Here is a 42,734-nt window from a genome sequence, read left to right on the forward strand (position 1 = left end):
CCGGAGGACAGCTCAATCCGGATCCCCAGCTTCTGCGCGGCGTCCTGCATGTCGGCAATCACCTTCTGCAAGAGATCCACCAGATCAAAATGCTCCCACAAGCCGATGTTGAAATCCGCCTGAAGCCGCGCCTCGGTGAGAAGCTGCCCGAGCGCGTTGTTCATATACTCCGTCCGCTCCCGGATTTTGCTCAGATACTCATGCCGGACGTTCTCATCCTGGATCAGGCCGCTCTCAAGCAAATCGGCGTACCCCTGGATGACCGAGATCGGAATCCGCAGGCTGTGGGAGACTTTGCTGTAAAAGGCTGCCAGCTTTTCCTTTGTTTTTTTCTGATATTCCTCCGCTTCCTCGCGGATACGCCCGCTGGCCGCTTCCCCCTGAAGCCGCGCCTCCTGCACACGCTGCTCGACCGCGCTCAGCCTGCTTTCCTGCTGTCTGTCCGATCGCATGCGCAGTGCGATATCCCCCACCGCAAAAGCGGCGGCGATGAGTATTAAGGCCGCACGGCCTTCATAGGAAAGAGACGGAATCAGCGCAGCGGCAGCGGCTGCTGCAAACGCCGCCGCTTCCAGAAGAGGAAATCTGATTTTCTTCATTCTCTTCCGTTCCCCTTTTCCTGACCTTTTTCGGTTTCTTTCCTGACTATTATACCGTTTCTTCACTTGTTTGGCAAAACATTTTTCCCGTTCTTTCCCCTTATATCTGAATTTAGAGCTGTGTTTGTTTGACACCAAAATACCGGCATGCTACAATTTAATCCAATACGTCCCGGCGAAATTTTCGGCCTGCACCGGAAAATCCTGCCGGCCTGTGGATCAGAAAGGAAATGAAGGCTGTGAACCATATCTTACTTGTTGAGGATGACTGTGATCTTGCTCATATCACAGAGGTTTTTCTGACACACGCAGGCTACACCGTTGACGTTGCTTCCACCTGCGCGCAGGCTGTTTCCCTGCTGAACCAGACCACCTATCAGCTCGTCCTGCTGGATTCCCTCCTTCCGGATGGAAAGGGAAACTCTCTCTGCCCGCTGATCCGGGAAAAGGATGGCCTGTGTCCCATCATTTTTCTGAGCTGCCTTGACGACAGCGAGAGCATCATCTCCGCGCTGGATCACGGCGGGGATGATTATATGGTGAAGCCCTTCAAGCACGTGGAGCTGCTTGCGCGGATCCAGGCAAACCTGCGCAAGCGCGAAGCGTATGAGGCTCACCACAAACAGCAGGAAAAAAATCACCTGTTTGAATTCAGCACTTTTACGGTGGACACCGATCTCCGGGAAGTGCGCCGGGACGGAACAGTCGTGCCGCTTTCCACCATTGAATACGATTTACTGCTCTACCTGGTCCGGCATCCCGACACCCTGCTTCTGTACGACGAGTTATATGAAAACGTCTGGAATTCAAGCAGTCTGGGGGACACGCGGACCGTGATGGTCCACATTTCGAGCCTGCGGAAAAAGATCGGGGCGGACCGCACCGGCGTGATCCGCACCGTACGGGGCGCCGGCTATGTCTTTCACGACATGCAGAACACGGAAGGAGAATCCCTATGAACCTGACCGCCGTTTTTTCGCCCGAAACCAAGGAACTGCCGTTTCAAAGCTACAGTGAATACACCGATTATCTGTTCTCCTGCGTGGACTTGCAGCTTTCCAGCTATATCCACAGCCTGATGAGCCTTTTTGCGCGGGAGGACGGAAGCTTCCGCAACATCCTGTATCCCGACATTGACACGGCGTACAGCCTCTGTGAAAAGCACCTTTCCGACTTTGCGGGCCGCGCCGCCTCCGTTTCAGAAACCAGCGCCGAAAAGGAAGAGGAGCCGGAGGAGCTCGGGGAAGCCGACAGCGAACTGATGGATCTGTTCGCCAGCTTTGCCCAGGGCGATTCGGAGGAGGATCGTGAGGAGGACAATGAGGAGGACGCCGAACAGCCGAATGTGCAGGAAATGCTGGCGTATGTGCGAAGCCGCGCGGCACACACCGATCCGGCTGTCACACCGCTTCCGCTCCACGCGCTGTGCGAAAAACTGGAGATGGACGAATTCACCACCTTCTGCTTCGCCTGCGCGATCCTCTCGTCCACACAGACAAACTATGCAACCATCTTCCAGATTATCAATCAGAATGGCTCCACCTCCACGCCGACGGTGGAATCGGCCGCGCGCGTCTATTTCGGCCCCTCCTTCTCGATGACGTCCGCCTATGGGGAAATGTCGCTGGCGCTTGAGACGCTGCGCCCGGTTATCGATCTGCACATCGACAACGCCATGCCGTTTTCCACGCCGATCTCCCCCGACAAACGGCTGATCGACTTCCTGTTCGGCATGCATCCTGAGCGGATTGACGAAACGTATGACCGTTTCTTTTCCCTGCTCACGGACCAGGGCGAGCTGGATCCCTTCATCGCCAACCGCGAGGTGCTCGACGCGCTCAACATTTCTTATGACGACGGAACGCGCCTGTTCTCCCTCTACGGCGACGAGGGCGCGGGGCGCAAATTCACCATCCGCCATTTCTGCGCCGATCATGGGCTTTCCTGCGTCTCCATCAATGGCAGCAAGCTGTTCGCCTACGACTTCTCCTTTGTGGAAAAGGCGCTCTGGGGCGTGTGCCGCGAGTGCATCCTGCTCGACGCATGCTGCTGTCTCGACAACCTCGAATACCACGAGGAAGAAAAGGAAAAATTCTTCGGCTACATGGATCTCGCGTTTGAAAAGCTGGGCAAGCACCGGATCACCGCCTTCACGGTAAGCTTTGACAAGCTGCCCCTGCGCGAGATGACGAAAATCGAGTTTACCCAGCTGGAAATCCCCACACCGAGCAACCAGGAGCGCGAAAACGTGTGGCGCCATTACGCGAAGGATTATGTCCTGTGCAACGACGTGGACCTGCAGGAAATGGCCACAAAATTCCTCTTTACCCCCGGCAAGATCAAAAACGCCCTGCGGCAGGCCAAGGCTCTGTCCGCGATGGCCAAATACATCAACATTGTGCGCTCATGCCTGTTTCAGGCGTGCTACAACCAGATGAGCCACGAGCTGACCAAAAAGGCCACCAAGATCAAGGCCACCTACACCTGGGACGACATTGTGATGTCGAAGGACCAGCGCGAGGCGCTCGAGCACGCCTGCGATCAGATGCGCTACCGCAAGCAGGTGTACGAACAGTGGGATTACAACCGCAAATATCCCTATGGACGCGGCCTTTCCGTTTTGCTGTTCGGCGCGCCCGGCACCGGTAAATCCATGTGCGCACAGGTGCTTGCGAACGCGCTGAATCTGGAGCTCTACCGCGTCGATCTCTCGAAGGTCATCGACAAATACGTGGGCGAAACGGAAAAGAGCATTTCCATGATTTTCCGCGAGGCCAAAAAGTGCAACGTTGTGCTGTTCTTCGACGAATGCGATACCCTCTTTGCCAAGCGCAGCGACGACGGCGGCAGCAACCAGGCCAGCAACAACAACAAGACCGCCCTGCTTTTGCAGGAGGTCGAGGCATATGACGGTGTTTCCGTCCTGGCCACCAACTACAAGCACAACATTGACCCGGCGTTCTTCCGCCGCATGAAATTCATCGTTGAGTTCCAGTTCCCGGATCCGGAAACGCGCTACATCCTCTGGAAAACGACGATCCCCAAGGGAACCCCGCTGGCCGACGATGTGGATCTGCGGTTCCTTGCGGATCGCTTCGAGTTCGTGGGCGGCAACATTAAAAACTGCATTCTGAATGCCGCCTTTCTCGCCGCCTCCGACGGCGACGGCAAGCAGGTGCACATGCGCCATTATTTGCAGGCCATCCGGTACGAATTCGTCAAGACCGGCAAGGTGTTCACACGCTCGGACTTTGAGCCGTACGCCGACGAAGTCCTGTAAACGTTCCCAACAGATAAAAATGGCCCCGCGGGCTGCCGGAAAGGCATCCGCGGGGCCGTTTTCAATTTGCAATCAAATTTGCGCTATCAGGCAAGACAGCTGTTAAAGTCTTCCGGGACCAACTCATAATCAATCGAAGACTGCGGCTGGCCAAGCTGATCCTTCCAGGCGTCCACGTTAGTCCGCACCTTGCGGAACCCAAGGGACTCATAAACATGCTGTGCTCTTGTGTTTTTTACATTGGTATCGAGGATGATTTTGGAGTAGCCGTTTTCGAACAGCCATCCGATCAGCATGCTCAAAAGCTTCCTGCCGGCGCCGCGGTTCTGGCAATCGGTTTCGCAGATCTTGATGCCAATTTCCGCCACGCCATCTTCCGTCTGACGATAGTTGCACTCCCCGATCAGGCGATCATTTTCCTCTATCACCAGGGAGCCGCCGCCGAGTCCCCGGATGACTTCCTCCTCGGTGATTCCCAGGCCATTGGGAAAACCGGCATGCGCCATCACGGCGCCATCGTTCCACCAGGCGGCAAGCTGTTTGGCGTCGGCAGCCACGGCTTGCCGGATGGTTAAATTTTCATATTGAATTTTGGTCATTTCTTTTCTCCTACAAACAGTAAATGGTTTGTCATACCAAGCAATTCCGGTTTTTCGCAGAGATAGAAATGATACCGGAGGTACTGCGCATAGTCCTCATCGTTCATTTCATTGATCCTTGCCGCCATGAGCTCGCTCGCCCCGTCGGACGCGACCTCATGAAGCACGGTCACTCCACCGTCCGCCAGCAGCTTTCTTGCATCCTCCACCGTGTGGAATACAAATGGAAAATCGTTGAGCTTGAACGTTTCCTTGTCGTAATCACCATTTGAAAAATAATGAGCATTGTATTCCAGTTCGGTGAGAAAAACAAGGTCGTTGGCAATAAAGGCAAAGAAAATCTTGCCGTCGTCTTTGCAGACGCGTTTTGCTTCGCGGATGCATCTCTGTTTGTCCGAATTTTGTTTCAGATGATACAACGGACCAAACAGAAGCACGATATCAAAGGACTTGTCCGCATAACGGGAAAGATCCAGCGCATTGCCCTGCACAAGGTCGATCCTGTCTTCGGGCGTGAGTTTTTTTCGGAACGCGGCAATATTGGCGTCGGCCAGTTCCAGTGCCGACACATCATATCCCTTGCGGGCAAAGTAAAAGCTGTATTCACCCGCTCCCGCGCCGATATCCAGGATTCTGTCGCCCTCTTTCAGGTAACGCTCTATATAGCGAACGGTGGTCAGAAATTCCACCCGCGCGGCTTTGGAATGATTCAGCCTGCTGTTCTCGTTGAAGATATCGTACGTTCTGTTGACACGTTCGCTTTCATTCTCTATTTTGGCAAGCTGTTCAAAGTCCATACCGGAATTCCTCCCATTGGTTTTTATTGGTTCTTACTTGTGTGAAATACGGCGGACCGTTCAAAGACGGACGGTGCGGTATTGATCCCGCCGAAGCGGCGCTCCAGTCCCTCGTCGAACACGCTTTTGGCCGTATTGAGCGGTTGATGAAGCGGCAGCTCCATCGGGATTTCCACTTCATCCGGGTTTTCCGGTGGAAGACGGCGGTTTCGCTCCTCCCGCTGCTTCTTCTTGACATCCATCATTCGATCCAGATTACGCTTCATCTTCATTCCTCCTCTGCGGTTTGCTGTGTCCCCATTATAAAAGAGAACGGTGCAAAAAGCAACCTCCCCCTTGACAACACAAAAAAACGGACTATCATGAAGGGCAGAATAACGGGGAATGAAGATCTCCCCCGGGAAACCGGAACCGCCGTATCAGGCTGATGACTTCTGTGCTGTGCCGCAGAAGTTGTCAGCCTTTTTTGCTGTCCAAAAAAGGAGGAACCGCCATGCTCACCTCGCTCGCGCTCGTTTTTCTGGCCGGACTGGCCGCCGCCGCTCTCTGTCAGATCCTGCACATTCCCCGGATCCTCGGGATGCTGGCCATGGGGATTGTACTCGGCCCTTACGCACTCAATCTGCTCGATCCGTCGATCCTCTCCATCTCCGCCGACCTGCGTGAGATGGCTCTGATCATCATCCTGCTCAAGGCCGGCCTTTCCCTCAACCTCTCCGATCTCAAGCGGGTGGGCCGTCCTGCTGTGCTGATGGCCTTTGTCCCCGCATCGTGCGAAATCCTCGCCTGCATCCTGTTTGCCCCCGCCCTGCTCGGTCTTTCGCGGATCGAAGCGGCGGTGCTGGGCGCGGTGCTCGGGGCCGTCTCCCCCGCGATTGTGGTTCCCAGAATGGTGCAGCTGATGGAAAGCGGCTACGGGATGAAAAAAGCGTGCCCCAGCTCATTCTGGCCGGGGCATCGTGCGATGATGTCTATGTGATTGTGCTGTTTACCACCTTTGCCTCCATGGCGCAGGGCGGGCAGGCCAGCCCCACGGCTCTCCTTGAAATCCCGGTATCCGTCGTGCTGGGGATCGCTCTTGGCGCGGGAGTGGGCCTGCTGCTCGGATGGTTCTTCGAGAGAGCATTTGCCCATCGCCGCACCGTGCGCAACAGCACGAAGGTCATCGTGATTCTGGGGCTTTCCTTCCTCTTTCTTGCCATTGAAAACGTCCTCAAGGGCTTTGTGCCTGTCTCCGGACTTCTGGCCGTGGTCAGCATGGCCTGTGTGCTCAAGCGCCGGAGCACGGCCTTTGTCTCCCGAAGGCTTTCGGAAAAATTCGGCAAGCTGTGGATCGCGGCGGAGCTGATCCTGTTCGTCCTGGTGGGGGCGGCGGTCGATATCCGCTACACCATGCAGGCGGGAGCCGCCGCTGTGGGCATGATCCTTCTCTCCCTTCTGTTCCGCTGTGCGGGCGTGGCGCTGTGCACGCTACACACCTCCCTCACCGGAAAGGAGAGGCTGTTCTGCGCCATTGCCTATCTCCCCAAGGCCACCGTGCAGGCGGCCATCGGTTCCGTGCCTCTGGCTATGGGCCTGCCGTGCGGGCAGATCGTCCTGTCCGCCGCCGTGCTGGCGATCCTTCTCACCGCCCCGCTGGGCGCGTTCGGGATCGACCTAACCTGCCGCCGCCTGCTGACAAAGGACGGAAAGGCTTCCTCCGATCAGTGCGCGTAATCCCGGGCGCGCAGCTGCTCCGCGGCTTCATGCCGCCCCGTGCTTTCAAGGCGTTTGAGGTACGCATCCAGCCAGCCGACGGTATGATACGGGCCGCCCTCCTGCCACACGGTCCACAGAGGATCCACCTGGCTGTCGGAGCGGAGCATCTGATCGTCATGCCAGTCCAGAATGATCTTGGCTCCCTGCGCACAGATGGCGGGATACTGCTCCTTGACATCGTGCTGTTCATGGGGATCCGCGGAAAGATGGAACAGCATCTCACGGGGGAACAGGTGGAAGCCGTCATGATAGGTGCGCATGTAAAGCCATTCCCCGAAACGCGCCGATCTCTGGCATACATGTGCCATCTGGGACAAAACCAAGCTGTCCCGTCCGCACTCCCGGCCTGTCCGAAGCGTTTCGGCATAACTCTGCCCGTCCCAGTTATCGCAGGCCTGCACACCAAGCAGCTCCGCCACCGTTGGAAGCAGATCCAGGCTGTAATGGAAGCCGTTTTCCGACACTCCCTTTACACCGCCGGGCCATTTGAGAATCATCGGAATGTGGCAGGTTGGCTCATCGGCCGTGCCGTGCTCCTCATAAATGCCGAGCTCTCCCATATTCTCGCCGTGATCCGCCGTCACAAGAATAGCGGTATCCTCATACAGACCATGCTCCCGCAGCCAATCAAACAATTGACCCACCAGCCCGTCCACATAACGGATGCCGCAGTCATAGCCGTCAAACACGCGCCGCAGCTCGCTGTATTCCGTGATCTTTCCGGGTGCGCGGGGAAACCGGGGATCCTCCGTGTCGCTATACATGCTCAGCTCATTCAGGCCGTGCGGACAGGAAAGACGGCGGTGCTGCTCAAATACCTCCGGGGTAATCCAGGACGGAATGGGTTCCTCCGCAAATGGATTGCCGAACGATTCCGGCGCGCGGTACGGCGTGTGCGGATCCCAGAAGTGAACGTGCAGGAACCAGTTGTCCCGCTCTCCGCAGCGTTCCAGCCAGTCGAGCGCGATGGGAAGAACCTCCTCACCGGATTCCAGACCGCATTTTCCCACATTGTAGCACTCATGAAATCCCGCGTTGAACCACCAGGAGGAATGACGCTCGGGAAAGGAGCTGACGGAAACGGTGTGCATGCCCGCGCGGCGGAAGATGTTATGGAAATTGTTGTGATCCACGATGTCGCTGAAGCCCCTGTCCCGTCCGGTCAGACGGCGGTCCGCCGCCGTGCCGCCGTGGCCCACCGCACCGTTGCGGATGCCGAACATGCCGCTGACGAGAGCCGCGCGCGAAGGCAGGCAGGGCGCGTCGGAGCAGTAGTACCGGTCAAACCGCACACCGTCGGCGCAGACCCGGTCAATATTCGGCGTGGTCGCACGGGGATAGCCGTAGCAGCTCATATGATCCGGGCGAAGGGTATCCAGATCCAGCATCAGTATTCTCATAGCAAAACCATCTCCTCCATGATATAATACAAGGCAAAAGCGTTCTGTCTGTATCATACACCAGCGCGGTGCGCCGGGAAAGAAAGATTTGCTTCTGTTTTTAGCACAATTTTAACCTTTGGGGAGAAGAGGGAACATGATGTCGGAGAACAGGACCGAAGCGGAGCGGGAATTCGGCTCCTATGAGGAAATCGGCATGCCGGACCATCTGGTTCCGGTTAAAATCGTGCCGCGCAGGATGGATCTCCACAGCGTGGGGTGCAGCTTCCACTGGCATGAGGCGCTGGAGTTTTACTGCGTGGAGCAGGGCGGCGTTCTTCTCCTTTGCGGCGGGCGCAGAGAGTGGATCCGCGCGGGGGAAACCGGGTTTGTAAACTGGTGCCGCCCGCACCGGGGGATGGCTTTCCTCGCGGACACACGGTATCACATTGTGCAGATTGGCCCGGAGCTGTTTTCCGGGGAAACGCTCCTTCTGCCCGGACAGGAAGAACCCTGCGGTTATCTTTCCCTGCTGCTCTCCTTCGGCGAACGCGCCCCCGTCCTCCTTCCCACGTTCCCGGATCTCGCCGCCTCGCTCCGGGAGCTGATCCGGCTTTATTACGAGCCCGGACCGGCGGTGCGGCTGGAGGAAAAAGCCGCCGTTCTGCACACGCTGGCCGCTCTGGCCAAGCTTCTGATTGCCTCCCCCGGACGCGGGGAATCCCCGCAGGGAAGCGGCGATCGCGTTTCCCTGGAACATGTCCGAAGCCTGCTTCTGTTTCTCTCTGAAAACTACGCCGACCTGGAGCGCGTCTCGCTTCCCGCACTGAGCCGCCGTTTCGGCCTGTCCACCCCCTATCTGTGCCGGATTTTCCGGCGCTGCACCGGGATGAGCATCGTGTCACACTTACAGGAACTGCGCTGCACGCGCGCCGCCGCCTTCATCCTGAGCGGCACCCCCCTGCGGGAAGCAGCAGAAAGGGCAGGCTTCCAGGATTACAACTATTTTTCCCGCGTTTTCCGCCAACGCATGGGCATCTCCCCTCTGGCATTAAAAAAGCCGCCTGAAACAGGCGGCTCTGAAAAAGCACGGGGGCGTGGGAACGTGGTGCGCCAGCGCTGAAAGACCAGGCTTCAAAGCTTCAAAAACAACGAAAGGATCACCGTGAGGATCCCCGAAATGGAGAGGGAGATTCCGCTCATGGCGCCCTCAACCTCCCCGAGTTCAAGCGCCTTGGAGGTGCCGACGGCGTGGCTGGCGGCGCCCAGCCCCACGCCTGCGGCGATTGGATTTTTGATCCGGAAGATCTTGAGAAGCAGCGGAGCGGCCACCGCTCCCAGAATCCCGGTAATCACCACCATCGCGACGGTGATGGGGACGATTCCGCCCGCCTGCTCGGAAATCTCCATGGCAATCGGCGTGGTCACGGACTTCGGCATCAGGGAGGCTGTGAGGGCCTTGTCCAACCCGAACAGACGGCACATCAGCCAAACGCTGCCCATTGAGGTCACACAGCCCGCCAGGCATCCGAGCAGAATCGGCAGAAAGTTCTTTTTCAGCAGATCCAGCTGACGGTAAATCGACAGGGCCAGCGCCGCCGTGGCGGGCCCGAGGAACATGGAAACAAAGTCTCCGCCCTCCTGGAAATTCGCCAAGGGGATCCCAAAGACCTCGAGCACCACAATGGTCAGCCCGATGGCGATCAGAAGCGAATTGACGATCGGGGAACGCAGCTTCTTATTGAGAAACACGCCCGCCGCAAAGGTGACGATGCACAGCGCCACCCCGAACATCGGGGAGCTGGTCAGTTCCATCAGAAGCTCATGATTCATGATGCCCGTCCCCCTTTCTGTTCTGAAGCCACAGCACGAGCCGCACCGTGCCGGAAGCGGCGCCGAAGGTCAGCACCGTGGACACCACGCAGATCACCGCGAGAGGCAGCAGATTCTGCAAAAGCAGGGGAAACTGCTCCAAAATCCCCACTCCCGCCGGAATGAAAAAGAACGCCATATTCCCCAGCAGAAAATCCGACTTTTTCTCAATGTGCTCCGGCTTGATCAGCTTGAAAAGCAGACACAGGAACAGCAGCAGCATCGCGATGATGCTTCCCGGAATGGGGATGGGAAGCAGCGCGGAAAGCAGATCCCCGGCCAGACAGATCAGGAAAAAGATACCGATTTGCACAATGATATTCATAGGTCAGACCACCTTACCATGACAGAGATTTGACGTCCCGCGCTCCATTCCCGGCAGCGGGATATTTCAGAATTTTGTCAGGATAGGCAAAAAACGCAGAACGACTTTTATCATCATAGCAACTCCCACCCCTGCGGTCAATCGGAAAACAGAAAAAATTTTCCCTGCAAAGAAAAAGCCCCGCTGCCCGAAAGGCAAGCGGGGCGCTCCTCAGCGCGTCAAAATGCCGTTGTCCGTCCGCAGGAGAATCAGGATCTGCTCCTCATAGCCGGTGTCGGCGTTGATATAGACCAGCACCTGCTCGCCGTTTTCCCCTTCGCACAGGAATTCATACGTCAGCACCTCGTTGAGCCCTGCCGTGGGGATGAGGGCCGGACGTCCCTCGTCCGGGGTCAGGGCGGGACTGACGCTTTCCCGCGCCTGATCCGCTGTCAGCTTTTGGGTATTCAGCTCTCTGTTGTCCTGATGGTTCATCAAAAATCCCGAAGCGTCATATTCCACAATCGAGCCGTCGTCCAGAGCAACAGACACCTTGATCAAGTCGGGATAGCAGAGAACACCGTCCTGCTCATACGCATAGTTGATGGTACACACCCCGTCGCTGAGCGCGTAATAGCTTTCACGCATATTCTCAATCCCCCGGCCCTCCAGGAATTCAGCGGCGGCCTGCTTGGCCTCCTCCTCCGACAGGACGCTTTCCCCTATCTCGCGCGAGTCAATCAGCGAAACAACGTATCCGCCGAGACGCGATACGGTGATGCGCTGCGTTTCCCCGGAGAAATTGTACGTTGCCAGATTTCCCCCTGTGTCGCCGTCGTGGCGCAGCTGATCCTGCCCGATCCCCAGAAAATCAGCCGCGTTCATCTGCGCGTTGCCCTGCGGGATCTCCTCCTTGCCTTCCAGGAAAACCGGCTGCTTCTGCGCAATGTGGTCGGAGAACGGACCGTCATAGATCAGGGTGGGATAATCCGTGAACTGGTCCGTGGTCTCTTTGAAATTGTCGCTGTTCCCGCTGCTGAAATCGGGATCCGCCGTGCGCAGGCTTTCCTGAAGCCGCGAGGCATAATCCCCCAGCTGGCGGAGCAACTCATATTCCTCCTGCGTGATCGTCCCGCCCGCTGAAATGCGCGCGGAAAGGCTCATGGCAAAATCTCCCGCCTGCGTGATAAAACGGCTTGCCTCAAAAAGCGATCCGTCCGAAACAGGGAGCACCGCCAGCGCCCCCTTCGCCATGCTTGCCTCGCGCATCACCCGGGCGGCCAGGCCGTTCTGCTGGGTGGGTGTGTTGGCATACAGGCTCTTTTCGAGCGTGACCTGCATGGAGGCTACACAGTCGTTCAGATCACCGAGCGCCCGATCGTAGGTGTATTGCAGATCCCGGCGCAGGCGCGCCGCCTCCACATATCCGCTGATCGTCGTGCCTGCCAGAACGAGAAACGCCGCCGCAAGAAATGTCATCATACGAATTCGATTCCTTCTCTTTCCTTTCATTGTGTCACATCCTCTGCGTGTTCTGCGGATAGTGTTGCCGGAAGCTGTCTCTTTTATCCTCATATCCTTTCGGGATATCATCATATAAAATAAAAAATGCCCGGCATGACTCTGCCGGGCAAAACTTTCGCTTTACAACTTTATAAGGAGATGAAACGTGCATGAAAAAACCTGTCATCGGATTAACTCCCAGCCTCGACAGCGACCACTATACCATGCAGACGCGCCTGCACTATCCAAAAGCCTTGGAAGCGGCGGGCGGAATCCCCCTGCTTCTGCCGCCGCTCTCCCCGGATACGGTACGGGAAGCTTCCCTCATCTGCGACGGCCTGCTGTTCACCGGCGGCGTGGACGTTCACCCCTCGTACTACGGGGAGGAAATGCTGGCCGCATGCGGCGAGGTGTGTCCGCAGCGGGATGAGATGGAGCTTTCTCTTCTGCGTCTGGCTTTGGAGCGGGATCTGCCTGTGCTGGGGATCTGCCGGGGGATTCAGCTGATCAATGTGGGACTGGGCGGGACGCTGTGGCAGGATCTGCCCTCGCAGACCGGTTCCACCCTCTGCCACAGCCAGCGCCCGCCGTATGAGATGACCGTCCACACGGTGCACGTGGAGGAATCATCCCCGCTTTTTTCCATGCTCGGGGTGCGCGAATATGCCGTCAACAGCACGCACCATCAGGCCGTGCGTGGCTGCGCCTCCTCGCTTCAAGCGGCGGCCCGCTCCTGTGACGGCATCATCGAAGCCGTCTGGAGGCCGCAAAGCCGGTTTCTGCTGGGGGTGCAGTGGCACCCGGAATTTCGCTTTGAGCAGGACAAGGGAGCAGCCGCCCTGTTTTCCGCCCTCGTGCGGGCGTGCGGGACATAAGCTTTGCTCAATCGTGATAATACTTCCGGAAGGCTTCCTTGACGGCATAGTAAGCCGGCTTCGGTTTGCAGTCCGTTGTCACGATGCCCCAGAAGCACTCCGCCGGACAATCCGGCTCCCCGCAGTGGTAGCAGTGATATGCATCACGCCAGCAGAAAATGAAGGAACCAAGGCAGTGGGGATTTTCCGCGAACAGCTTGAGTCCCCTGTCAAAATAGTCCGCCTGCACCTCGGGGGTATGCCCGCCCTTGACCTCATAAAACCACTTTCTGGCTACGCACACATCCGGGAAGGCCTCGGGGAATCCCGTCATATCGGGGCGTTCCAAAGCCAGCTCGCCGTCAGAGGAGTAGCCCCATTCATTGGCCAGCACGGGCAGGCCGTAGCGCTCGTAAAGGCCGTCGATCACGCCGGTCCAGCTGTCCACATCGCCGGGCTGCCAGGAGCCGAAATACTGGTCGACTCCCATATAAGAAGAAGCGGTGTCCCTCGCGGTATACCCGATCGGCAATGCGCAGGGCGTTCTCATTGTAGCACGAAATGTTGATCCCGCAGCGTGCGTTCGGGTTTGCGCGGAGGATCCCTTCCGCTGTTGCCCGGGCTGTATCCGCTACAATTTCGTCGGGATAATCATTTGAGAAAACCGGGATGTCGATCTCATTCATGCACTGCCAGTACATGCCCGCATCCTCGCCCAGATCCTCGCAGACGAAGCGCATGGTTTCCCGGATGTTCTCATAAAACTCTTCGGTCCCCTTCTTGCCGACAAAATCCGGAAAGCTTTCATGCCAGCAGGTCTTGCCCAGCGCTTCATCGTAAGTGAAGCCTCCCAAAGGCGGTGTGGCCGGCATGACCTGGAAGCCGCGCGCGTGCGTGCGGCGGATTTCTTCCCGGTCCCGCAGATATTGCTCACTGAGCGTGCCAAACATTTTATCCGTCCAGGGGAAGCTGACGTTCAGGCGAATCCATTCCACCCCGAGCTCACGCACCATGTCATATTCTTCCCCCGTGTTGTACGCATAGACAATCCCTTTGATTTTTTCCGATGCTTTCATGATAGAAACTCCTTCCCTTCTGCTTCGACAATCGAAATCCACGCGATCTCCGCGCCCCATTGTTTTGCCAGCTCTTTTTCCCGCTGGGCTTCGTCCGTCCTCGAAAGGCCGGTCAGCGCATAGAACAGGGCCGGATGCGCCTTGCGGTGGTTAGCAATGCGGACGCTGTGCTCTCCCGGAAGGTTTGAGACAAAGCCGCCGAAATATGGCAGGCGGTCCTCCTCCCGCAGGATCTTCCGCGCGCCCTCCAGCATCTCACGGTACAACAGAGCGGCTTCGCGGTTCCTGCCAAGACGGCGCAGCGCGCACCCGGTATAGAAATCGCTTTCGTCGAGCAGCCCTGTCCGGCATGCTGCCGCACGCTCATCCCACTCGCGCGCTTTTTCGTTCTCTCCCATCGCTTCCATCGCACGGGCCATGTAATAGCACACAGCCGCCTCGCGCGGGAATTCACTGCGTCCCTCATGATAATTTTCCGGATAGGTGAGCGCCGTCTCGTAGCAGGAAACCGCCTCGGCAAGCTTTCCCTGCGCGGCTGCTCTGCGCCCAAGCTGCACATACGCCAGCATATGTGCCCGGATCAAAATTCCTTCTCCGCCTTCATAGGGATGGAACGACCGCGCGGCAAGATACTCCGCCGTCTTTTCCGGATGTCCTGCCTCGTTGCACAGCACAAGCCGCTGATGGGCCAGATCCTCGCGCCGGTTCACCGTTTCCGGATACTGTTCCAGGAGCGCCAGCAGCTTCTCCGGCTCCTCGCCGCAGCGCTTGCGCACTGCCAGAAGCTCCAAAAGATACCGCCCGTCCTGCGGCTTGCCCGCATTCTCGGCCTGTTCCAGACGGAAAGCGCGCTCCATCTCGCATCTGGCGCCTGTCAAGTCGCCGTATTCATCCATCAGCGCAAGAGCCAGGCAGCGGTGCGCCTGATGCAGATCGCCTTCCTCCGCCGCCTGCTGCCACAGACGGATCCCTTCCTCGCGGGAATCCCTCCCATAGAACAGGCAGCCCAGCAGATAATCGCACCGCGCCTCCAAACCGCCGGCACGGCAGCATCTCAGCACCCGAACATCCCAGTCCGTGTACGGGAACACCCTGTCCAGAGACGACGCCTGCGCACACCGCAGGAATTCCCGCGTGTCCTGCTCCCTGTCCAGCTTTTGCGCCGCATACGCCTGATAGAGCAGAATCAGCAGCTCCGGCGGCGCGAAAGCGGCAAGCTTGAGCAGATCCTCCCACGCGCCGATTTCCGCATACTCGCTCAGAAGGGTCCGCCACGCGGCCTCCCGTTCTCCCAGAACAGCGCAAAGGCTCCGCAGCCGCTCCTCCTCGCCGGTCAGCAGCCAGCTTTCCGCCAGCAGGGAATAGGCCAGCGGATCCACGGACAGCATACGGGAGGAAATCAGCTCCGCGTTTTCCCTGCGGCCCAGCCTGCGGAAAACAAACGAAAGCAAGAAGGAGATTTGCGGGCTTTCCGCGTTGTTGGGGAAAGCTTCCTCCAGGCAGGAAAGGGCTTCCTTCCACTTTCCTTTCCGCAAAGCAGCCTTTGCCGCCTGCCGGAGCCCTGCCGCCTTGAAACCGGAATTCCACGCGGCCTTGCGGTAGCAGCGCACTGCCTCCTCCTCGTCCCCTATCTCTTCCAGAGCCCAGCCCAGATTGAAATACAGCTCGCCGTCACGCGGATTCGGATCGCGCAGAAGATGGCGCTGCACCGCCGTCCGGAAGAAGGAAAGCGCCTCCCGCGGCCTTCCCTGCTTCATGCGCAGCATCCCCATCGCGTTGGCGCAGCGGCTGTCTCCGGGATCCCGCCGCAGCCCTTCCAGATAATATGGCTCGGCACGCAGCGTTACATGGCGGTACTTTTCCAGATGCAGCCCCTCCAGATACAGCTCCTCCGGGCTTTCAATCTCCTCCGGCTTGCGGGCGGGCCTGCGCGGCTCCGGCTTTTCGCGATCGGCAAAGAAAGGCGGCCGCCAAGTGTATCCGATGATGGTTTCGCCTTCCCGATCCGTCAGCTGGATGGAAATATCCTTTTCCTCCACACCCTCCGGCACGGCAAGCGTCCGCACACAGGCCGTCCCGGGCGTCAGGGAAACCGTCTCTTCCAGCAGCACCTTTCCCTTCGCGACAATCCAAAGCCTCGCGCCCGGCTGTTCCGACGTCACATTCAGGCTGGCCCTCAGTTCCCCGTCCTGCAGGGAAAAGCCAACGGCCCCCTCCTTTTCCGCGTTCTTGAGATCGGGCATATCCGTGAGGGCATACCAGGTCTGTTCAAACACCTTGGTTTCATCCGGCGCAAGAAACGCGAAATCCGTCTGGTTGTCCGTATAGCAGCCCGTCATGATTTCCAGATACGCGCCATCCTCATCTGTGAGATTCTTATGCCAGGCATCGCCAAACGCCCGGCTTCCCCAGGTGAAGAATTTCTTGCCGACCGAAACATGATGATCCGCCACATGAACGGTGCCGCACTGCTGCCCGTGATCGTAGCCTCCCATAAAATTGTAATTGGAATTGAAGATGAAGAACGAAGCGGGGGACGGGATGTTCCGGAACCAGGTGATATCCTGACCGTCTCCAAACTCCGCGCGCGCGAATTCTCCCTTCACGACGGGGAATTCCGACACCGCATCCTTATTGTGATAGGTGATGTAGTCGATATCCGGCGGGAATTTGAGCTGATACGATTCGTTGGCCGCCACCGCCAGGTTGGCCCACCAGTGGAAGGTCTGTGTGGCGTTGGTGGGATTGTACAGGCGTGTGCGCACCGTAACATATGCCCTGTCCGGCCAGATGGTAACGCCTATCAGACATTTCATCCCAAACAGCGGCTCATATTCCCCCATCCACGCGGTTTCGGAGCCATCCTCCCCGCGCTCGATCCGGCAATCCACCGGCATATAGGTTGTGGGCCTGTGGTGCTGCGGCCAGTTGAACTCAATGCCTCCCGACACCCACGCACCGGCAAGGCCAATCAATGCCGGTTTAATCACATGGTTTTTGTACACAAAATGATAGTCCGCCCGCTTGTCGTAGCCTTCGTAGATTCTGCCGCCAAGCTCCGGCAGCACGACAATCCGCACATAATCATTTTCCAGACGCACGGAATCGTATTCCCGGTCGATCTTTTTCTCCAGAAATACATCGCGCATCGGAATGGGATAGACGTTCCCTCGCGTCCCCTGATGGTTTCTCACATCGTAGAAAATGGGAGACTTCTCCGCCTCCTCCATCTCATAGGTGGGAATGACAAGTTTCTCTCTGCTAATCATACAACTCCTCCTGCGGCGCCCCCGCGCCGCTCCACCTGTATCCATACCGGCCGAACCGTCATCTTTTCTGTCTGTATCCCTGCGTATTTTGGCGGTCTTATCCCTTTCTTTCTTCCGCTCCCCCCTCCTTGCCCGCTCTGGGATCCACCCGGAAGCAGGGTTCTTCCACACAGGGGGTGGGATAGGCATAATCCTTTGCCACTCCGCCCACAGCATGATACCAGTTTCCTGTCGCCTCATTCACAATATGAAGGCCGTCCAAGGATTCCTCCATCTCAAAAAGCAGGATCCGCTTATCCGCATGGCGGTTCGGGCAGTGCAGAGACATCATCAGCTCTCCTCCGAAGGTGCAAAACAGCATCGAATGTGCTCCGTCCAGCGCATACAGCGGCTGCGGATGCTGCACCCACGGCCCCTGAATTTCCCCGCTGAGCGAGCGGGCATATCCCGTGGTGTAGCCGCCTCCCGGCGAAAAGCTCGACCAGAGCATCAGCAGCACGCCGCTTTTCAGCCGGTACAGGAACGGGCCGTCCGTGACGTAGCCGCCTGATACCCCTCCCTTTGCCGTCCACGGCCCGTCGGAAGCGCGAAACAGGATCACCGGATCCCCGATCGCCCCGGAAAGCTCCTCATTGAGCGGGATCGCGCAGATCTGCCCGTCGTACACCTGAAGCCATTCATGGCAAAATACCATCCACGGCTTATCATGGCGATCGACGTACAGTGTCCCGTCCAGGCAATGCCAGCCCTTCGGCGTGACCGGCCCATCCCCCACGGGAAGAAACGGCCCTCTGGGGGAATCCGAAACCAGGCACTGGCAGCCCCGGTATCTTCCCCGCGCGCGGAAGGAGGAAATCAGATAATACCTCCCTTTCCACAGATGCAGCTCCGGCGCCCAGTAGTCCGAATCCGCGAAAATAAAGGGATCCGAGATGTGTACATCCCGAATATGATACGGATACCGGTTTTCCCTCTCTTTCATGGTTTTTCCTCCCTGTCTGTTGTGAGACGGTCCTTTTCCCGTCTGCCACAATTTTATGGCGCTCAGCCGGTTTCGTCAATCATTTTCCTTAAATTTTTTCTGTTTTTATTTTATTTTTTGTTTATCTCGAACGCCCTCATTATCGTACATTCTTCCGGCCCTTTCATCCTCATTTCAATCAAAAACATGCGCTTTTTCACGCAAAAACAGAAGAAAAAGGAGCAGGTGTTCTCCGGGCATAACAGTTCGAAAAACGCCTGCTCCTCCTTGTTCTTTCATGCGGTTCCCGGATCAAAAATCTCAGCTTTGACGGAAACGGCGCGCCAGCGTCTCAAAGCGTCCGCACACCTCTTCCAGGGAAAGATACTCCGGCATCTCCTTGAGATACCCATGCATCCTGCCGTGGAAGGGGCGGATCCAATGCTCCGGAATGTTTCCGATGCCAATCACCGCGCCCAAAATGCTTCCGGCGGTCGCCCCGGTGCAGTCGTTATCACCGCTCATGGCCACCGTTTCCCCGATGGTTTTTGTAAAATCACCGCCCCCGATTTTCAGTCCCATGACCACATGGATCGCGTTGGTCAGGGCGCTGCCGTTGAACATCCCGCGATACCGCGCCCATGTTTGGTCAAAGGCTTCCTGATAATCAGAAGGGGACTGCGCAAGCGCCCAGCGGATTCCTTCCGCGAACAGACTATCCTTTGGGATCTCGGTCAGGCCAATGCGCACCGCCTCCATGGGATCATCCACCGCGAAAGCCGCAGAAATCGCCGCCGCCATGAACATGGAGCCGTAAACGCCGTTGCGCCTGTGGTTGATGGAGGCATCGCGGTACGCCAGCGCGGCGGCTTTCTCCGGGTTTCCCGGGAACACATAACCATAGCTGTCCGCCCGCGTCCACGCCGCGATCCCCTGCAAATTCGGATTTCCCGCCACGCCCGCCTGCGGGAGCGGCACACCGGCCAAAAGATTTTTCAGAAGGCTTCTTTCTCCCCACCAGCAGCCCTTTTCTCCTCCGGCCACATAGTCACGCCCCAGCGGAAGATATTTTTTCCAGATTTCCGCCATCTGCTCCTGGGTAAAATCAGGGCCATACGCCTCCATGGTCAAAAGCCCCAGCAGGGTATACATGGTGTCGTCATCCGGCGGAACGGCGTCCATGCCCGCGCGCGTGAGATCCTTCTTTTTTCCTACTATATAATGGGGATCCTCCGGCCAGCGCACCTCGCTCCAATAATCCGTCAGCGGATACAAATCGCCAAAGCGCTCCGCCCAGCTTTTGGCGGCGGGAATCGGCTCAAACTCCAGCGCCGCTCCCAGCGTACAGCCCGCCATTCGCCCGTAAAACGCGCCGCGCAGCCGTTGCGCGTAATCCTCCGGCAGCCCGGTGAGAAGCTGCCTCGGCCCATCCGGACGCTGGGCGAGAATTTCCGGCAAATCGTCGGGCTCCTGCGGATCCCGCGCCGACAGCGCGAGCTGCTCAAACTTCTGCTTCACCTGTTTCAGCGCATCCTCCAGCTCCCGGCAATAGGATTCCCCCTCCTGTGTGCGGCCGTATTCCGCCGCAAGCCGCAGATAGCGCGAAATATCATCGATCTCCTCATGCCAAAATGCTTCCTGAAAGCGATCGGAATAGTGAACCTGCTCTATCTTCATACACATCTCCACCCTTTCTGCTCCGGTTTTGGGGCTTATCTGAAAAAACGCCATGCCGGAGGGCAAACAGCCCGCCTGCACAGCGCTTTTCTTTTCAGAACATTTCTTTCTCCCCGCGCTATCCGGATCCTATCATAGCAGATCGATGGAGCGGGATGAATGAAAAATGAAAAATCAGCAGGAAAATACTCTTTTTTGCCGTCAAAGGAATATCACGCGGCCCGCCGCCGCCCGCTCACCATGCCTGCAAGGAACGTGACGGCAAACACCACAGCGGCCACCAGCACGATCGTTCCCCCCGCCGCCGTGCCGAGATAGTACGACAGGATCAGTCCCGCCACACCGGAGAACATCGAAACGCCCACGCTCCACGCATGATAGGAGCGCATCGAGCGGGCCACGTTCCGCGCCGAAGCGGCGGGCAGCACCAGCAGGGAATTGATGATCAGCACACCGACCCACTTGATCGACACAGTGACAAGCACGGCAACCAGAATCACGAAGATTTTTTGCAGCGCACCCTCGCGGATATTTTTGCTCGCCGCCAAATCCCCGTTGATGCTCGACAGCAGGAAACGGTTGAAGAAAAGCCCCCACACCAGCAGCACGGCAAGCAGTACACAGCCCAGCAGCGCAATCTCCTCCGGCTGGACAGTGAGAATGTCCCCTATCAGGTAGCTGGAATACTTCGAAAAGCCCCCGCTGGCCGAAAGCAGCACCACGCCAAGCGCCAGCCCTGTGCTGGAAAACACGCCGATGATTGTATCGGCGGAGGAAACGCCCGAACCGATCACCGCCGAAATCCCCACGGCGAACAGCAGCGCGAAGCCGAGCATGGACAGAAGATAATTGTCCACCCCCATCAGCACACCGATCGCAATGCCGGTGAGCGCAGAGTGGCCGAGCGCGTCCGAAAAGAAGCTCATGCGGTTGTTGACGATCATCGTTCCCACCAGACCGAACAGCGGCGTAATGAGGAGAACCGCCACAAAGGCGTTTTTCATGAAGTTGAATTCCGTCCATTCAAACGGAAGAAGCGTGTCAATCACACTGTAAAGAAATTCCATCTCACCGTTCCTCCCCTTCCGGCGCGGGCAGGCCGAACGTTTCCCGCACTTCACGGGAAGCCATCACCTGCTCCACCTCTCCGCTGATTCGGATGGTCCGGTCCAGCAGCGCCGCGGATGTGGCATACTGCCTCACATGGGACAAATCATGGGAAACGAGAATCACCGGCATATGGTAGCGCACACGCAGCGAACAGACCAGCTCATAAAAAACCTCAATGCCCCGGCGATCCACGGCGGAGACAGGCTCGTCCAGCAGAAGAAGATCCGGCATCGGCTCCAGGGCAAAGGCCAGCAATACACGCTGAAGCTCACCGCCGGAGAGATTGCCGAGCTTTTTGTTCAGCAGCTCCGGCCCGGCTCCCGCCCGTTCCAGCATCTCCGCCGCACGGCGGCGTGCCGCCTTCTTCTGCCCCAGCCACACGGGAAAACGGGACAGGTTGGCGCAGAGCATATCCCCCACGGACATCGGAGACGAATGATCAAACAGCAGATTCTGGGGTACATAGCCAATTTTCGGTTTTTCCACCTGCTCGCCCTTATGGCTTGTAAAGTAGATTTCCCCCGTATAGGGGATCCGTCCGAGAAGGGCTTTGAGCAGTGTTGTCTTTCCCGCTCCATTTCGCCCGATCAGCGCCATAATTTCCCCGTGGCGCACATTCAGATTGACGTCATGCAGGATCACGCCGTCCTTCTTCTTTACCCCCAGCCCGCGGATCCGCACGCTGCACTGGCAGTCCACACAGTTGCAGCCCGCCTGCGCACAGCTGGAGCAGTCCGGGCAGGAATGCGGCTTTTCTTGCGTCATGCTGTTTCCTCCTCACGAAAGCGCTTGCACAAGCGTTTCCATATTTTGTTCCATCGCATTCAGATACGCGTCCTTATCGTCCGGGCCGGTCGTCACCGGATCCAGTGTCCAGACCCGGATTCCGCTCTCCGACGCGATAATATCGGCGGCGCTTTCCGGGTACTGCGGCTCAGCAAACACCGCTGCCACGCCCGCGTCCTCCACCAGCCGGATCGTCTCCGCCAGCTCCCGCGCGCTCGGCTGGCTGTCCGGCTCCCGGTTGACTACCTTCACCACGTTGAGATCAAATTCTTCGGCAAAGTACGGGAAGGCCTCATGGAAGGTTACAATATTCCGGTTGGGCAGCGGATCGATTGCCTCGTGCATCCGATCGCGCAGCTCCGAAAGCTTTTCCACATACGCTTCGGTATTGGCGCGGTACTGCTCCGCATGCGCCGGGTCTGCTTTTTGCAGGCCCTCGCTGAGATTCTCCACCTGCCCGATGCACTCGGAAATGCTGACCCAGATATGCGGGTTCACCTCCCCGTGATCGTGCCCATCGTCCTCGGTATGCTCGTGTCCATCCTCTTCATGGACGTGGGAGCCGTCCTCGCCGCTCTCAATGAGCCAAAGCCCCTCGCTGGTATCAACGATTGAAAGCTCCGGAAGCTGGCTTGTCACCTTGTCCAGAAAGCTCTCCATCCCCGCGCCGTTGACAACGAACACATCCGCCTGTTCCAGATTTTTCATGTCCTTGGTCTGGAGCTGGTAATCGTGCAGGCAGCCCGTTTGCTGTCCCGCCATATTTTCCACCTGAACGCCCTCAATCCCGTCTGTCACGTTCAAAGCCATAATATACATAGAATAGAAGGACGTCACCACGCGAAACGCTGGTTCCTCCTGTGTCCTCGCCCTGCCGCACCCGGAAAAAAGCGCCAGGCAAAGCGCCAGCAGGAGAGCGGCGGCGCGCCGTACTCTCATAGTTTCACTGCCTTTCTTGAAAGATTCCACATCGTAAATGCAAATGATTTGCATTTACGATTGTACTCCACCCATCGGGAGCTTGTCAAGCATTTCCGGCATCCCTGCGCATCCTATGCATAATTTCGACGCCCTTCTTTCAAAAAATATGGAAAAAGGCCGGATCCTTCTTGACTTTAGTAAGTTAAAGCACTATAATACTTCATATACTTTTCCCGAAGGGGATCGGAAGTTATTGAATTGGAGGTAAGCACTCAATGAATCGCGTTTACAATTTTTCCGCCGGACCTTCCATGCTGCCGGAATCCGTCCTTCGCCGCGCTGCCGGCGAAATGCTCGATTACAACGGCTGCGGCCAATCTGTGATGGAGATGTCACACCGCTCCAAGGTGTACCAGGGCATCATTGATTCCGCGGAAAGTCTTCTGCGCGAAGTCATGGGAATCCCGCAGAATTACAAGGTTTTGTTCCTGCAGGGCGGCGCTTCCTCGCAGTTTGCGATGATCCCGATGAACCTGATGACAAAAAGCGGAAAGGCTGACTTTGTGCTGACCGGTCAGTGGGCCACCAAAGCCTACCAGGAAGCCGCCCGCTATGGAGAAGCCCATGTAGTGGCTTCCTCGAAGGATAAGACTTTCTCTTACATTCCGGAATTGGATCCTGCTTCCTTCACAAAGGACGCGGACTATTTCCACATCTGCCTGAACAACACCATCTACGGCACCCGCTTCACTGAGCTGCCGGACACGGGGGATGTGCCGCTGGTGGCGGACATTTCCTCCTGCATCCTGAGTGAGCCGATCGACGTCAGCCGCTTTGCCCTGCTTTATGCCGGAGCACAGAAAAACATGGCTCCCGCCGGGCTGACGGTGGTGATCATCCGTGAGGATCTGATCGGCCATGCGATGGATATCACCCCCACCATGTTCAACTATCAGACACACGCGGACAATGGCTCCATGTACAACACGCCGCCGTGCTATAACATTTACATGGCCGGCCTCGTGCTCGAGTGGATCCGCGACGAGATCGGCGGCCTGGAGAAGATGAAGGAGATCAACGAGAAGAAAGCTGCCATGCTGTACTCCTTCCTCGACAATTCCAAGCTGTTCTCCGGCACCGTCGTGCCAAAGGACCGCTCGCTGATGAATATCCCGTTTGTGACGGGAAGCGAGGAGCTCGACGCGAAGTTCGTAAAGGCCGCGTCCGACGCCGGATTCGTTAATCTCAAGGGACACCGCTCCGTGGGCGGAATGCGCGCCTCCATCTACAACGCCATGCCGGTGGAGGGCGTGGAAAAGCTCGTCGCGTTCATGGCTGACTTTGAAAAGGAAAACGGGTGATTCACATGTATCAGATTCAATGCCTCAATAAAATTTCCGAGGTGGGCACCTCCCGCTTCAACGCCAACTACATCTGCGGCACCGACGTGCAGAATCCGGATGCCATTCTGGTGCGCTCCGCCTCGATGCACGAGATGGAGTTCGGCCCTGAGCTTCTCGCCATCGCCCGTGCGGGCGCGGGCGTCAACAACATCCCGCTGGACAAATGCAGCGAGCAGGGAATCGCCGTGTTCAACACCCCCGGAGCAAACGCCAATGCCGTTAAGGAGCTGGTGCTGGCCGCACTGCTGCTGTCCTCCCGCCGCATTGTGGACGGAATTGAATGGCTGCGTACACTCAAGGGCCAGGGGGCGGAGATCTCCAAGCTGGTGGAAAAGGGCAAGGGCGCTTATGTCGGGCCTGAAATCAGCGGTAAAACGCTCGGCGTGGTCGGACTTGGCGCAATCGGTGTGCTCGTGAGCAGCGCCGCCGTCAGCCTTGGGATGGATGTGTACGGCTACGATCCGTTCCTGTCCGTGGAGACAGCCTGGGGCCTTTCGAGCGCTGTTCGCCACGCGCAGACACTGGATGAAATTTACTCCAAATGCGACTATATCACGCTGCACGTCCCGCTCACGCCGGACACGCGCGAAATGATCAACGCTTCCAGCATCGCGAAGATGAAGGACGGCGTGCGTCTGATCAACCTCGCCCGCGGCGATCTTGTCAACAGCGCAGACGTCGCCGCCGCCCTGGAATCCGGCAAGGTGGCCGCTTACGCGACGGATTTTGCGGATGACACAATCCTCGGAGCGAAAAACGTCATCGCGATGCCGCACCTTGGCGCATCCACGCCGGAAAGCGAGGACAACTGCGCCCGCATGGCGGCTCTCGAGCTGATTGATTATCTGGAGAACGGAAACATTCGCAATTCCGTGAACCTTCCTGCTGTCTCCATGCCGCGCGAGGGAAGCCGCATCTGCATTGTGCACCGCAACATTCCCAACACCATCAGCCGCTTCTCCGGCGTACTGGCGCAGGCTGGTGTAAACATTGAGAACATGGCGAGCAAATCCCGCAAGGAATACGCCTACACCATCCTCGATGTGACCGGAGACGTCACCGCCAACGCGGCACAAGCCATCGACGCGCTCGACGAGGTGATTCGCGTCCGCGTGATTAAGGCAGCAAATTAAATTTGCGATTCTGCGGTACGCCGTTTCCTGCGGCGGAAAGCATAGAAAAACACATCGGCCCTCTTGCGACATTCAATCGCAGGAGGGCCGATTTCTTTTGAGAAAAGTGTGATAGAGGTCCGAAAAAATTCACTTCGCACAATTTTATGGGGCTCTGCCCCATCCCCCGCCGCCTTTTGAAAAAGGCGGGCGAAAACTTCAAGTTCGCACTTTTTGAGCGTTACGCGCGATAGACAACAGAACCGTTCATCAGAACAAAACGGATATCATAGGTAGCAGCATCCAGAACAACAGCATCCGCAAGCTTGCCGGGAGCCAGACTGCCGACACGGTCGGCCGCGTCCGCTTCACGTGCCGGGTTGATGGTGACGGATTTGACCGCCTGACGGAACGGGATGCCGAAAGAAAGCAGGTTTTTCAGTTCATCATGCAGATTGGTGGTGGAACCGGCGATCGTACCGTCCGGGAGAAGGGCGTGGCCGCCGCGCACCTGCACCATCTGTCCGCCAAGGTCATAATCGCCGTCCGGCTGGCCTGCTGCGCGCATCGAGTCACTGACAACCACCGTGCGATCCTCGCCGAGGATACGGAAGGTAATCCGCAGGACGGCGGGGTTGATGTGGAAACCGTCGCAGATCAGCTCCGCGCGGACAGAGGGCATATCCATCACGGCCCCGACCACGCCGGGCGCGCGGTGTGTCAGGCCGCTCATGGCGTTGTACAAATGGGTTGCGTGCGTAATGCCCCAGGCAAAGGACTGCTTCGCCTGCTCGAAGTCCGCCTCCGTGTGCGCGATGGAAACGGTGCAGAGCTCCTTGGCCCGCTCCACGAACGTCTGCGCTCCCTCACACTCGGGCGCGATATCCACCAGGCGCACAATGCCGCCGCAGTCCTCATACAGCGAGCGGAACAGCTCCCAGTCGGGATTGCGGACATATTCTTCCTTCTGCGCTCCCTTTTTCTTCGCGGAGATAAATGGGCCTTCCATATTCACACCAAGAACGCGCGCACCCTCCTGCGGATGATCCATACAGCCGCGCGCGGCGCGCAAAGCTGCGCGAATCTCCTCGGTTGACACCGTCATGGTGGTGGGACAGAAGGAGGTGACGCCCTTGGTCACCAGATGACGCGCCATTTTGCGGATCGACTCTTCCTCGCCGTCACAGGTATCCGCCCCGACACAGCCGTGAATATGCACATCCACAAAGCCCGGCGTCACGATGCACCCGGCGCAGTCAAGCGTCTCCTCTCCCGTCAGGTTTGCGCCGATTTCCCGGATCCGGTCCCCTTCCGTGCGCAGATCCATCTGCACCAGATCGAAATCCTCATTGACCAGCCGTCCATTTTTCAAAATCATGGTTCTTTCTCCCTTTCTTTTCCATCAGGCCGCGCGCCATTCCGGATGTTCCCGGAATAAACGGCTCCATACTGTTTTCTTTATGTCTCTGCAAACTGTCACCGATCCCACTTGTCGCACAGAGCGTTGATCTGATCGGCAAATTTTGCCAAATCCTTGTTGGCTCCGCCCTCGTTGTGGCGGATGACGATCGCCAGACGCTTTCCGGCGTCCACCAGACGCTGGAACACCGCCGACGCGCGGCGCGCGGGAGAAGGCTTGCGAATCTTTTCCTGCACGCCCTCCTCCAAACAGGTGTTGCGGAGCAGGTCATACCGGGCTCCCGGGTAGGGCGCTGTCGCTCGCAGACCAAATTCATCCCGCAGACGCATGGCAAAAAGATCGCAGACGCTGCTTTCCCCGTGGACAATGAACACGCGCTTCGGTTTCGGAGAAAAGCTCTGCACCCACCGCAGCAGTCCTTTATTGTCCGCGTGGCCGCTGATCCCGCTGAGACGGCAAATCTCCGCACGGACCTCAATCTCCTCGCCGAACAGCTTGACGGAATCCGCACCCTCCAAAATCGCGCGTCCCAGCGTGCCCTCCGCCTGGTAGCCGACAAACAGAATGGTGCACTCCGGCCGCCACAGGTTATGCTTGAGATGGTGCTTGATGCGGCCCGCTTCGCACATGCCGCTTGCCGAAAGAATGACCTTGCAGCCGGCGCTGTTGTTGATCTCCTTGGAATCGTCGCTTGTTACAGACAAGCGGAGATTGGAGACGCCGATCGGGTTGATTCCCCGGCGGATCAGCTCCATCGCCTCCTGATCGTAATAGCCCACTACATTTTCCTTGAAGATGTTGGTTGCCTCCACGGCCATCGGGCTGTCTACATACACGGGAAAATCGCCGTGATCCTTCACCAGACCCTCCGCCTTGATCCGGCGCAGGAAATACAGCAGCTCCTGTGTACGCCCCACGGCAAAGGAAGGGATCACCACGTTTCCGCCCCGGTCAAAGGTGCGCTGGATCACGTTCGCCAGCTCCTTCGCGTAATCGGGCGGCGCGTCATGGCTCCTGTCTCCGTAGGTGCATTCCATGACAACATAATCAGCGTCCTCAATCTTCTGGGGATCCCGCAGAAGAGGCTGGTTGATATTGCCGATATCGCCTGAAAACACAATTTTCCGCTTCTCGGAATTTTCTTCCACCCAGACTTCAATGCTGGCGGAGCCGAGCAGGTGTCCCACATCCACATAGCGAATCTCCACCGACGCGCTCAGGCGGATTATCTCTCCATACTGGCAGGAACGGAACCGCTTGAGCACCCCCTCCGCGTCGTTCATATCGTAAAGTGGGACATACTCCGGATGTCCCGAACGCTTGGCTTTGCGGTTGCGCCACTCCGCTTCAAACATCTGAATGTGCGCGCTGTCGCGAAGCATAATCCCGCACAGATCCACGGTGGCCTCCGTGGCAATCACCGTTCCCCGAAATCCTTTGGCATACAACAGCGGCAGCCGTCCGGAATGGTCAATGTGCGCATGCGTCAGCAGGACATAATCAATCTCCGCCGGGTTGACGGGGATTTCCTGATTCTCGTATTCATCCGGCCCCTGCTGCATGCCGCAGTCCACCAGAATATGAAGCCCGCAAGCCTTCAGATAATGACAGCTTCCCGTCACCTCATGGGCTGCTCCCAAAAAACTCAGTTCCATACCGGCTCCTTCCTGCCGGGCGACCCCGGCGCTGTGCCTTTTGTGTCCTCTATCATTATTATAGAGAATTGCGCTTTTTCCGTCAAGAATATTTGGATAATGTGACGAATTCCGCTTTTTCTCTACTCTCCGGTGCGTGTCTGCTCTTTTTGTGCGGAGGGAAGCTCCCCCATCATGCGTCGGTACGTGCGCGAAAATAAGACAAATTGGAAAAACCGCTCTGGATGGCGCTCTCCCCCACATTGTATTTTCCGGATGTAAGCAGGCTGCGCGCGTGGTTGCACCGCAGGAAATTGACATAACTCAGTACCGTCTGGCCGGTCACTTCCTTGAATACATGGCAGAGATAGGACTTGCTGAATCCGGTTTCCCGGCAAAGGGTGTCCATGGAAAACGGCTCCGTATAGTGCTGGCTCACATAGCCAACCACTCGCTTGACAAGCTCCGCCCTCGCGGACACCGCCGCGGGCGCAGACCGCGCTCCCTCGCGCACGCTGCTGCGGTACAGCGCTACATACAGCTCCAGGATCAGCGCCCGCACCTCCTCCCTGTAATACAGATCCTTTCTCTCCATTTCCCCGACGATCCGCCGCATGGCATGGCACGCATTTTCATCCGTCACGCGGGAGAGCACAGGCAGCCGCCCGGCCGGAAGCTCCGTATGCTCAAACAGGCTTGCCGACGGAATCAGGCAATAGTAACGGCACAAACCATGATCCGTATAGACAGAATGGATCCGGTTCGCGTCCACCACCACCAGATCCCCCGGAGCAACAGGCAGACGCTCTTCATCGGAAACCACGATTCCCTCCCCTTCGACACACCAGAGAAACTCCAGCGCCTCGTGCCAGTGCAGATGGCTTGCTCCCCCCGCCGCCCGCACGGTATCAAAGCGGAAAATCACCGGAAAATCCGGCTCGGGATGATAATGCGCTTCATATGACACAAGTTCCATGGTTTTTCCTCCAAAGCAATATTGTGTTAAGGGAGAGCAAAAAAAGTCTTTTTCTTTCCTTATAAAATTATACAATAGAGATAAGAAACGAAACCATACCGCAAGGGAAAGGATGATCTCTTGATGAAACGATTCTCCATTGGCGTTCTGCTCGATTCCTTCCGTCTCAGCCCGTCGGAAGCCATGCGCCGGGCGGCCGCGCTGGGCGCGGAAGGCATTCAGGTATATGCCACACGCGGCGAGCTGGCCCCGGAAAACATGGACGCGCAAAAACGCCGCGACTTCCGCACGCTGGCACAGGACTGCGGACTGACCATCTCCGCTCTCTGCGGCGATCTGGGCCGCGACTTCGGCTGCCGGGAACAAAATGCGGAGCTGATTGAACGCTCCAAACGGATTCTGGATCTCGCGCAGGATCTGGGCACCAATGTCGTCACCACGCATATCGGCCTGATCCCGCTGGATGAAACCTGCGAACGCTACCGCATCATGCAGGAGGCCTGCGGCGAGCTGGCACGGTACGCCGACAGTATGGATGCGCATTTCGCTATCGAAACCGGCCCCGACATTTCGCTGACGCTGCGGCAGTTCCTTGACAGCCTGCACTCAACCGGTGTGGCCGTCAACTTTGATCCGGCCAACATTGCCATGGTGACGGGTGAGGATCTGGTCACGGCGGTCCGCACGCTTGCGCCGTACATCGTGCACACGCACGCCAAGGACGGCGTGATGCTCCACTACCGCGGCCCGGCCTTCGTCTACGGCGGAGAGCACCCCAGCGGAGGAGGCGACGAGATCGCGTTCCGTGAGGTGCCGCTGGGAGAGGGCAGCGTGCGCTGGCCCGAATATCTCGGCGCACTGGAAAGCATCGGCTACCATGGATTTTTAACAATCGAGCGCGAGGTTGGGGAAAACCCCGAAGCGGATATCGGAAAAGCCGTCTCCTTCCTGCAAAAGCTCGTTTGATATCTCCATCCTATCACAAAGAAAGAGGAATTGCATCATGAAAAAGTGGAAAATTGCCGTCATCGGTGTGGGCGGTATCTCGGAAATGCACATCGCTTCTTATCTCCGCAACCCGGACGTGGAACTGTATGCCTTCTGCGACATCAACGAAAAGCGCCTGCACGAGATGGGCGAAAAATATGGAATTTCCCGCCTGTACACAGATAAGGACGAGATGCTGCGCGCCCTGCCGGAGATTGACGCGGTGAGTGTCTGCACCTGGAACTCCGCGCACGCTCCCTGCGCTATCGCAGCGCTGAACGCGGGCAAGCACGTCCTGTGCGAAAAGCCAATGGCCACCTCCGCGGCGGAAGCCCAGGAGATGCTGGACGCCGCCAAAAAGGCCGGGAAGCTTCTGATGGTGGGCTTTGTCCGCCGCTATGAGCGCGGCTCCACCCTTCTGCGGCAGCTCGTCAGCCAGGATTTCTTCGGCGAGCTTTACTATGCCAAGGCCACCTATCTGCGCCGCAACGGCAACCCGGGCGGCTGGTTCGGGGATAAATCCCGCTCCGCGGGCGGCCCGCTGATCGATCTCGGCGTGCATGTCATCGACCTCACCCGTTATCTGATGGGCAACCCACGCCCTGTGTCCGTCTACGGTGCGACCTTCCAGAAGCTCTTCAACCGTCCGAACATCATCACGCCGAAAGCTTACTATTCCACCTCCGCAGGGCCGGACGACATCTGCGACGTGGAGGATCTCGCTTCCGCAATGATCCGCTTTGACAACGGCGCGGTGCTCCAGGTGGAAGCTGCCTTCTCGCTGAACATGAAGGAGGATACCGGCAGTGTGCAGCTCTTCGGCACCAAGGGCGGCGCGCGTCTCTCGCCGGAGCTGGAGCTTTACAGCGAAATGAACGGCTTTATGACAAACGTAACGCCCGTCTGCCCGCCGGAATCCTTCAATTTTGAATTCCAGGAGGAGATCAATCACTTTGTGCATTGTCTCTCCACAGGCGAACCGTGCCGTTCTCCCGCCGAGGATGGCGTACAGATCATGCGGATTCTGGACGCCGTCTATGAATCGGGACGCACCGGCCACGAAGTTATTCTGTAAACAAACCCACAGCAGCAAAACGGCACGCAAAGGAATTTCCTTTGCGTGCCGTTTTTATATCCTTATCCCCGGCGATACCGGAACAGGCGGGATTCCTGCGGGAAATCCGCATCCCCCTTGAGGCGTATCGCCATTTTCTGTACCACAAAATTGTAATCGTCCCAGGAGCCGGAGGACACCATGTACAGCAGCCGTCCGTTTTCCGTGATCCATTTGGTGGGGAAGTTCGGCTGATAATCCCCATAGGTTCCCCAATCATCGTCGCGGTAAAACAGCTTCCAGGGGCCCCAGGGCTCCAGCGCTTCATAGAGAGTCAGCTGGCTGATGCTCGATTCCGGATATCCCATCTGATGAATCGGGCGCGGATGAAGCTCTTTGTCGATAAAGCTGTAATTGCCCATCAGATACCGGCCGATTCCGGGATTGTAGATAACGTGATTTGCTCCTGTCATTTTCCGGTAGACAAACACCGGCTTGGCCTCCTCCTCGTGGCTGCTCCAAACCGGAGTATCCGGGGAATCCGAGGCATAGAACTCCCACGCATCCCGCTGCAACAGCTTTTCCTTCGGGACACGGCCCAGAAGAAGGGCGTCGTTGTTTTCCCAGTAGCTCTGCCCGTCTTCCAAATCACAGGGGAAATAAGCGTACACATAGCCGTCCCGCGCACCGGAATAGCCGCGCCCGAATTGCAGGAAATGGCACGACGCGAGACGTCCGGTAAAGAAATCCTGCGCGGTGGCGGTGGGATCGAAGGTTTTCCCTCCATCCGTGGAGCAGACGATCCAGCCGAACAGATTGTGCTGGCGTCCGAAAAAGGGATTATCCCCGTAATTCTGGGCCTCCACACTGAGGTAGAGGACGCCGCCGATGTCCAGCAGGCCCGCCGGCTTAACCCCGGAGATCTCCCCCCTGCCGGCCAGGCTGGACAGGGGGAACGGCTCGGGATTGATCATGTCCATGCTCCATTGACCCGTATTGGTCAGAGCGGAAGGGGAAAAACGCAGTGTACTTACCCGCCAGAGATTCATCGGGCAGCCCTTGTTATCTCCGGCGCCGCAATAAAGGTTGTCATCCTGCGCCCAGGTGATGGGCCACATATCCCCTTCCCCGCTGTGGTAGCGGTAAGCGTCAAACAGGACGTCCTGAATATAATCGGATGCTTCATAGGGCGGAATGGCTTCGGGATACAAATAATAATCCCTGTTCTCACCATTTAACCCGGTACATTTTTTCGTCAACATGGAGCCTCAGCCTTATCATAAATTTTTTGAATCAGAACTTCTTATCCAGGAAATCCTGATACCATTGCAGCCACTGGTCATATTGGTTCATCTGAAGCTGCTCCAGATGTGCATTCCAGCTGGCGTCGTCAATACCATTGAGAACACTGGTCGCGATGAAATTGCCGATATAGGTGAACAGCTCGGTTTCCATAAAGGTACGCTCGCTGGTCTTTTCCGGAGCAACATAACGGATCGGAAGCTGACGCTCCACCGGCAGGCAGTAGTCATGCAGCTGCTCCACGCAGTCAATGCGGTACCAGGAAGTGAAGGAATTCTCCTTGAGAACTGTGGCACTCTCGTCCTTCGGGATATAGCTGCCCATATCCACCATGCCCTGCGTATATTTGTAGTTTTCAATCGTGTAATCGTCCGTCAGAGACTCCGGCAGCTTTTCCACAACCGTGCCGTCGCTCTCCATGTCCCATGCCTCACCCTGCGGGCCGAAACGGCTGGTGTACTTGAGTTCCACGGAGCTGGCCATATAATCCCACCACTGCAGCAGGCTGGCCGGGTCGGCGCAGGCGCTGGTGATGCAGAAACCGCAGCGGTTCGCGGAGAATTTGCCCTGCGATCCCGTTTTAACATAGCCGGGGCCGTCCTCAGCCTCCAGCACCGGAACCTCCACCCAGTTGGCCGCCTCGGTTTCACTCATGTCCGCATAGGGGGACCAGGTGTAATAGCAGCCTACAATGCCCTCGTTGATCTTGGAATGATACTGCTCGGAGGTCTGGGAGAACATCTCCTGATCCATCAGGCCCTCGGAAACCAGCTTGTGGGAGAATTCCAGGAACTTGCGGAATTCTTCCGTATTCACGGTTCCCGTCACCTTGCCGGCCGTCACCATCATGTAGGCGCTCTCGTCGCTGGAGTCTGTGCCCGCGATTCCCCACGGGTTCGCGAAATTCATGATCTTGGAGCACCAGTCGCTCTGGGAAGGTTCAAAGGGAATCTCATCCGCTTGGCCGTTGCCGTTGGGATCCTGCTCCTTGAAGGCCTTGAGCACATCATAGAATTCGTCGATCGTGGTGGGAACGTCCTTGCCGACCTTGTCCAGCCACGCCTTGTTCATGAACATGATGCCTTCGGCGTCGTTTTCATAGCTGTTCTGCGGGCCGGTCATCAGCGAACGGATGGAGCCGTCCGGCCAGGTCACGATGTCCAGACCGTTGCTCAGGCTGCTCTCATAATCCTCCACCACATGGGGAGCGTTGTTTTTCAGCAGATCATCCTTGGCCAGATCGGCAAAGGAATCCATGTTGCTCGCAATCTGGTCGCTGCTGATCAGGCCGAGAAACGCATCCGGCAGATCGGAGGTCAGCATGATATTGACCTTGTCCGTGGCATCGGCCGCGGCAATGGGCATCCACTCGATGTGAACGTTGGTAGCTTCCTCCGCAAGCTTATAGATCTCCTTGTTGTTGAAATCCTCATCCTTGGTCAGCGGATGAAGGCTCACGGCGATGCGGAAGGTTTTCTTTTCTGTCCCGTCGGTGCTTGCCTGCGAACCGTCGCCGCCTGTGGTCGAGGCCGTTTCACCGCCGCCGCTGCATCCCGCAGCCGTCAGCATCAAAACCGCCAGAAGGAACGCTGCAGCTTTTTTGCCCATATGCTTTTTCATACGTCTTATCTCCTCTCATTTTATCGGAACCGGTTCCCGGTTTCAACCCTTGATCGAACCAATCATGACGCCCTTGACAAAATATTTCTGCAAGAAAGGATACACGCAAACGATCGGGAGTGTGGAAACCACAATGATGCCGTATTTGATGACCTGGGACATTTTTTGCAGCATGGCCGCCGCCGAAGCGTCGGAGGTGACGGAGGACTGCGCGTTTGTGGAAACGGTGAGAAGAATCTCGCGCAGATACAGGGCCAGCGGATATTTGCTGCGATCCGTCAGGAAAATCATCGGGTTAAAGTACGAATTCCAGTAGGTGACGGCCAGATACAGCACCAGCACCGCCGCAATCGCCTTGGAAAGCGGCATCACAATCTGGAAGAAAAACCGTCCGTCTCCGCAGCCGTCGATTCTGGCGGCATCCCGCAGCTCCTCGGCCACATTGGAAAGCATAAACGAGCGGGTGATGATGATGTTATACACCGCCACCGCACTGATGATGATCATCAGGAAACGGGTATTGGTGAGATTGAGCGATTTCACCACCATGTAATACGGAATCAATCCGCCGTTGAAGTACATGGTGAACACAAAGAATCCCATAAATGCATTGCGGAACGGAAGCTCCTTGCGCGAAAGCGCAAAACCGGCCATCATGGTGATAAAAACGCCGAGCGCCGTTCCCAGAGCTGTATACAGGATGGTATTGGCATAGCCAATCCAGACGCGGCTTTCCTCAAAAACCTTCTCATATCCCAGAAGCGTGAAGCCCTTCGGATACAACAGGAAATCACCGTTGTTTACATAAGTGGGATCCGAAAAGGAGGCAACCAGAACGAAATAGATGGGATAGGCCATGATCACGATAAGGAAAAGCAGGAGAAGGACTATCACGGCGTTGAACACGATATCCTGTGTCATCCGATTCCCTTTGGAGCGTTTTTTTGTTTTTTCCATCTTCTACTCCCTCCTTACCACAAGCTGGAACCCGAAAGCTTCGCGGAAAGCTTGTTGACGGCAACGAGCAAAATGAAGTTAATTCCATTGTTGAACAGGCCGATCGCAGAGGAATAGCTGAACTGCTGCTGTGTCAGGCCGATTTTATACACATAGGTCGAAATGACTTCTGAATTCATAATGTTCAGGTCGTTCTGCATCAGGAACACTTTCTCATAGCCAACGCTCATGATATTGCCCACACTCATAATCAGCAGAATTACCATGGTAGGAATGATGGCGGGCAGATCAATGTGCCATACACGCTGAAGCTTTGTGGCTCCATCCACCTGAGCGGCCTCGTGCAGGGCCTGATCCACACCGGTGAGCGCCGCAAGATAGATGATGGAGTTCCATCCCATATCCTGCCATACACCTGACCACACATAAATATGGGAAAAATAATCAGGCACGCCCATATAATAGGTGTTTTCCGCCGCTCCGAAAAGCTCCAGCACATGGTTCAGGAATCCGGAACGCGGCGAAAGGAACACGGTCAGCATGCCGACCAGAACCACGGTGGAAATAAAATGCGGCATGTAGGTAACGGTCTGTGTGACGCGCTTAAAGCGGTTGCTCTCCACGCTGTTGATCATCAGAGCCAGTATAATCGGTATCGGGAAACCCACCAGCAGAGAATAGACGCTGAGTGTCAGCGTATTGCCGAGGATTTGCCAGAAGCGGGGCATATTGAAAAATGTCTCAAACCATTTGAGCCCCACCCATGGGCTGCCCAGAATTCCCTTGGAGGGTGAATAATTCTGAAAGGCCATCAGCACTCCATACATGGGCGCATAACAGAAGATGGCGACCAGAATCACCGCCGGAAGCAGGAAAATATAGAGCATATAGCTGCGTTTCATTTGCAGCAGCGTGCGGTGAATCGAGCCTCTTTCCTTCGTATTTTTCATGCTTATTACCCTTTCCTATTGCTTGATTGTGTCTTTATTTTAGTGCATTTCACAAGGTGCGTCTTGTAGTTTTTTCAGCGGTTACGGTAAAATATTGACTTTTTCGCTTTCTTCCATTTCTTTTTTCTTGTTCCTTTCGAGTTTCCTGTGCTATAATAACCTAAAATTCAAACCAGGCTTTTTGAAGCGGAAAGAAGGTGCTTCCATGCGATATTTGGATTATCCTGAACGTCAAACATTCGGGGACAAAAATCTCCCCTGTTTCTTTTATGCCGTGGATCAAACACATCCGCGCTACAACATGCCTTTCCACTGGCATCCCCTGTTTGAAATCATCCATGTCTATGAGGGAAGCTTCCTGCTTCATCTCAATGAACGCACCTTCCTTCTCCATGCCGGAGACAGCGCTTTGATTCAAAACGGGATTACGCATGGCGGCAGCCCGCAAAGCGGCGCAGAATGCCGCTATGAATGTCTGCTCATCGATCTCAACGCGATCTCACTGTTTTCCTCCTCCCTGCGGGAATATGAACCGACTTTGGCGGATCTGTTCAACAATTCCATCCTGCTTCACAGCTACTGCCCCGCCTCCCAGACAGAGCTTCGTGAACCGATCCTGCGCCTGCTTCATCTGTTCCGCCAGCCGGAACAGGTGGACATTCTGGGGTTGATAGGGAATACCTATCTGCTTTTTTCGGCTATCCTGCAAAATCATGCATACACGGAAACTCCCTTGAAGCAATACGGGAAAAAATATGAAGCGCTCAAAAAAGTGCTGTCTTTCATTGAGGAGCATTATCAGGAACATCTGGATCTGGAAACGCTGGCTTCCTGCGCCAATCTGAACCCCAGCTATTTCTGCCGCTATTTCAAAGAGCTCACACACCGCACGCCGATTGATTACCTCAATTATTACCGAATCGAGGTCGCCTGCGAGCAAATGGTTTATTCCCACCGCGCGCTGACGGAAATTGCCTACGACTGCGGTTTCACGGATTCCAGCTATTTTATCAAGGTGTTCCGCCATTATAAGCATATGTCGCCCACACAGTATATGCTGGGAACAAAAAAGCTGCCGGAGCAATGAGAAGCAGAGGAAAAGGAACACAAAAAAGGCACAAGCGCCTTCCTGCCCGTTTGCAGGAAAGTGCCTGTGCCTTTTTGCTCAGAGAGGCCGTTTCCTCTCTCTTTCCCTGGTTCAGATATCTTCCGGATCTACAATCGTTTTATCCTCTGTGGATGCATACTTGAGCTTTTCCACAATCTGCTTGGTATCGCGTGCGATAATCAGCTCTTCGTTCGTGCTGATAATCCAGACCGGAACGGAGGAGTCCGGCGTGGAAATCTTGCCCTCGCGGCCCGCTGTCATCTTGTCATTGAGTTCGCCGTCAATCTTGACGCCCATATACTTCAGATAGCGGCAGACGCTGTAGCGCAGGTGCGGCTGGTTCTCGCCCAGACCCGCGGTGAATACCAGGCAGTCCAGACCGCCCATTGCGGTGATGTAGGAGCCAATGTATTTCGCAATCTGATAGGTCAGCATCTCATGAGCGAGAATAGCCTTGGGATCGCCTTCAATCTCCGCTTTCGTCACATCACGGTCATCGCTGTAGCCGCAGATGCCGTACATGCCGGATTTCATGTTCAGAATGTCGCTCATCTCGCCGGGCGTCAGGCCCTCCTGCTCCATGATAAAGGTGACGATGGAGGGATCGAGCGAGCCGCTTCTGGTGCCCATCATGAAACCGTCCAGAGGCGTGAGGCCCATGGTGGTATCGATAACCTTGCCGTCGCGAATCGCGGCGATGGACGAGCCGTTTCCGATATGGCAGGTGATCATATTCAGATCCTCCAGCGGCTGGTGCATCAGGTGCGCGCAGTGCTTGCTGACATAGCGGTGGGAGGTACCGTGGAAGCCATAACGGCGGATCTTGTACTTGGTATAATATTCATACGGGATCGCGTACATATACGCCTTGGGCGGCATGGTGGAATGGAACGAGGTATCAAACACAACGCACTGAGGAACATCCTGGCCAAAGACCTGCTGGCAGGCGCGGATGCCGTCGAGCTCCGGCCCGTTGTGCAGAGGAGCCAGAGGAATCAGACTCTCGATCCCCTTGATCACATCCTCGTTGACCAGAACGGATTTGCGGAAAATGGAGCCGCCCTGCGCCACACGGTGGCCAATCGCGGAAACCTCCGTCAGCTTCTTGATCACGCCCGCTTCGGGGTCGGTCAGAGCCGTTGTAACCATCTGGAAAGCTTCGGTGTGATCCTTCATTGTCACACGCTTTTTCATCTGACGGCCATCCGCCGTCTTATGGCTGAACACACCGCTTTCCTGCCCAATCCGCTCACAATTTCCCTTCGCAACCATCTCTTCGGTATCCATATCAATCAGCTGATACTTCAGGGATGAACTGCCGGCATTGATAACCAATACTTTCATGATGTCCTCCTGCATTACATTTAATTTCCATCCCGCCGGCTTCCAACAGAAACAGCCTTGCGGTCAGGCGCTTGATCCCCTATAATAAACTAGAATCCATGCGGACAACCGTCACACACACGGCGAACAGACGCTGTCTCCCAATAAGTATAGTACAAAATGACAGCAAATTCAAGATTTCGCCGCACTTTCCGGAAGATTTACCGAAAGGAGGAGCCCGCCTTGAAGTCAGCTCCTGTTCCCGCTGGAATTATCGCGGAGTTTAACCCTTTTCACCGGGGCCATGCGGCGCTGATCCAGGCCGCGCGGGAAAGCGGAGCCACGCATGTGGCCGTTGTTATGAGTGGGGATTTTGTCCAGCGCGGCGCCCCCGCTCTTCTCTCCAAATGGAGCCGCACCGAAATGGCCCTGCGATGCGGCGCCGACGCTGTCTTTGAGCTTCCGCTTCCCTGGGCGATGGCGGGAGCGGAACGCTTTGCCCTGGGCGGCGTTTTTCTGCTTGCACAGCTCGGCTGCCGCCGGATCTGCTTCGGCAGCGAATGCGGCGACGTGAAAGCTTTGCAGGAAACAGCCTCCCTTCTGCTGTCTCCCGCCTTTTCCGCACAGCTGAAACAGGAACTCTCACGGGGAACAGGCTTTGCTTCCGCCAGGGAAGCGGCCGTCCATTCTCTGGCCGGACCGCAGGCAGCCGCGCTGCTGCAAACGCCGAACAATACACTCGCCATCGAATACCTCAAAGCCGCACAGCTTCTGAGCATGGAGCTGGAACCTTTTACCATCACGCGCTTCGGTGCGGATCACCACGACAGCACCCCCCGCGCCGGCTTTGCCAGCGCTACCGCCCTGCGGGAGTGGATTCAAAAGGGCGAGGGTTGGGAGCCCTTTGTTCCTTCGGAGGCTGCGGAGATTATCAAGCGGGAAATCGCTCTTGGCGCATGCCCCGCGGATCCTGCCCGGATGGAGCGTGCTCTTTTGTTTCGCCTGCGCTCCATGACGCTCGCGGAGTTTGCGTCTCTGCCCGATATCAGCGAGGGGCTGGAAAACCGTCTCTTTGCCGCTTCGCGCAAAGCGTGCACGCTCGACGAATGGTTCTCCCTTGTCAAAACCAAGCGTTACTCCATGGCGCGCCTGCGCCGGATCCTCTTTTCCGCCCTCCTGGGGCTCACTGCCAGCGACGCACAGGGGCTTCCTCCTTACCTGCGTCTGCTTGGCCTGCGGGACAGCGGCGTTCTCTTCCCGCGGCAGGCAAAAGAGACAGGAAAAATACCGGTTTTAAGCCATTCCTCGGATCTTTTGCACCTTGACAAAAGGGGGCGGATTATGGTTGAATTGGAGGGAAAAGGCAGCGATCTGCATGCGTTATTTCTTCCAAGGCCCGTTCCCTGCGGACTCAATCTTTCGCATGGTATGGTGCGCGTGCGTTCCTGATAGGCTGCCTTTATTCGCTGATCAGGAGGATGTTTGGTTTGGCCATTGAGATTAAGGAAGTCCATTACGACGCTTGGGGAAACTGTCTCCGCCTTTCCAACGGCTTTATCGAGACAATCGTTTCGATTGATTACGGTCCCCGTGTGGTATCCTTCCGGCTGGTGGAAGGAAAAAACGTTCTGTTTGAGGATCGGAATCAGTCGTATACCGTATCCGGCCCGGAAATGGATGAACATTACGGGACAGGAGCTGTTTTTTACCGCCGCGGTGGTCATCTGGGCTCGGTCGCACCGATCCGGATTCCTGAAAGCTTTTTTCCGGATAACAGCGCAGTGGTTTACGCAGTCCGTCCGGACGGCGTTTCTCTCGTCTCTCCCCGTGAAAAAAGCGACGGTCTCAAGTTGACCACGGAGATTTTGATGGGAGACGGCGCATCGGACATCATGATTGTCCACAGCATCAAGAATACATCTCATGAACGCAAAAAGCTGGCTGTCTGGTCCTCCACTGCTCTGCGCGAAGGCGGGCTGGAAATCATCCCCCAAAACTTCGGGGATGCTTCCATTTTCCAGCCAAACCGTATTTTGGCGCTCTGGCCGGGAACGACGCTTTCCGATTCCCGCTTGTATGCCGGAGAACGCTATCTGACCATCCGTCAGGATACCGCATGCAAGAAAGACTTTGTGCTCGGTGTTAACAACGTTACCGGATGGGCCGCTTATGTTCTTCCCGACACCACCCTCGTCAAGCGTTATGTCCACGATGAAGCATCCTTCTACCCCAACCACGACTGCTCCTTCCGTACCCGCGTGACAGATGCTTTTGCGGAGCTGGATTCTTTCAGCCCCATCTACGTGGTAGAACCAGGAGAAGGGATCCGCCATGTGGATAATCTCTCCCTTTTTGCCACGCGAAATGGTGTAAACGGGACAGATGAAAATTCCATCGAAAGCTTTATGCAAAAGCTGTATTGATACAGAAACCTGCCTGCTGTAAGTGCAGAAAAGCTATACGCCTTATTGGATAAACGGAAACGACGCACCCAGAGAAAAACATGCATCTGGGTGCGTCGTTTTATGTTTCTACCGGTTGATTCACAATTCCTATAAAGAGCGGAAGGTTTTCCGATGTTGTCACAGCGAACAAAAACGGGCGATCCAAGGTGAAGGTGATTTCTTTTTCCTCAGAAGCACCGGCCCCTTCGCCCACCCGCATAACCGTATAGGAAGCCCCTGTGCAGCCCTTCTCATCCACCAGCACACGGGAGGCCTGCTCCACGGAGTTGATATAAAGATCGCTGCGATCGGTCAACGGAGAAAAATTTGACAGCTCGGCAGAAAACAAATTGGTCACTCCCAAACTCTTCAAATTTTTTTCCAGCGAAAGTTCACACGAAACATCAAATTTGGGAATGGAAAGATGAACCAAAGCTGTCTCTGGAATTCTCTCCTCCTCCCAGAGAAGAAAAGACAATGCCGCTCCATTGGAAACCAACTCCTCCGGCAAAGTTCCCTCATCCGGCAGCATCAGCCACATCAGACTGTTGCCATCATCCAATTCCAGAGAAACTGCTGAAAAGCCATTTCCCTGATAATACAGATGGCTTTTACTCTGCTTCATGAAATCACACAGCAAATTCCCCTGCGGACTGTGAAACACCTCTTCCTTTGTCGCCTCTTCCGAAAACTCATCCTTCCATGAGGCCTGATAAAAAACAGTAGAAACCAAAGCGGCCACCGTATCGGATGACAAAGCGGCCTCTCCGGCTTGCTTCTCCAACAGATTTCCTGTTTGACCGTTCAGCCAGCTGCGGAGAGCAGCGTCCAGCTCTTCTGAGCCCATCTGCCCTCGAAAACAAGATGCATAGTAGACATTGGAGAGTGTTTGAAGCGTGGAAGGAACAAAAGAGTATTCTTCATTCAACCAAACAGAATTCGCCAAAAGCAGCTTCGTTACACCATCATCGCAATAGTTGGCGTTCCAAACGGCTTGTGCCTGTATTCTCAGGTCCTCCATCTTCTCGTTGCCTAACAGGTTCAGAATCTGCTCCCTTGACTCTCCGCCTGTCAGCTCTGCCAGCATCGAAAGAGAAAGATAAAGGTTCAAAGGAGAATACACACAATTTTCCTCTGGATGTTTTGTCAGGATATTTACAGAAGATTTCTGAAAAAAAGGAATCAGCGCACTGAGACTCTCTGCTTCCTGCTGCAGGTTTTGCGTTTGCAATTCCCGATCGGCTTTCCACAAGGCATAATTCTTTTCATATGTTTCCGAATCCTCCGTATCCTGCGGTTTTTGTGCCATAGAAGGATATTCCGGCGTACTGACAGCATACACCGTTTCCAGAAGGGGATTCTTCGCGGGCTGTAAAACCGTTACAATACCAGCCAAAACGGTGATAACCAATGCGATGCACACCAAAACAACAGGGCTCTTTTTTCTGTAAGAACAAGAGGTTTGCTTTTCCTGCATGCTTTTTACTCCTTTCGCTTTTTCTGAAAAGTCTCTCGCGAATCAACGCCGGAAAGCGATGGAGAAACATCAGTACAAACCGTGAAAGCGAGAGAAAAGAATCTGGATATAGGAAAAAATCCGAACGCATACACGTTCGGATTTCATCTGGCTCCCCAAGTTGGACTCGAACCAACGACCCTGCGATTAACAGTCGCATGCTCTACCGGCTGAGCTATTGAG

Annotated in this window: 38 protein-coding genes and 1 riboswitch (1 of these 39 only partly in view); of the genes, 13 read left to right on the forward strand and 25 right to left on the reverse strand. The window is 56.3% G+C overall.

Features of this window, described 5'->3' with window-relative positions; all coding sequences use genetic code 11:
• A protein-coding gene (locus B5F35_RS06940; protein ID WP_087239391.1) for a sensor histidine kinase crosses the window boundary here: on the reverse strand, positions 1-599 show its 5' portion. It extends 394 nt beyond the left edge of the window; the window shows 599 of its 993 coding nt (coding positions 1-599); its start codon is at positions 597-599; its stop codon lies off the left edge, out of view.
• A 239-nt stretch (positions 600-838) separates the two neighbouring features.
• Here B5F35_RS06940 and B5F35_RS06945 point away from each other — a divergent pair, with 239 nt between their 5' ends.
• Both B5F35_RS06945 and B5F35_RS06950 read left to right on the forward strand, forming a co-directional pair.
• Positions 839-1,558: a response regulator transcription factor gene (locus B5F35_RS06945; RefSeq protein WP_162611358.1), complete on the forward strand. Its 720-nt coding sequence runs from the start codon at positions 839-841 to the stop codon at positions 1,556-1,558.
• Positions 1,555-3,879, forward strand: a complete 2,325-nt coding sequence (locus B5F35_RS06950; protein ID WP_087239395.1) for an ATP-binding protein — start codon at positions 1,555-1,557, stop codon at positions 3,877-3,879. The genes B5F35_RS06945 and B5F35_RS06950 overlap by 4 nt, the downstream gene beginning before the upstream one ends.
• 86 nt (positions 3,880-3,965) lie before the next feature.
• Here B5F35_RS06950 and B5F35_RS06955 read toward each other — a convergent pair whose 3' ends face one another.
• The 3 genes from B5F35_RS06955 to B5F35_RS06965 are packed head-to-tail and all read right to left on the reverse strand — an operon-like array spanning position 3,966 to position 5,541.
• The gene (locus B5F35_RS06955) at positions 3,966-4,478 is read right to left on the reverse strand and encodes a GNAT family N-acetyltransferase (RefSeq protein WP_087239397.1); all 513 of its coding nucleotides are present in this window, start codon (positions 4,476-4,478) and stop codon (positions 3,966-3,968) included.
• Positions 4,475-5,275 (reverse strand): class I SAM-dependent methyltransferase, encoded by an 801-nt coding sequence (locus B5F35_RS06960; RefSeq protein ID WP_087239399.1) that lies wholly within the window; start codon positions 5,273-5,275, stop codon positions 4,475-4,477. Before B5F35_RS06960 ends, B5F35_RS06955 begins: the two co-directional genes overlap by 4 nt.
• A gap of 23 nt (positions 5,276-5,298) precedes the next feature.
• Positions 5,299-5,541 (reverse strand): hypothetical protein, encoded by a 243-nt coding sequence (locus tag B5F35_RS06965; RefSeq protein WP_087239401.1) that lies wholly within the window; start codon positions 5,539-5,541, stop codon positions 5,299-5,301.
• A 105-nt stretch (positions 5,542-5,646) separates the two neighbouring features.
• Positions 5,647-5,719, forward strand: a riboswitch (Fluoride riboswitch).
• A 49-nt stretch (positions 5,720-5,768) separates the two neighbouring features.
• Between B5F35_RS06965 and B5F35_RS19590 the strand changes: the two genes are divergently transcribed.
• Positions 5,769-6,254: a cation:proton antiporter domain-containing protein gene (locus B5F35_RS19590; RefSeq protein WP_442856434.1), complete on the forward strand. Its 486-nt coding sequence runs from the start codon at positions 5,769-5,771 to the stop codon at positions 6,252-6,254.
• On the forward strand, positions 6,206-6,991 hold the full coding sequence (locus B5F35_RS19595) for a cation:proton antiporter domain-containing protein (protein WP_442856435.1): 786 nt from the start codon (positions 6,206-6,208) through the stop codon (positions 6,989-6,991). The genes B5F35_RS19590 and B5F35_RS19595 overlap by 49 nt, the downstream gene beginning before the upstream one ends.
• Here B5F35_RS19595 and B5F35_RS06975 read toward each other — a convergent pair.
• Entirely contained in the window at positions 6,979-8,433 is a 1,455-nt protein-coding gene (locus tag B5F35_RS06975) for a sulfatase family protein (RefSeq protein ID WP_087239403.1), read from the reverse strand. The two genes, B5F35_RS19595 and B5F35_RS06975, sit on opposite strands and share 13 nt — an antisense overlap.
• A 139-nt stretch (positions 8,434-8,572) precedes the next feature.
• Here B5F35_RS06975 and B5F35_RS06980 point away from each other — a divergent pair, with 139 nt between their 5' ends.
• Entirely contained in the window at positions 8,573-9,535 is a 963-nt protein-coding gene (locus tag B5F35_RS06980; protein ID WP_162611359.1) for an AraC family transcriptional regulator, read from the forward strand.
• An 11-nt stretch (positions 9,536-9,546) separates the two neighbouring features.
• On the opposite strand, the gene B5F35_RS06985 is transcribed toward B5F35_RS06980, so the two are convergent.
• The 3 genes from B5F35_RS06985 to B5F35_RS06995 all read right to left on the reverse strand — a co-directional run bounded on the left by B5F35_RS06985 (position 9,547) and on the right by B5F35_RS06995 (position 12,070).
• Entirely contained in the window at positions 9,547-10,245 is a 699-nt protein-coding gene (locus B5F35_RS06985) for an LrgB family protein (RefSeq protein ID WP_442856436.1), read from the reverse strand.
• Entirely contained in the window at positions 10,235-10,609 is a 375-nt protein-coding gene (locus tag B5F35_RS06990; RefSeq protein WP_087239408.1) for a CidA/LrgA family protein, read from the reverse strand. The genes B5F35_RS06985 and B5F35_RS06990 overlap by 11 nt, the downstream gene beginning before the upstream one ends.
• A 210-nt stretch (positions 10,610-10,819) precedes the next feature.
• Positions 10,820-12,070, reverse strand: a complete 1,251-nt coding sequence (locus B5F35_RS06995) for a PepSY1/2 domain-containing protein (protein ID WP_242969426.1) — start codon at positions 12,068-12,070, stop codon at positions 10,820-10,822.
• Between the two features lie 191 nt (positions 12,071-12,261).
• Here B5F35_RS06995 and B5F35_RS07000 point away from each other — a divergent pair, with 191 nt between their 5' ends.
• Complete coding sequence (locus B5F35_RS07000) at positions 12,262-12,966, forward strand: gamma-glutamyl-gamma-aminobutyrate hydrolase family protein (protein ID WP_087239412.1); 705 nt, start codon at positions 12,262-12,264, stop codon at positions 12,964-12,966.
• A 7-nt stretch (positions 12,967-12,973) separates the two neighbouring features.
• Here the strand turns inward: B5F35_RS07000 and B5F35_RS07005 are convergent, their stop codons facing one another.
• The 8 genes from B5F35_RS07005 to B5F35_RS07040 all read right to left on the reverse strand — a co-directional run bounded on the left by B5F35_RS07005 (position 12,974) and on the right by B5F35_RS07040 (position 22,817).
• Entirely contained in the window at positions 12,974-13,393 is a 420-nt protein-coding gene (locus B5F35_RS07005; RefSeq protein WP_087239414.1) for a hypothetical protein, read from the reverse strand.
• A complete protein-coding gene (locus B5F35_RS07010; RefSeq protein WP_087239416.1) occupies positions 13,326-14,021 on the reverse strand; it encodes a hypothetical protein in 696 nt (231 codons plus the stop codon). Before B5F35_RS07010 ends, B5F35_RS07005 begins: the two co-directional genes overlap by 68 nt.
• Positions 14,018-17,290 (reverse strand): DUF5107 domain-containing protein, encoded by a 3,273-nt coding sequence (locus tag B5F35_RS07015; protein WP_162611360.1) that lies wholly within the window; start codon positions 17,288-17,290, stop codon positions 14,018-14,020. Before B5F35_RS07015 ends, B5F35_RS07010 begins: the two co-directional genes overlap by 4 nt.
• Positions 17,291-17,387: 97 nt before the next feature.
• Positions 17,388-18,272 (reverse strand): glycoside hydrolase family 43 protein, encoded by an 885-nt coding sequence (locus B5F35_RS07020; RefSeq protein WP_087239420.1) that lies wholly within the window; start codon positions 18,270-18,272, stop codon positions 17,388-17,390.
• A gap of 300 nt (positions 18,273-18,572) precedes the next feature.
• Entirely contained in the window at positions 18,573-19,928 is a 1,356-nt protein-coding gene (locus B5F35_RS07025) for an ADP-ribosylglycohydrolase family protein (protein ID WP_162611361.1), read from the reverse strand.
• 212 nt (positions 19,929-20,140) lie between these two features.
• Positions 20,141-20,995, reverse strand: coding sequence for a metal ABC transporter permease (locus B5F35_RS07030; protein ID WP_087239424.1), 855 nt, complete (start codon positions 20,993-20,995; stop codon positions 20,141-20,143).
• 1 nt (position 20,996) lies between these two features.
• Positions 20,997-21,803 carry a metal ABC transporter ATP-binding protein gene (locus tag B5F35_RS07035; protein ID WP_087239426.1) on the reverse strand — a complete coding sequence of 269 codons (807 nt, stop codon included), beginning with the start codon at positions 21,801-21,803 and terminating at the stop codon, positions 20,997-20,999.
• Between the two features lie 12 nt (positions 21,804-21,815).
• Positions 21,816-22,817, reverse strand: a complete 1,002-nt coding sequence (locus B5F35_RS07040; RefSeq protein WP_206424027.1) for a metal ABC transporter substrate-binding protein — start codon at positions 22,815-22,817, stop codon at positions 21,816-21,818.
• Between the two features lie 203 nt (positions 22,818-23,020).
• Here B5F35_RS07040 and serC point away from each other — a divergent pair, with 203 nt between their 5' ends.
• Both serC and B5F35_RS07050 read left to right on the forward strand, forming a co-directional pair.
• Complete coding sequence (gene serC / locus B5F35_RS07045) at positions 23,021-24,106, forward strand: 3-phosphoserine/phosphohydroxythreonine transaminase (protein WP_087239427.1); 1,086 nt, start codon at positions 23,021-23,023, stop codon at positions 24,104-24,106.
• A 5-nt stretch (positions 24,107-24,111) separates the two neighbouring features.
• The gene (locus tag B5F35_RS07050; protein WP_087239429.1) at positions 24,112-25,281 is read left to right on the forward strand and encodes a phosphoglycerate dehydrogenase; all 1,170 of its coding nucleotides are present in this window, start codon (positions 24,112-24,114) and stop codon (positions 25,279-25,281) included.
• Between the two features lie 220 nt (positions 25,282-25,501).
• On the opposite strand, the gene nagA is transcribed toward B5F35_RS07050, so the two are convergent.
• From nagA to B5F35_RS07065, 3 genes are all read right to left on the reverse strand, one after another.
• The gene (gene nagA / locus B5F35_RS07055) at positions 25,502-26,638 is read right to left on the reverse strand and encodes an N-acetylglucosamine-6-phosphate deacetylase (RefSeq protein ID WP_087239431.1); all 1,137 of its coding nucleotides are present in this window, start codon (positions 26,636-26,638) and stop codon (positions 25,502-25,504) included.
• 98 nt (positions 26,639-26,736) lie between these two features.
• A complete protein-coding gene (locus B5F35_RS07060; protein WP_087239433.1) occupies positions 26,737-28,335 on the reverse strand; it encodes an MBL fold metallo-hydrolase RNA specificity domain-containing protein in 1,599 nt (532 codons plus the stop codon).
• A gap of 172 nt (positions 28,336-28,507) precedes the next feature.
• The gene (locus tag B5F35_RS07065) at positions 28,508-29,290 is read right to left on the reverse strand and encodes a helix-turn-helix transcriptional regulator (RefSeq protein ID WP_087239435.1); all 783 of its coding nucleotides are present in this window, start codon (positions 29,288-29,290) and stop codon (positions 28,508-28,510) included.
• 123 nt (positions 29,291-29,413) lie between these two features.
• On the opposite strand from B5F35_RS07065, the gene B5F35_RS07070 reads away from it, so the two are divergent.
• Complete coding sequence (locus B5F35_RS07070; protein WP_087239437.1) at positions 29,414-30,256, forward strand: sugar phosphate isomerase/epimerase family protein; 843 nt, start codon at positions 29,414-29,416, stop codon at positions 30,254-30,256.
• A 37-nt stretch (positions 30,257-30,293) separates the two neighbouring features.
• Positions 30,294-31,352: a Gfo/Idh/MocA family protein gene (locus B5F35_RS07075; protein ID WP_087239439.1), complete on the forward strand. Its 1,059-nt coding sequence runs from the start codon at positions 30,294-30,296 to the stop codon at positions 31,350-31,352.
• A 62-nt stretch (positions 31,353-31,414) separates the two neighbouring features.
• Here B5F35_RS07075 and B5F35_RS07080 read toward each other — a convergent pair whose 3' ends face one another.
• From B5F35_RS07080 to B5F35_RS07095, 4 genes are read right to left on the reverse strand one after another with little or no spacing between them, the layout of a single operon-like run.
• Positions 31,415-32,593 (reverse strand): DUF4185 domain-containing protein, encoded by a 1,179-nt coding sequence (locus B5F35_RS07080; protein ID WP_087239441.1) that lies wholly within the window; start codon positions 32,591-32,593, stop codon positions 31,415-31,417.
• Between the two features lie 31 nt (positions 32,594-32,624).
• Positions 32,625-34,253: an extracellular solute-binding protein gene (locus tag B5F35_RS07085; protein ID WP_087239443.1), complete on the reverse strand. Its 1,629-nt coding sequence runs from the start codon at positions 34,251-34,253 to the stop codon at positions 32,625-32,627.
• 42 nt (positions 34,254-34,295) lie between these two features.
• The gene (locus B5F35_RS07090; RefSeq protein ID WP_087239444.1) at positions 34,296-35,210 is read right to left on the reverse strand and encodes a carbohydrate ABC transporter permease; all 915 of its coding nucleotides are present in this window, start codon (positions 35,208-35,210) and stop codon (positions 34,296-34,298) included.
• 14 nt (positions 35,211-35,224) lie between these two features.
• The gene (locus tag B5F35_RS07095) at positions 35,225-36,160 is read right to left on the reverse strand and encodes an ABC transporter permease (RefSeq protein ID WP_087239446.1); all 936 of its coding nucleotides are present in this window, start codon (positions 36,158-36,160) and stop codon (positions 35,225-35,227) included.
• Positions 36,161-36,365: 205 nt separating this feature from the next.
• Here B5F35_RS07095 and B5F35_RS07100 point away from each other — a divergent pair, with 205 nt between their 5' ends.
• On the forward strand, positions 36,366-37,247 hold the full coding sequence (locus tag B5F35_RS07100) for a helix-turn-helix transcriptional regulator (RefSeq protein WP_087239448.1): 882 nt from the start codon (positions 36,366-36,368) through the stop codon (positions 37,245-37,247).
• A 111-nt stretch (positions 37,248-37,358) separates the two neighbouring features.
• On the opposite strand, the gene B5F35_RS07105 is transcribed toward B5F35_RS07100, so the two are convergent.
• Positions 37,359-38,612 (reverse strand): acetate/propionate family kinase, encoded by a 1,254-nt coding sequence (locus B5F35_RS07105; RefSeq protein ID WP_087239463.1) that lies wholly within the window; start codon positions 38,610-38,612, stop codon positions 37,359-37,361.
• Positions 38,613-38,834: 222 nt separating this feature from the next.
• Here B5F35_RS07105 and B5F35_RS07110 point away from each other — a divergent pair, with 222 nt between their 5' ends.
• Both B5F35_RS07110 and B5F35_RS07115 read left to right on the forward strand, forming a co-directional pair.
• On the forward strand, positions 38,835-40,040 hold the full coding sequence (locus B5F35_RS07110; protein WP_162611362.1) for a tRNA(Met) cytidine acetate ligase: 1,206 nt from the start codon (positions 38,835-38,837) through the stop codon (positions 40,038-40,040).
• Positions 40,041-40,078: 38 nt separating this feature from the next.
• Positions 40,079-41,014, forward strand: a complete 936-nt coding sequence (locus tag B5F35_RS07115; protein WP_087239452.1) for a hypothetical protein — start codon at positions 40,079-40,081, stop codon at positions 41,012-41,014.
• Between the two features lie 100 nt (positions 41,015-41,114).
• On the opposite strand, the gene B5F35_RS07120 is transcribed toward B5F35_RS07115, so the two are convergent.
• Positions 41,115-42,512: a serpin family protein gene (locus tag B5F35_RS07120; RefSeq protein ID WP_087239454.1), complete on the reverse strand. Its 1,398-nt coding sequence runs from the start codon at positions 42,510-42,512 to the stop codon at positions 41,115-41,117.
• Positions 42,513-42,734: the final 222 nt, after the last annotated feature.

This window comes from Anaeromassilibacillus sp. An200 (assembly GCF_002160025.1).
Classification (GTDB): domain Bacteria; phylum Bacillota; class Clostridia; order Oscillospirales; family Acutalibacteraceae; genus Caccousia; species Caccousia stercoris.

Coding starts and splice junctions, on each gene's coding strand:
- B5F35_RS06950 (WP_087239395.1), top strand. CDS start 1,555: ATGAACCTGACCGCCGTTTTTTCGCCCGAAACCAAGGAACTGCCGTTT.
- B5F35_RS06955 (WP_087239397.1), bottom strand. CDS start 4,478: ATGACCAAAATTCAATATGAAAATTTAACCATCCGGCAAGCCGTGGCT.
- B5F35_RS06960 (WP_087239399.1), bottom strand. CDS start 5,275: ATGGACTTTGAACAGCTTGCCAAAATAGAGAATGAAAGCGAACGTGTC.
- B5F35_RS06965 (WP_087239401.1), bottom strand. CDS start 5,541: ATGAAGCGTAATCTGGATCGAATGATGGATGTCAAGAAGAAGCAGCGG.
- B5F35_RS19590 (WP_442856434.1), top strand. CDS start 5,769: ATGCTCACCTCGCTCGCGCTCGTTTTTCTGGCCGGACTGGCCGCCGCC.
- B5F35_RS06975 (WP_087239403.1), bottom strand. CDS start 8,433: ATGAGAATACTGATGCTGGATCTGGATACCCTTCGCCCGGATCATATG.
- B5F35_RS06980 (WP_162611359.1), top strand. CDS start 8,573: ATGTCGGAGAACAGGACCGAAGCGGAGCGGGAATTCGGCTCCTATGAG.
- B5F35_RS06985 (WP_442856436.1), bottom strand. CDS start 10,245: ATGAATCATGAGCTTCTGATGGAACTGACCAGCTCCCCGATGTTCGGG.
- B5F35_RS06990 (WP_087239408.1), bottom strand. CDS start 10,609: ATGAATATCATTGTGCAAATCGGTATCTTTTTCCTGATCTGTCTGGCC.
- B5F35_RS06995 (WP_242969426.1), bottom strand. CDS start 12,070: ATGATGACATTTCTTGCGGCGGCGTTTCTCGTTCTGGCAGGCACGACG.
- B5F35_RS07000 (WP_087239412.1), top strand. CDS start 12,262: ATGAAAAAACCTGTCATCGGATTAACTCCCAGCCTCGACAGCGACCAC.
- B5F35_RS07010 (WP_087239416.1), bottom strand. CDS start 14,021: ATGAAAGCATCGGAAAAAATCAAAGGGATTGTCTATGCGTACAACACG.
- B5F35_RS07015 (WP_162611360.1), bottom strand. CDS start 17,290: ATGATTAGCAGAGAGAAACTTGTCATTCCCACCTATGAGATGGAGGAG.
- B5F35_RS07020 (WP_087239420.1), bottom strand. CDS start 18,272: ATGAAAGAGAGGGAAAACCGGTATCCGTATCATATTCGGGATGTACAC.
- B5F35_RS07025 (WP_162611361.1), bottom strand. CDS start 19,928: ATGAAGATAGAGCAGGTTCACTATTCCGATCGCTTTCAGGAAGCATTT.
- B5F35_RS07030 (WP_087239424.1), bottom strand. CDS start 20,995: ATGGAATTTCTTTACAGTGTGATTGACACGCTTCTTCCGTTTGAATGG.
- B5F35_RS07035 (WP_087239426.1), bottom strand. CDS start 21,803: ATGACGCAAGAAAAGCCGCATTCCTGCCCGGACTGCTCCAGCTGTGCG.
- B5F35_RS07040 (WP_206424027.1), bottom strand. CDS start 22,817: ATGCAAATCATTTGCATTTACGATGTGGAATCTTTCAAGAAAGGCAGT.
- serC (WP_087239427.1), top strand. CDS start 23,021: ATGAATCGCGTTTACAATTTTTCCGCCGGACCTTCCATGCTGCCGGAA.
- B5F35_RS07050 (WP_087239429.1), top strand. CDS start 24,112: ATGTATCAGATTCAATGCCTCAATAAAATTTCCGAGGTGGGCACCTCC.
- nagA (WP_087239431.1), bottom strand. CDS start 26,638: ATGATTTTGAAAAATGGACGGCTGGTCAATGAGGATTTCGATCTGGTG.
- B5F35_RS07060 (WP_087239433.1), bottom strand. CDS start 28,335: ATGGAACTGAGTTTTTTGGGAGCAGCCCATGAGGTGACGGGAAGCTGT.
- B5F35_RS07065 (WP_087239435.1), bottom strand. CDS start 29,290: ATGGAACTTGTGTCATATGAAGCGCATTATCATCCCGAGCCGGATTTT.
- B5F35_RS07070 (WP_087239437.1), top strand. CDS start 29,414: ATGAAACGATTCTCCATTGGCGTTCTGCTCGATTCCTTCCGTCTCAGC.
- B5F35_RS07075 (WP_087239439.1), top strand. CDS start 30,294: ATGAAAAAGTGGAAAATTGCCGTCATCGGTGTGGGCGGTATCTCGGAA.
- B5F35_RS07080 (WP_087239441.1), bottom strand. CDS start 32,593: ATGTTGACGAAAAAATGTACCGGGTTAAATGGTGAGAACAGGGATTAT.
- B5F35_RS07085 (WP_087239443.1), bottom strand. CDS start 34,253: ATGAAAAAGCATATGGGCAAAAAAGCTGCAGCGTTCCTTCTGGCGGTT.
- B5F35_RS07090 (WP_087239444.1), bottom strand. CDS start 35,210: ATGGAAAAAACAAAAAAACGCTCCAAAGGGAATCGGATGACACAGGAT.
- B5F35_RS07095 (WP_087239446.1), bottom strand. CDS start 36,160: ATGAAAAATACGAAGGAAAGAGGCTCGATTCACCGCACGCTGCTGCAA.
- B5F35_RS07100 (WP_087239448.1), top strand. CDS start 36,366: ATGCGATATTTGGATTATCCTGAACGTCAAACATTCGGGGACAAAAAT.
- B5F35_RS07105 (WP_087239463.1), bottom strand. CDS start 38,612: ATGAAAGTATTGGTTATCAATGCCGGCAGTTCATCCCTGAAGTATCAG.
- B5F35_RS07120 (WP_087239454.1), bottom strand. CDS start 42,512: ATGCAGGAAAAGCAAACCTCTTGTTCTTACAGAAAAAAGAGCCCTGTT.